Below are 54,180 nucleotides of genomic sequence, written 5' to 3' on the forward strand. Positions count from 1 at the left end.
GAAGATCCGATCATCGCCAAAGCTCGACTTCGCCTCGTTCTTGGAGGACTGGAAGCCGTCGCGTGCCTCCTCGTCGTTCCAGGCGATGCGCATGCCCTTGCCGCCGCCGCCCGCGCTCGCCTTGATCATCACCGGATAGCCGATCTCGTTCGAGATCTTGACCGCCTCCTCGGCATCCTCGATGAGGCCCATGTAGCCGGGCACGGTGCTCACCCCCGCCTCCTGCGCGAGCTTCTTGGAGGTGATCTTGTCACCCATTGCCTCGATCGCGCCCTTGGGCGGACCGATGAAGGCGACGCCCGCCGCCTCGAGGGCCTCGGCGAACTTGGCGTTCTCGCTGAGGAAGCCATAGCCGGGATGCACCGCTTCGGCGCCCGTATCCTTGATCGCCTTCATGACCTTGTCGATGACGATGTAGCTTTCGCTCGCCGGGGCCGGGCCGATATGCACCGCCTCATCGGCCATGCGCACATGCAGGGCGTTGCGGTCCGCGTCCGAATAGATGGCAACGGTCTGGATGCCCATGGCGCGCGCCGTCTTGATGACGCGGCAGGCGATCTCGCCCCGGTTTGCGATCAGGATCTTCTTGAACATGGCCGTGTCCCTTGTGATTTGGTCTTGAAACGGAAAAGACCACCCGCACCCCGTGGCACGGATGGTCTTGGACAGAATGAAATCAGATGACCGCGCGCAGCGCGCGTGTCAGTTGCAGCGATCCGGGAAGGTCTGGCAGAAGGCGACATTGCCGGCCGCGCCGACGACGGCGCCGGCCGCGAGATTGCCATCGAGGATCGCCGAGGCGCCGAGCCCGCCGACACCGCCGATCGCCGCCTGTTCGACGACGGTATCGCCGCAGGCCACCAGCGCGCTGAGCGCGATGATGACGAATACAGCCTTGGGTTGTTTCCTGATTGCTCCGAGCATGGGTCTCCGCCTCTTGTTATATGTGCGTCACGCGCACCATATCCTGAGGCCAAAAAAGCCCGCCCGTCAAAGTCATGCAGCCCAACGAAGCGCATTTGCGCGAGATACCGCCGACCAATGCAAGCTCCTGATTCACCGAAAAAAAAGAGCGACGCTCGCGTTGCCGCGCAGCGTCGCCCATCAGGGGAAGGGTAACGGTGTGGACAGGGTGCCCCGGACCCTTGGGGGAGGTCCGCCACTACTTCATCATTGGTGCCATCGCTGCGCGCTTCGGCCAAGTTATTTTGAGCGGCGACACAATTATCGGCTGTATTCCGCGCAGATCGCGAAATCGTAAGCAAATTCATGCCGCCCGCCGAAATGGATGCCGCTGCCGCCATCATGCCTCCCACTCATCCTCGTCGAAAGCCGCCGGGAAGGCGCGGCGCGCCGCCGCGACATCGAGCACGAGCACCGCCTCGTAATCGGTCGGATCGAACGGATCGGAGACCGGCAGCACCTCGCGCCCGAAGAGCCACGAGAGCCGCCCCGCATCGAGATTGCCGCGCTCGAAGGGCTCGTCGCCGAAACACATCCAGAGCGCCCGCACAAAGGCCGTATCCGCGCGCCGGTCGGGCGCGCGCCGGTCGGCATAGCGCTCGCGCCGGATGATGGGCGTGGCGCCCTTGGGATTGGCGCGGCGAATGGTGAATTGGTAATCGGAAGACGGCAATCTGCCGGGAAACCCGCGATGCTTGATCATGCCAGGCCCTCCGATGACGGGGCGAGGCGCGATGCGGGCGTCAGGATCGAGGCAGGCCCGTGGGCCTGCCTCGTTGGCGTAATCCGGGTGTCCGGATTACATCTTGCCGTATTTGCCGGTCGGTGCGGGCTCCATGGTGATGGGCTCGGGCTCGACAACGACAAAGTCATCTTCGGGGGCCTGCTGGCAGGCCGAAACTGCGACGACCAGGCCGAGGGCCATAAGGCTCTTGAGTGCATTCGACATTGAAATCTCCTGTAGTTAGTGGATGGCGAAACCGGGCATGCGCACGCGCCCCGCCGTATCTTCGAGGTGAGGACTGCTTGGGTGCAATCCCGTGTGAGGATAGTGCAATTTCGGCAAAAGCGATACAAGGCCGAGCGAATGCGGCGATCCTGTGTCTTCAAAGCCTCACAAGGCTGTGAAGGTGAAATGTACCGCGCAAGATATTGTGTACGCATCAAAAAGCCTCCCAGATGCAGCTATCGCCGTCGAGGGTGAAGGCTTCGAAGCTTTGCCTGACACTGGTGTCGAGCACGCCGAAATCCGCCGGACGGTCGGCGATCGACACGATCACGCGCTTGGAGCCGGCCTCGCCCTCACCCGGGCTGACCGCGCCGCTTTCGCACAGAAACGTCATGTCATCCAGAAGCGTTTCGGGCTCGACGCTCAGCGGATCGAACCCGTCCGAGACATAGCGAAGCCGCATCTCCGCCGTGCCGGCGCCGATCGTCTCGTAAAGCGTGACCTCTGCGCCCGAAGGCAACACGACCTCGTCGGCCATTGCCGGAGCGGAAACGAGCGCGGCCAGCGCCGCGAAAGCCGCCGTCAGTGGGCGCGCAGCGCTTCGATCAGCTCGTCCTTGTCCATGTCCGAGCGGCCATCGATGCCGATCTCCTGCGCCCGCTCGTAGAGCGCATCCTTGCTCCACTCCTCGTAGGGCGGCGCCTTGCCACCTTTCCTGGAGGGACTCATGTCGTCGTTCGCCTTGGCATTGGCGATGCGCGCCGCCTTCTCCTTCGAGGCACCCTGATCGCGCAGCGCTTCGTAGGTATCGGCATCCTTGATGCTGTTTCCATTGTTCGACTTGGCCATGACATGCCTCCTTTGCGCCGAAAAACGCGCGCGGCATCCGCGCGGTTCCCGGCCCCGGCCGTTCGGCCCGATATGTGATGTCTGCCTTCACAAGCGCCCTGCCCTGCGGCCCTACAGCGGAATGTTATCGTGCTTCTTCCACGGCATCGGTGCCTTCTTGCCCCGCAGCGAGGCGAAGGCGCGCGCGACGCGCTTGCGCGTGGAATGGGGCATGATGACCTCATCGACGAAACCGCGCTCGGCGGCGACGAAGGGACTGGCGAAGCGGTCCTCGTAATCCTTGGCATGGGCCGCCAGCTTCTCGGGGTTGTCACGGTCGGCGCGGTGGATGATCTCCGTCGCGCCCTTGGCTCCCATCACCGCGATCTCGGAGGTAGGCCAGGCATAGTTGAAATCGCCGCGCAGATGCTTTGACGACATCACCACGTAAGCGCCGCCATAGGCCTTGCGCGTGATGACCGTGACCTTCGGAACCGTCGCCTCGCCATAGGCGAAGAGCAGCTTGGCCCCGTGCTTGATGACGCCGTTATACTCCTGCGTCACGCCCGGCAGGAAGCCGGGCACGTCCACGAGCGTCAGAAGCGGGATCTCGAAGCAGTCGCAGAAGCGCACGAACCGCGCGGCCTTGCGGCTGCTGTCGATATCGAGGCATCCGGCCAGCACCATCGGCTGGTTCGCCACGACGCCCACCGTCTGCCCTTCGATCCGGATGAAGCCGGTGATCATGTTCTTGGCGAATTCTTCCTGAATCTCGTAGAAATCGCCTTCATCGGCGATTTTCAGAATCAACTCCTTCATGTCGTAGGGCATGTTGGGATTGTCGGGGATCAGCGTGTCGAGACTGTCCTCGATCCGGCCCGGATCGTCGAAGAAGGGCCGCACCGGGGGCTTCTCGCGGTTGGACGAGGGCAAGAAGTCGATCAGGCGGCGCACCTCGGCGAGTGCCTCCACATCGTTCTCGAAGGCCGCGTCGGCGACCGAGGACTTGCGCGTATGCGTGGTGGCGCCGCCGAGTTCCTCGGCCGTTACCTGCTCGTTCGTGACGGTCTTGACCACATCGGGGCCGGTCACGAACATGTAGCTCGAATCCTTCACCATGAAGATGAAATCCGTCATCGCGGGGCTGTAGACCGCGCCGCCCGCGCAGGGGCCCATGATCACGCTGATCTGCGGGACGACCCCCGAAGCGGTGATGTTGCGCTGGAAGACCTCGCCATAGCCCGCGAGGCTGTCCACGCCCTCCTGGATGCGCGCGCCGCCCGAGTCGTTGATCCCGATCACCGGGGCGCCGTTCTGCACCGCCATGTCCATGATCTTGCAGATCTTCTTGGCGTGCGTCTCAGACACCGAGCCGCCCAGCACCGTGAAATCCTGACTGAAGAGATAGACCAGACGGCCATTGATCGTGCCCCAGCCCGTCACGACGCCGTCGCTATAGGGCCGCTCTTTCTCCATGCCGAATTCGGTGCAGCGATGGGCGACGAACATGTCGAATTCCTCGAAGCTGCCCTCGTCGAGCAGCAGTTCGACCCGCTCGCGTGCCGTCAGCTTGCCCTTGGCGTGCTGCGCGTCGACACGCGCCTGCCCGCCCCCCATGCGCGCCACGGCGCGGCGATCCTCGAGTTCCTGCAAGATGTCCTTCATGGCGCCCTCCCCGGAGATATCAGGCCCGTCGGGCCGTTTGGCCGCAGGCTATACCGGATGAAGGCCGCCGCGACAGAAAAATTCGGCAAATTTGCAAATCAAGCCAATGGTCCGCGATGCAATTTGCAAAGCTGCATATCCTGCCGGGCGCAGATGGACTCTCCCCTCCGGCGCACCTAGCCATATCGCATGGCCACACTTCCCCGCTCTGAATTTCTGAACCGCAAGACGCCGCCGCATATCTCGACGCTGATCCTGATGACCGGCCTTTCGGCGCTGGCGATGAACATCTTTCTGCCCTCACTGCCCAACATGGCCACCTATTTCGATGCGCCATACCGGCTGATGCAGCTTTCGGTGGCGCTCTACCTCGCCGTCAACGCGGTCCTTCAAATCCTGATCGGCCCCATCTCGGACAAGCTGGGCCGCCGTCCCGTGATCCTCGGCGGCATGGCGGTCTTCATCCTCGCCAGCATCGGCTGCGCACTGTCGCAAAGCGCGCTGGTGTTTCTCACCTTCCGCATGATCCAGGCGGGCATCGTGGTGGCCATGGTCCTCAGCCGGGCGGTGGTGCGCGACATGGTCCCGCAGGCCCGCGCAGCGAGCATGATCGGCTATGTGACGATGGGCATGGCCATCGTGCCGATGGTCGGCCCCGTCTTCGGCGGCATGCTCGAGGAAGCCTTCGGCTGGCAGGCGAATTTCTGGGTTCTGACCATCGCGGGGCTGCTGATCTTCGCGCTGACATGGGCGGATCTGGGCGAGACGGCAGGACGCAGTGGCCTCACCTTCCGCCAGCAGTTCAGCGAATATCCCATCCTTTTCCGCTCCTTGCGCTTCTGGGGCTATGCAGGCGCGGCGGCTCTGTCGTCGGGCGCGTTCTTCGCCTATCTGGGCGGCGCGCCTTATGTGGGCGATCATGTCTTCGGCCTCGCGCCGCAGGAACTCGGCCTCTATTTCGGCGCGCCAGCAGTGGGGTATTTCGCGGGCAATTTCCTCTCGGGGCGCTATTCGGTCGAGATCGGGGTCAACCGCATGGTCTATTGGGGCACCTTGGCCAACATGGCGGGCATCGCTCTCAACCTCGCGCTTTTCTATCTGGGCCTCGGATCGGCGCTCAGCTTCTTCGGGCTGATGGTTCTCATGGGTCTCGGCAACGGCATGACCATCCCGAACGCGACGGCGGGCGCGCTTTCGGTCCGTCCCGACCTCGCGGGCACGGCGAGCGGACTTGCGGGCGCGATGATGATCGGCGGCGGCGCGGCGCTCTCGGCGCTGGCGGGCGCCTGGCTCACACCGCAATCGGGGGCCTTCCCGCTCCTCTGGATCATGCTGGCGACGGCGATCGGCGCCGTCGCGACGATCCTTCTGGTCATGCGCCGCGAGGCGAGGCTTGCGCGCGCGGGTTTGCAAACATAATCTGCGCGCATAGCTAAGCTGCAAACGAGGCGCGCATGGCCACTCGCAAACTCTATGCCGGCGCCAAGCTGCGCGAGACGCGCCAGCGCATCGACCTGACGCAGAAGGACTTCGCCGCGCGGCTCGGCGTGTCGCTGCCCTATCTGAATCAGATGGAAAACAACAACCGCCCGGTCAGCACGACCGTGGTGCTCGCGCTCGCGCAGGAATTCGGCTTCGATGTGACCGAGCTCGGCTCGGGCGAGGCCGAGCGCATGACCGGCGATATCCGCGAGGCGCTGGCCGATCCGATCTTTTCCGAACCACCCGGGCTTGCGGATTTGCGACTTGTGGCCTCGAACGCGCCCGGCTTCGCCCGCGCCTTCCTCGATCTGCACGCGGCCTATCGCCAGACGCATGAGCGCCTTGCATCATTGGACGAGGCCTTGGGTGCGGAAGGCGCCCACACGCAGCAAAGCCCGTGGACCGAGGTGCGCGACTTCTTTCACTATTGCGACAATTATCTCGATGCGGTCGACCGCGCCGCCGAACGGGCCGCCGCCGCCATGAGCGGCCCCGAAGGCGCCGCCGAGGCGCTCGCCCGCGCGGGGATCGAGCTGCGCGACAGCGACGAAGGCCCGCTCCGGCGGCTCGACCGGGCCAGTGGGACGCTCCATCTCAGCGCGCGCGCCGCGCCCGAGACGCGGCGCTTCCAGATGTTGCTGCAACTCGCGCTTCTGACGCAGGACAAGCTGCTCGAGGCGACGCTCGATCTTGCGCGGTTCCAGTCGGGCGAGGCGCGCGCCATCGCCAAGATCGGCCTCGCCAATTATTTCGCCGGCGCCGCGATGATGCCCTACACCGCGTTTCTCGCCGCCGCGCGCGACTGCCGGCACGATCTGGAAATCCTCGCGCATCGCTTCGGCGCCTCGATCGAGCAGGTCTGCCACCGGCTCAGCACGCTCCAGCGCCCCGGCGCGAAGGGCATCCCCTTTTTCTTCGTGCGTGTCGATCAGGCCGGCACGATCACCAAGCGGCATTCGGCCACGCGCATGCAATTCGCGCGCTACGGCGGCGCCTGCCCGCTCTGGAACGTGCACCGGGCGTTCGAGACGCCCGGCCGCTTCCTGCGCCAACTCGCCGAGACGCCGGACGGCGTGCGCTATATCAACCTCGCGCGGGACGTCTCGAAACCGGGCGGGCATTTCGGCGCGCCGGTGCGGCGCTTCGCAATCGCATTGGGCTGCGAGGTGAAGCATGCGGCATCGCTCGTCTATGCCGACGGGCTCGACCTCGAGAGTCCTGCGGCCTTCGAGCCCATCGGCATCTCCTGCCGCATCTGCGAGCGCACGAATTGCCATCAGCGCTCAATCCCGCCGCTCGAGCGGCGCCTGACCATCCGGCCAGACGCGCGCGGCATTCTTCCCTACGAGGTAGGCTGAGCGTCCTTCACCAGGATCGCGTAGATCTCGTCCTTGAGGGCGGCGCGCTTGCGACGCTCGGCGCTCTCGGCAAGCTCGTCCATCGGAGCGATATTCGTCTCGGCCTTGTGGATCAGGCGATTGACGGCGTCGTACTCCGCCGTGAGCCGCGCGAAATGCGCGTCCTGCTGCTCGAGACGGGCGATCGCCTCGGCCTTGTCGGGGAATTCCGCGGCAAGCTGGTGGGGGACATGGGTCATCTGCTGTGCTCCTTTATTGCAGGCTCGCATGCAGTCTGCGCGGGCGTGACAGCCCGCGCCTTGACCCGGATCAAACGCCCTCACTCGCCGCGTGGATAGCGGGCGTTTTCCTCGACGACATTCAGGTCCATATGATTGCGCATGTAGCGCTCGGAGGCCTTTTTGAGCGGCTGGTAATCCCAAGGGTAATAGCCCCCCTCGCGCAGCGCCTCATAGACGACCCAGCGCCGCGCCTGGCTTTCGCGCACCTGCGCGTCGAACGCCTTCAGATCCCAGCGCGCATCGGCCATGTCGCTGAAATGCTTGACCGTTTCGGCATGCGCCGGATCGGCCGCAAGGTTGGTCCGCTCATGCGGGTCGGCCTCCAGATCGAACAGCTGATCCGGATCGAGGCTGCACCGGTTGAACTTCCACTTGCCCTGCCGAAGCGAGACCAGCGGCGCATAGGAGGCCTCGGCGGCGTATTCCATCGCCACCGGCGCCTCGCGCTGCGCGCCCTGCCCCAGCGGCACGAGGCTCTGGCCCGCGACCCAGGGCGCGACCTCTTCCATCGACACGCCCGCGAGATCGCAAAGCGTCGGACAGATGTCGATATTGCTTACCGGCGTGTCGATGCGCCCCGGCGCCATGCCCGGCGCGGCGATCATCACCGGCACGCGGCTCGAGCCCTCGAAGAAGCTCATCTTGAACCACAGCCCGCGCTCGCCCAGCATGTCACCGTGATCCGACACGAAGAGAATGATCGTGTCCTTGTCCTGCCGCGTGCCCTCGAGCGCCTCCATCACCTCGCCGATCTTGTCGTCGAGATAGGAGATGTTTGCGAAATAGGCGCGGCGCGCACGGCGGATGTGATCCTCGGTGATGTCGTAGCTGCGCCAGTCATTGGCGTCGAAGATGCGTTTGGAATGCGGGTCATGCTCGGCATAGTCCATCGCCGGGACCTCAGGCAGCAGATGCGCGCAATCCTCGTAGAGATCCCAGTATTTGCGGCGCGCCACATAGGGGTCATGCGGGTGGGTGAAGCTGACGGTGAGGCACCAGGGGCGCGTGTCCTTGCCGCGCGCGTAGTCATAGACCTTGCGCGTCGCCTCGTAGGCGACCTCGTCGTCGTATTCCATCTGGTTGGAAATCTCGGCGACGCCCGCGCCGGTGACGCTGCCCATGTTGTGATACCACCATTCGATCCGCTCGCCCGGCTTGCGGTAATCCGGCGTCCAGCCGAAATCGGCGGGATAGATGTCGGTCGTCAGACGCTCCTCGAAGCCGTGCATCTGGTCGGGGCCGACGAAATGCATCTTGCCCGAAAGGCAGGTCTGATAGCCCGCGCGGCGCAGGTGATGCGCATAGGTCGGGATATCGGCGGCGAATTCGGCGGCATTGTCATAGACCTGACTGCGCGACGGCAGCAGACCGGACATGAAGCTGGCGCGCCCCGGCGCGCAGAGGGGGCTGGCGGTGTAGGCGTTGGCGAACCGGGTGGAGCGGGCGGCGAGGCGCTTGAGATTGGGCGCGTGCAACCACTCGGCCGGCCCGTCCGGAAAGAACGTGCCGTTCAGCTGGTCGACCATGAAAATCAGGATGTTGGGGCGGCTCATGCGCTGGCTCCTTGGGGTTGATGGTTCGGGCCCTGGTCCAGCGCCAGGGCCACATAATGCAGCAAGGTTTCGACGGACCGCTGCGAAATATGGGCGTTCGCGCCGATCGCATGGCGGCAGTAGAGACCGTCGATCATCGCCGCGACGCCGCGCGCCAGAATGGCCGCTCGGGCGGGATTGATCTGCCGGAAGGCGTGCAGAAGGTTCGACTCGAGCCGCTTGTGATAAATCGCCAGCAGCCGCGCCGTTTCGGGCGATTTGCGCGCCTGAACATAGAAATTCAGCCATGCGGCGATATGCTCGGGGCGCGTGCTCATTCCGGTGAAGCTGGCGCGGATGATCGCCTCGATCCGCATGCGCGGATCGTGCGCCATCAGCAGCGCGCCGCGCACCTGCGCACCGTATAGGCTGAGAATATGGCGCATCGCGGCGGCGAAGATCTGCTCTTTCGAGCCGAAATAATGATGCGCCAGCCCCGCCGACATGCCCGCGCGGCGTGCGATCTGCGCGACGGTCACGTCGAGCGAGCCCTGCGCGCCGATCTCGTGGATCGTGGCGCTGACCAGGGCGGCGCGGCGGATTGGCTCCATCCCGAGCTTGGGCATCGCATGGCCTCGCGTGTCACTGAATGTTCATCACGGCGCTATTGGTTTTTTATTGACTCGTCAATCAACCACATCAATGCTCTCGCATCATGGCCCGGCGTGCGACCCCATTAGCGGTTGCAAGCTGGGTCCGCTGCGGACTACCTTTCGAAGGCACGCTTCAATCCTGCACCGGCCGCCTTCGCGGCCATGTGCAGGACGCGAGCCTCGCGAGGCCGGGCCCGGTGGGCCAAGGCCGCGCGAACCGACAAGGCACCCCCGCCACCATTGGCGGGACGAGACAACAAGACCTTGGAAAGAAACGACAAAAGGGAAGTTATACATGACGCTCATCACCAATGGCCGCCTCGATCGGCGCGGATTTCTGAAAACCACCGCCGCCGGTGCGATCGCGGCGTCGCTGCCGCTCGGCGGTGCCTACGCCTCGACCCCCAAGAAAGGCGGCCATTTCCGCGTCGGCAAGGGCCATGGCCAGACGACGGACACGCTGAACCCAGGCACGTGGGATAACGGCTACATGCTGGCCATCACCTTCGCCAAGGACGGCCACATCACCGAAGTGCTAGCCGACGGCTCGGTCGGCCCCGAGATCGCCGAAAGCTGGGAAGCCTCAGACGATGCGACCGTGTGGCGCTTCAAGATCCGCAAGGGCGTGACCTATCATTCGGGCAAGGAAGTGACCCCCGAGGACGTCGTCGCCTCGATCAACTTCCACCGCGGCGAGGATGCGGCCTCGGCGGCGACGCCCATCGTCGCGCCGATCCAGGACATCGCCATCGAAGGCGATACCGTGATCTTCACGCTCGACGGCGGCAATGCCGACTTCCCCTTCATTCTCAGCGATTATCACCTACCGGTTCTGCCGGCCAATGGCGAGACCGGCATCGACTGGAAGTCGGGCGATGGCTGCGGCAGCTACAAGCTGACCAACTTCAATCCCGGTGTGTCCTCGACCCTCGAGCGCAACGAGAACCATTGGCGCGACGATGTCGCATGGTTCGACAGCATCGAACTTCTGTCGCTGACCGACCAGAACGCGCGCACCACCGCAATGGTCTCGGGCGATGTGGACAGCATCGACAAGCTCGACCTCAAGACCATCGGCCTTCTGGCGCGCAACCCCGACCTGGACATCTCGTCCATCGCCGGCACCCAGCATTTCACCTTCGCCATGTCCGCCAACCAGGCGCCTTATGACGACAACAACGTGCGCCTCGCGATGAAATACGCGATCAACCGCGAGGAGCTGGTCGAGAAGATCCTCTTCGGCTACGGCTCGGTCGGCAACGACATCCCGATCGGACAGGGCCAGCAATTCTACAACACCGAGCTCGAGCAGAAGACCTACGATCCCGACAAGGCCAAGTTCTACCTCAAGGAAGCGGGCCTCGACTCGCTCGATGTGAGCCTTTCGGCATCCGACGCGGCCTTCGCGGGCGCGGTCGATGCGGCGACGCTCTATCAGAACTCGGCCAAGGACGCGGGCATCAACCTCAAGGTCGTGCGCGAGCCGAATGACGGCTACTGGTCGGACGTGTGGATGAAGAAGCCCTTCACCGCCGTCTACTGGGGCGGTCGCCCGGTGCAGGACCAGATGTTCTCGACCGCCTACACCTGCGGTGCGGACTGGAACGACGGGTTCTGGTGCAACGAGAAATTCGACGCGCTGCTGAAAGAGGCCCGTGCCGAACTCGATCAGGACAAGCGCCGCCAGCAGTATTGGGAGCTTCAGGAGATCGTGAGCACGCAGGGCGCGATCGTCATCCCGATGTTCGCCAACTACGTCTTTGCCTCGTCCAAGAAGATCGGCAAGCCCGAGAATATCGCCTCCAACTGGGATATGGACGGCGAGCGTTGGGCCGAGCGTTGGTGGTTCGCCTGATCCATCGCGCGGGGGCGCTCCGGCGCCCCTGCCCTCACAGCATTTACAAAGGCCGCCGGGTATTTCCGGCGGCCTTTTTCGTGCGACATTCGCGCCCAACGCGCAGGCCGGGCTTGCGTGGGAGCCGATCCTGAGGAAACTGGCGGGCGACACCCTGGAGCAAGGATTGCGCCGCATGACATTTCCCGACACGACCGCCCCCGACGCGCCGACCACGCCTCGCCTCGCCGACAGCCCCGACTGGCTCTATCTGCTGCGCGAGTTCGATTCGCTCTATCGCTTCGGCTCGGATGGCGGCAGCAGCGTGATCCGCAGCCACCGCAAACGCGTGCGCGACGGCCTTTCGGCCACCATCGCCGCCAATCCACCGATCACTCCGCGCGAGGCGACGACCCTGCCGGTGACGGCGCATTTCGCGCGCGCGCTCGATCTGGGCGAGCGCGCGGCGATGCAAGGCATGGCCCGCGCGCTGCGCGAGGTGCGCAGCTGGCTCACGTGGGAATACGGCTACGAGCAGATGCCGAAGCCCCTGATGCGCAAATACGCGTTTTGCGAGATCCTCGGCCAGAAAGGGCCGATCCTGTCGGATCGGCTCAATCTCGGCTTCGTTCTTTTCGCCCCCAACACGACCTATCCGCAGCACAGCCATCACGAGATCGAGGAAAGCTATATTTCGGTGGCGGGCGCGTGGTCGGAAAACAACGGCGCGGTCTATGCACCCGGCTCGCTCATTTACAACGGATCGGGCGTCGAGCACCGCATCACCACGGGCGACCGCGATCCCTGCCTTCTGGCCTATGCCTGGGTCGGGCCGGCCCAGCGCCTCGCCGCGCCGGACATGAAGCTGACGCCGCCGCGCAGGTCCAAATCAGGCTGAGACGCTCAGAATTTGGTGGCGTTGGCCGGGGGCGTGATCGCGCGGCGCTTGAGCACCGCCTCGCGCCAGGTGATGAAGCTGACCGAGCCCACGATGACCATCCCGCCCAGCACGACGAACGGGTCCACCGCCTCACCGAAGACGAGCGCACCCAGCATCACGGCCCAGACGAGTTGCAGGAAGGTCATCGGCTGCGTCACCGCCAGAGGCGCCGCGCGGAAGGCGAGCATCATGGTGTAATGCCCGGCCGTGGCCAGCACCGCGACCCCGAAAAGCGTGACGAGCTCGAAAAGCGTGGGCGTCACCCAATGGAGCGCGGCAAGGGGTGCAAGGCCGATTGTGACGGTGACGGACAGCATCGTCACCACCACGGCGGGCGACGTCTCGTCCGTGGCCAGCTTGGCCAGAAGGTAGGAGCCGCCGAAGCTGATCGCGGTGACGAGCATCGCCATATGGCCGGGGCCGACCTCGCGCAGACCGGGCCGCAGAATGATGACCGCCCCCAGAAGCGCGACCAGAACCGCGATGAGCCGCCGCATCGCCAGCCGCTCGCCCAGAAAGAGCGCCGCTCCGATGGTGACGTAGATCGGCGCGAGATAGTTCATCGCCGTCACGTCCGCGATCGGGATCGTCGCCATCGCGAAGAACCAGAGCGCGACGCCCACCGTATGCACCGCACCGCGCGCGCCGAAGATGAGCCAGAGCCGCGGCGTCAGCCGCGCGCGCCGCAGCGCGGGTATGGCCGGCACAAGCAGAACGAGGCCGAGCGCGTATCGCAGAAAGGCGCTCTCGGCGGCGGGGATACGCGAGCCGATCGTCTTGACCAGCGCGGTCACGCCCACGAAGAGCAGGCCGGTGACGATCATCCAGAAGATGCCCCAGCCGGGCCGTGAATTGATTTCGCTATCCATTTCCGCATTCAGAGATCAAAGCGCGGGGAATGTCGAGAGAGCACGCGCGACCTTTTTCAAAGCCATAGACGCGCGTTATAACGCGCCGCTCAAGCCATCTGGACAAGGCCGGGGCGCTTGCGCCAAATGCGCGCCATGAGCCATGACACGAGATACCCCGCGATCAGCGATCTCAAGGCGCGCGCCCGCGCCCGCCTGCCCCGTTTCGTGTGGGAATATCTCGACAGCGGCACCGGCACCGAGCGCGCGCGCCATGCCGGCCCCGCTGCGCTCCAGAGCATCGAGATGATGCCCTCGATCCTGCATGGCGAGTTCGAGCCGGACCTCTCGACCACCCTGTTCGGCCGCGCCCATCCACTGCCCTTCGGGATCGGCCCCGTGGGCATGTCGGGCCTCATCTGGCCCGACGCCGAGCGGCACCTCGCCCGCGCGGCGACGGCGGCCGGGCTGCCCTACACGCTCTCGACCGTCGCGGCCCAGACGCCCGAGCAGGTCGGCCCGCATGTCGGCGGCGAGGGTTGGTTCCAGCTCTATCCGCCGCGCGATGAGGAGATCCGCCGCGACATGCTGGCCCGCGCGCGCGATGCGGGCTTCAAGGTGCTGGTGCTGACGGTGGACGTGCCCGTGGCCTCTCGGCGCGAGCGGCAGACGCGCTCGGGGCTCACGCAGCCGCCGCGCCTCGGCCCGCGCCTGATGGCGCAGGTGGCGCTGCGGCCCGCCTGGGCGATGGGCATGGCGCGGATGGGCATGCCGCGCATGCGCATGATCGACAAATATGCGGGCACGACGTCGGGCCTGCCGTCGACCGCGCATGCGGGCTACATGCTGCGCACCTCGCCCGACATGTCCTATCTCGACTGGCTGCGCGCCAATTGGGACGGCCCGCTCGTGGTCAAGGGCGTCCTTGATCCCGCGGATCTGCCCCGGCTCGAGGCGGCGGGCGTCGATGCGGTCTGGATCTCGAATCATGGCGGGCGGCAATTCGACGGGGCGCCCGCCAGCGTGCGGCAACTGCCGCTCCTGCGCGCCGCGACGGACCTGCCGCTCATCTTCGACGGCGGGATCACCGGCGGGCTCGACATCCTGCGCGCTCTGGCCCTCGGCGCGGATTTCGTCATGATGGCGCGCCCGTGGCACTACGCGCTGGCCGCGCTCGGCCCCGAAGGTCTGCCGCATCTCGTGCGCATTCTCAGCGCGGACATGAGCGCCAATATGGGCCAGCTCGGCGCGCGGTGCCTGCCCGATCTGCCGGCCCGCCTCATGCCCGCGTCATAGACCGCGCTCTCTGCGGCGATGAATGTCGCAAAGCAGGGGGCTCTACGCCGCATATGTCGCGCGCCGGAGCCGCGATTTCTAGAATGTCAGAAAAAAGTTGCGCTGCACTGCGGCGATTTGCACTCTGCGCGCAATCGCACCGGCTGCCGGCGCCAAGGAAGATGAACGGGGACGCGACATGACAGACTTCAAGAAGATTCTCATCGCCAATCGCGGCGAGATCGCCATCCGCATCATGCGCGCCGCGAACGAGATGGGCAAACGCACCGTCGCCGTCTTCGCCGAAGAGGACAAGCTGGGCCTGCACCGCTTCAAGGCCGACGAGGCCTACCGCATCGGCGCGGGAATGGGTCCCGTGGCCGCCTATCTCAGCATTCCCGAGATCATCCGCGTCGCGAAGGAATGCGGTGCCGATGCGATCCATCCAGGCTATGGCCTGCTGTCCGAGAACCCCGATTTCGTCGATGCCTGCACAGAGGCCGGGATCACCTTCATCGGCCCCAAGGCCGAAACGATGCGCCAGCTGGGCGACAAGGCGAGCGCGCGGCGCGTCGCCATCGAAGCGGGCGTTCCGGTCATCCCCGCGACCGAGGTTCTGGGCGAGGACATGGACGCCATCCGCGCCGAGGCCGCGGCGGTGGGCTATCCGCTGATGCTCAAGGCATCCTGGGGTGGCGGCGGGCGCGGCATGCGGCCCATCCACGGCCCGGACGAGCTCAAGGAAAAGGTGCTGGAAGGCCGCCGCGAGGCCGAAGCGGCCTTCGGCAACGGCGAGGGGTATCTCGAAAAGATGATCCTGCGCGCGCGCCATGTCGAGGTGCAGATCCTCGGCGACAAGCACGGCAACATGTATCACCTTTTCGAGCGCGACTGCTCGGTCCAGCGCCGTAACCAGAAAGTCGTCGAGCGCGCGCCCGCCCCCTATCTCACCGACGCCCAGCGCGCCGAGATCTGCGAGCTCGGCTACAAGATCTGCAAGCACGTGAATTACGAATGCGCGGGCACGGTCGAGTTCCTCATGGATATGGATACCGAGCAATTCTACTTCATCGAGGTGAACCCCCGCGTTCAGGTCGAGCATACCGTGACCGAGGAGGTCACCGGCATCGACATCGTGCAGGCCCAGATCAAGATCGCCGAAGGCAAGACGCTGGCCGAAGCGACCCGCAAGGCGAGCCAGGACGAGATCCGCCTGCATGGCCACGCGCTCCAGACGCGCATCACCACCGAGGACCCGCAGAACAGCTTCATCCCCGATTACGGCCGCATCACCGCCTATCGCTCGGCCACGGGCATGGGCATTCGCCTCGACGGTGGCACGGCCTATGCGGGGGGCGTCATCACGCGGTTCTACGACAGCCTGCTGGTCAAGGTGACGGCCCATGCGCAGACGCCCGAGGCGGCGATCGCGCGGATGGACCGCGCGCTGCGCGAATTCCGCATCCGGGGCGTGAGCACGAACATCGCCTTCGTCGAGAACCTGCTCAAACACCCGACCTTCCTCGACAATACCTACACGACCAAGTTCATCGACGACACGCCCGAGCTCTTCAACTTCCGCTCGCGCCGGGACCGCGGCACGAAGGTGCTGACCTATATCGCGGATATCACCGTGAACGGGCATCCAGAGACCAAGGACCGTCCGCGCCCGCGCGCCGACCTGAAAGACCCGGTGCCGCCGAGGCTGCGCGGCACGCCTCAGCCCGGCACGCGCAATCTGCTGGAGGAGAAGGGCCCGCAGGCCGTGGCCGACTGGATGAAGGCGCAAAAGCGGCTCCTTATCACCGATACCGCGATGCGCGACGGGCATCAGTCGCTTCTCGCCACGCGCATGCGCAGCCGCGACATGATCCGCATCGCGCCCGCCTATGCCGCGCATCTGCCGCAACTTTTCTCGGTAGAATGCTGGGGCGGCGCGACCTTCGACGTGGCCTACCGCTTCTTGCAGGAATGCCCGTGGCAGCGTCTGCGCGATCTGCGCGCCAAGATGCCGAACCTCATGACGCAGATGCTTTTGCGCGCGTCGAACGGCGTGGGCTACACCAACTATCCCGACAACGTGGTGCGCGAGTTCGTCCGGCAGGCCGCCGTCACCGGCGTCGACGTCTTCCGCGTCTTCGATTCGCTCAACTGGGTGGAAAACATGCGCGTCGCGATGGATGCCGTGATCGAGGCGAACAAGATCTGCGAGGGCACGGTCTGCTACACCGGGGACATCCTCAATCCCGACCGGGCCAAGTACGACCTGAAGTACTATGTCGGCATGGCACGCGAGATGGAGAAGGCCGGCGCGCATGTGCTCGGCCTCAAGGACATGGCGGGCCTTCTGAAGCCCGCCGCCGCGCGCAAGCTGATCGCGGCCCTCAAGGAGGAGGTGGGCCTTCCGATCCATTTCCACACGCATGACACCGCCGGCATCGCCAGCGCCACGATCCTCGCCGCCGCAGATGCAGGGGTCGATGCCGTCGACTGCGCGATGGACGCGCTCAGCGGCAACACCAGCCAGGCCACGCTCGGCTCGGTCGTCGAGGCGCTTGCGCATACCGAGCGTGACACCGGCATCGACATCAGCGCCGTGCGCGAGATCTCGGATTACTGGGACAATGTGCGTGGGCATTATGCCGCGTTCGAATCGTCGATGCAGGCGCCCTCCTCCGAGGTGTACCTTCACGAGATGCCGGGCGGGCAGTTCACCAACCTGCGCGAGCAGGCGCGCTCGATGGGTCTCGAGGATCGCTGGCCCGAGGTCGCGCAGACCTATGCGGACGTGAACCGGATGTTCGGCGATATCGTGAAGGTCACGCCCTCGTCCAAGGTGGTGGGCGACATGGCGCTGATGATGGTGAGCCAGGGCCTCACCCGCGCCGAGGTCGAGGACCCGGCCAAGGACGTCTCCTTTCCCGATTCCGTCATCGACATGCTGCGCGGCAATCTGGGCCAGCCTCCGGGCGGCTTCCCCCCTGCGCTGACGGCCAAGGCGCTCAAGGGCGAGGCGCCCAGCACCGAGCGGCCCGGCGCGCACCTGCCGCCCGTCGATCTCGAGGCGACGCGCGCCGAGCTGAGCCAGCTTCTCGAAGGGCGCAAGGTGGATGACGAGGATCTGAACGGATATCTCATGTATCCCAGGGTCTTCCTCGATTACATGGGCCGCCACCGTGTCTATGGCCCCGTGCGCACCCTGCCAACGAAGACCTTCTTCTATGGCATGGAGCCGGGCGAGGAGATCACCGCCGAGATCGATCCGGGCAAGATCCTCGAGATCCGCCTGCAAGCCGTGGGCGAGACCGGCGAGGATGGCGAGGTCAAGGTCTTCTTCGAGCTGAACGGCCAGCCGCGCGTGATCCGCGTGCCGAACCGCCTCGTGAAAAGCAGCGCCGCCGCCCGCCCCAAGGCCGAGCCGGGCAACCCGAACCATATCGGCGCGCCCATGCCGGGCGTCGTGGCCAGCATCTCCGCCGTCGCGGGCAAGCCGGTGAAGGCCGGCGATCTGCTGTTGACCATCGAGGCGATGAAGATGGAAACGGGCCTTCATGCCGAGCGCGACGCGGTCATCAAGGCTGTCCATGCCGTGCCCGGCGGACAGATCGACGCCAAGGATCTCTTGATCGAATTGGAAGCATGATGGACGCCGCGACATATCTCGGATTTCTGGCGCTGGTGCTGGCCGTCCTGTTGACGCCCGGGCCCTCGGTGACGCTCGGGATCGTTCACGGAATGGCTGACGGCGCGCGGCGCGCGGCCTTCACCGTGCTCGGCGATATCAGCGCGAACATGCTGCAGATGATCGCGGCGGTCGCCGGGTTGGGGCTGATCCTCGCCCAGTCGGCCACGCTCTTTCTCGCGATCAAGATCGCGGGCGTCGCCTATCTTGCATGGCTCGGCTTTCGGATGATCCGACGCTCCTTCCGGGTGCGTCCGCCGGTCGAGGTCGCGGCGCAAGGCGCGCCGCGCTCGCGCTGGTGGCACTTTCGCCAAGGCTTCATCGTGGCGGGCACGAGTCCCAAGGCGATCCTCTTCTACGGCGCGCTCTTTCCGCAATTCATCGACCCCGCCGCCCCGCTCTGGTCGCAATTCGCGATCCTCGCCATCACCTGCGCAATCCTCGATTTCTGGATCGTCTGGGGATACGCGGCGCTCGCCGCGCTCGGTGCGCGCCGCTTTGCCGGGGCGGGCGGCGCGTGGATCGACCGGATCGGCGGCATCATGATGCTCGGTGCCGCCGCGTGGCTGGCCCGCGCGCAGCGCTAGAGCCGCCCCGGGCGGCAGGAACGAAGGTAGGCCATGCGCAAGATACTCGTCTTCACCGATCTGCATTATACCGCGCAGGGCGCGCTGATCGGGCATCTCGACCCGGATGCGCGGTTCCGCGCGGGGCTGGCCCATGCGCTCGCGCAGTTTCCCGAGGCGGAGAGGATCGTGATCACCGGCGATCTGACCCATCACGGCCGGCCCGAGGAATACGCGCGCCTCGCCGCCGCGCTGAAGGACTGCCCGCTGCCGGTGCATCTCACCATCGGCAACCATGACCGACGCGCGGCCTTCGCAGAGGCGTTTCCCAAAGCGCCCCGCACGGCCGAGGGGCATGTGCAGGAGGTGATCGATTGCGGCGACGTTCGGCTCATCCTGCTCGACACGGTGGATGAGGGGCAGGACGGCGGTACCCTCTGCGACGCGCGCCTCGCCTGGCTCGACGCGGCGCTCGCGGGGGCCGAGGGACGCTCTGCCGTCGTGATGCTGCATCACCCGCCGATGGAGGTGGGCTTCGCCGCTATGGACGCGATCGCACTGGCGAATCGCGCCGAGTTCCTCGCGGTGCTCAAACGGCGCGCCAATACCTGCCAGATCGTCGCCGGGCATCTGCATCGCACCGTCTCGGGCGCGGCCGGCGGGATCGCCTGCACAATCCTCAAAAGCCCCTGCCACCAGTCGCCCATCATGCAGCCCGGCATGGACAGCGACGCCTCGGTGGACGAGCCGGGCGCCTACGGCATCCTCTATCTCGGCGCCGAGGGCGTCGTCGTGCATTCCGAGGATTACGGCATCCCCGGCCGCCGCGTGCTCAGCTACAAGTGAGCGCAGGAAGACCGCGCGAGGGGGGGGCCCTGCCCCCGCACCCCCGGAGTATTTGGCCAAGATGAAGCAGGGCGCGGGGCTTCCCCAAAGGAAAGCATTGGCGGCGCAAATTTTTTCGCCGGGGCGCGAAATTTGGCCTTGCGGCCCCCGCCGGCAATTTGTAGATACCCCCTCAATCGGTGCGGGCGTAGCTCAGGGGTAGAGCATAACCTTGCCAAGGTTAGGGTCGGGCGTTCGAATCGCCTCGCCCGCTCCAATTAGACCGCTACCCACGGTCACGGAACGAAGGCCGCCCTCGGGCGGCCTTTTCTGTTTTCGGATCATTTGTGACGCGGCGCGGCGCGCGGCCCTTGGCGGGGCGGGCGCATCTGCCTATAAGCGCGGCAAAGCCAGTCGGAGAAGATCATGCGCAGCGCGACCGTCACCCGAAAGACCGCCGAGACCGATATCAGCGCGCGCGTCGCGCTCGACGGCTCTGGCAGCTACGACAACAAGACCGGCGTGGGGTTCTTCGACCACATGCTGGACCAGTTGGCGCGGCACTCGCTGATCGACATCGAGGTGGCCTGCACGGGCGATCTGCATATCGACGATCACCACACGGTCGAGGATGTTGGGATCGCGCTCGGCCAGGCGCTGTCGGAGGCGCTCGGCGACAAGCGCGGCATCCGGCGCTATGGCGCCTGCCTTCTGCCGATGGACGACGCGCTGGTGCGCGCGGCGCTGGACCTCTCGGGCCGGCCCTATCTCGTGTGGAACATGGACCTGCCGACCGCCAAGATCGGCAGTTTCGACACCGAGCTGGTGCGCGAATTCTTCCAGGCCTTCTCGACGCATTCGGGCATGACGCTGCATGTCGACGCGCTCCACGGCATCAACAGCCACCACATGGCCGAGGCCGCGTTCAAGGCCGTCGCGCGCGCGCTGCGCGAGGCGGTCGAGACCGATCCGCGCAAGGCCGATGCGATCCCCTCGACCAAGGGCATGCTCTAGGCCCATGCGCACCGTCATCGTCGATTACGAAAGCGGCAACCTGCACTCGGCCGAGAAGGCGTTCCAGCGCATGGCGCGCGAGACCGGCGCGGGCGAGGTGATGGTCACGTCCGACCCCGACACGGTGCGCCGCGCCGACCGCATCGTGCTGCCGGGCGACGGCGCCTTCGCCGCGTGCCGGGCCGAGCTCTACGATCATCGCGGCCTCTTCGAGGCCGTGCGCGAGGCCGTCATCGACGGCGCGCGCCCTTTCATGGGGATCTGCATCGGCATGCAGATGCTGGCGAGCCGCGGGCTCGAGCATGGCGAGACGGAAGGCTTCGACTGGATCGGCGGCACGGTCGAGCCGATCACGCCCGCCGATCCGGCGCTGAAAGTGCCGCATATGGGCTGGAACGATCTGGTGCTGGACGCGCCCCACCCCCTCTTCGACGGGATCGAGACCGGCCAGCACGCCTATTTCGTCCATTCCTACCAGTTCCGCGTGGCTGACAAGGCGCATCTGCTGGCGCATGTGGACTATGGCGGCGCCGTCACGGCCGTGGTCGGCCACGACAATCTCGTCGGCACGCAGTTCCACCCCGAGAAAAGCCAGGGCACGGGCCTGCGCATGATCGCCAATTTCCTCAGGTGGCGCCCCTGAGCCGCGCGCCTATTGCACCCGCCGCCAGGTGCCGCCGTCGCGGCAGATGCCGAAGACGCAGCCCTTGACCGCCAAGGTTCCGTTCGAGAGGCTGAGCTTCGACGCGTAGGTCTTGCCGCGGTCGGGAGAGTAGATCTTGCCCTCGTAGGCGCCCCCGCCCGTCGGCACCGTCTCGGAGACGATGGCGCGCCCGATATTGTCGCTCGCGATTTCCTCGCCGCCCGGGCCATAGGCCTTGATCAGCGTGCCGCAAAGCTGCGCGCCGCAGGGCGCGATGCGCACGAGGCCCGAATTGCCGTTATCGTCCTTCGGCGTCTGCCAGATCCCCTCGAGCGGGTCGGCCATCGCCATCCCCGCGCTGATCGCAAGCGCCAGAGCGCCCCATGCGATTGCCTTCATTCCTTCCTCCCTCAAGGACAGTTTTCCCGCCGCCCAGTGTGACAGGCGCGATGCGCCGATCAACCGGCAATCCGCGGCGCATTGTAAATTTTCGCGCGCCGTGGTCTGAGGGCGGGGTTCGAAATTTACTGCCTGCGAAGGGGCGCGCCATGATTCTCTACCCCGCCATCGATCTCAAGGACGGCCAGGCCGTGCGCCTTCTGCGCGGCGAAATGGAGGCCGCCACGGTCTTCAACGACGATCCGGCCGCGCAGGCCGAGGCCTTCGTCGCGGCGGGGTGCGAATGGCTTCATCTGGTGGACCTCAACGGCGCCTTCGCGGGCGCGCCCGTCAATGCCGCGCCGGTCGAAGAAATCCTGAAGCGCTGCCGCGTGCCGGCGCAGCTCGGCGGCGGCATCCGCGACATGGCGACGATCGAGATGTGGCTTTCGAAGGGCCTCGCGCGGGTGATCCTCGGCACCGTGGCGGTGGAGGACCCGGATCTCGTGCGCGAAGCGGCCAAGGCGTTTCCGGGCCAGGTGGCCGTGGGCATCGACGCCCGCGCGGGGCGCGTGGCGACCAAGGGCTGGGCCGAGGAGACCGACGTGAACGCCACCGATCTGGCGCGCAGTTTCGAGGACGCCGGCGTCGCCGCGATCATCTATACCGATATCGAGCGCGACGGCGCGATGCAGGGCCCGAATATCGAGGCGACGGCGGCGCTGGCACGCGCCGTGAGCATCCCTGTGATCGCCTCGGGCGGTGTCAGCTCGCTCGCCGATCTGATGGCGCTTCGTGATTGCGGCGCGCCGCTCGATGGCGCGATTTCGGGCCGGGCGCTCTATGACGGCGCGCTCGATCTGCGCGAGGCGCTGGCCGCGCTGCGCTGAGGGCGCCGGGCCGCGCGGCCCGGCGCATCCATGGCGTCACTCCACTACGTCGGAAGCCTTGTTCGTCAGCTTGCTGAGCGCGGCGCGCATCTCGGCGATGTAGGTCGCGCCCGCATCGACGCCGTCGAGATCGCCGAGCGTGATCGCGGGATCCTCGTAGGCGAGGAAAGTCTGCCCGTTGCCGTCTTCATAGATCAGAACGCGCAGCGGCAGATGCAGACCGGCCAGGATGTCGTCCTGCATGGCCTGCGAGCCCAGCTTGGGGTTGCCGAAGACCAGAAGCTGCGCGGGGGCGAGCTCGACGCCCGCGCGCTCGGCCCCTTCGCCGTGATCGACACGGGCGAAGATTGTCGCGCCGGCCTCGATCACGGCGCGCTCGAGATGGTCCATCGTCTCGGCGACGCCGAGTTTCGATTCGACATGCGTGACGCTCTGCTCGTTCGCGGCGGCATGGCTGCCCCAGATCGCGATGAGGGCGGCGGCGATCAATCTTTTCATGGATCTCTCTCCTTTTGTCGTTTTCAACGTCCCACTCTGGCATGTAGCCCGATTTGCACATAGACAATCGCACGACACTCAAAGGCCGGACACGCGCATGCTCAAGACCCGCATCATCCCCTGCCTCGACGTGGCCGACGGGCGCGTGGTGAAAGGCGTGAACTTCGTCGATCTGCGGGACGCAGGCGATCCGGTGGACGCCGCGCGCGCCTATGATGCCGCCGGCGCGGACGAGCTGTGCTTTCTCGACATCCACGCGACCCACGAGAATCGCGGCACCATGTTCGACGTGGTGCGCCGCACGGCCGAGCAATGCTACATCCCGCTGACCGTGGGCGGCGGCGTGCGCACGCCCGCGGATGTGCGCGCGCTCCTGCTGGCCGGGGCCGACAAGGTCAGCTTCAACTCCGCCGCCGTCGCCCGTCCCGAGGTGGTGCGCGAGGCGGCGGCGCAATTCGGCAGCCAGTGCATCGTCGTGGCCATCGACGCCAAGACGGTCGCGCCTGGAAAGTGGGAAATCTTTACCCATGGCGGCCGCCGCGAGACCGGCATCGACGCGGTCGCCTTCGCGCGGCGTGTCGCGGAGTACGGCGCGGGCGAGATCCTGCTGACCTCGATGGACCGCGACGGCACGCGCGCGGGCTTCAACCTGCCGCTCACCCGCGCCATTTCGGACGCGGTCGATGTGCCGGTCATCGCTTCGGGCGGGGTCGGCACGCTTGATCACCTCGTCGATGGCGTCAGGGAAGGCGGCGCGAGCGCGGTGCTCGCGGCATCGATCTTCCATTTCGGCGAATTCACCATCGGCCAGGCCAAGGCGCATATGGCAGCCGCCGGAATACCGATGAGGACGGGGCTATGACACTGGACGATCTCGAGGCGATCATCGCCGCGCGGGCCGATGCCGATCCCGAGACGAGCTGGACCGCGAAGCTCCTTGGAAAAGGCCCCGAAAAATGCGCCGAGAAGTTCGGCGAGGAAGCCGTGGAGGCGATCATCGAGGCGGTGCGCGGCGACGCCGAGGCGCTGACCGGCGAGGCGGCGGATGTGCTGTTTCATTTCATGGTGATGCTGCGCGCGCGCGGCGTGGCGCTGGCCGATGTCATGGCCGAGCTCGAGCGGCGTCAGGCGCGATCGGGGCTCGCGGAAAAGGCCACGCGCCCCCAAGGCTGAGCGCTACATCAGGCGCGGATACTCGATCGCCGGGCAGCGATCCATCACCACATCGACGCCGCGCGCGCGGGCGGTCTCGGCCGCTCCCTCATGCACCACGCCAAGCTGCATCCAGATCGCGCCCGGGTTTTCGAAATGCGCCAGCGCCTCGTCCACCACGGCGGGCACATGCTCGGACGCGCGGAAGACGTCGATCATGTCGACCTCCCCCTCGATGTCCGAAAGCCTCGCCACGACCTTCTGGCCCAGAAGCGTCTGTCCCGCGAGGCCGGGGTTGACCGGCACGACCTCGTAGCCCTTGGAGAGCAGAAAGCGCATCACGCCATGGCTCGGCCGCGCCGGATTGGCCGACGCCCCGACGAGCGCGATGCGCCGGGTACGTTTCAGAATGTCGCGGATCAGATCGTCGCTCATGGCCCTGCCCTTTCAAGTCCCGCGCAACCTGCACAAAAAAGCGCCCGAAGCAAAGACTTCGGGCGCAGTCACGGAACGAGGGACAGTGATAGAAGGCACCGAAGTTCCGGTCCGGCGCCTGTGCAATTGATTTAGGATGGAAACTTGCCTGCAAAAGGGGCGATCAGCGACCTGTGATCGGCCTGTGACCTTTTGTAACAGACGCAAGGTCGGGGCCGGGTCAGTCGATGATGTCCTCGACGATGTCCCAGATTTCCTCGAACGCCTTGCGCAGGAACGGCTTGCGGCGCTTGCGGCGCGGCTTGGGCTGCCGGTAGCGCTCGGCCTCGGCGCGGCGGCGCTCCTCCTCGTCCTCCCGGCGCAGATCATAGGGGTGCGGGGCGGGACGGCGGCGCGGGGCCGAGGCGCGATGCGCGCGCCCGCGCTCCTGCTGGTCGCAGGGCATTGCCTTCATTTCATGAAGCGGCGCACCGCAGGCCGCGCAGGACAGCTCGTGACGGCTCTCGCCGCGCAGCACGAGCGCCGCGCGGGTGCCGCAATAACAACAGGTCGCGATCTTGCGCATGCGCCCTCCCGGCTACGGCGTGCCGATGGTGCGCGCCTGACTGGCATATAGGGCCACCGCGGCCGCATTTGAGACGTTGAGCGATCCGAAGCCGCCGAAATAGGGAATTTTCACCAAAATGTCGCAGGTTTCGCGCGTCTTCTGCCGCAGGCCCGGCCCCTCGGCCCCGAGGACCAGCGCCACCGGGCGGTCGCGCTTGCCCTCGAGCGCCTCCTCGATCGTCTCACTGGCCTCGCCGTCGAGACCCAGCACGAGATAACCCATCTTCTGAAGCTGCCGCATCGCGTCCGAGAGGTTGCGCACCTGAAGGTAGGGCTGCCGCTCGAGCGCGCCGCTCGCCGTCTTGGCCAGCGCGCCGGTCTCGGGCGCGGAGTGATGGCGCGGGGCGATGACGGCGGAGGCACCGAACACCTCGGCAGAGCGCAGGATGGCGCCCACGTTATGCGGATCGGTCACGCGGTCCAGAAGGATGAGGCGCGGCGGGCGGACGCCATCGCCCATCGCCAGCGTCTCGAGATCGCCCCAGTTAAGCGGCTTGACCTCGAGCGCCGCACCCTGATGCACCGAGCCGGGATCGAGCGGCGCGGAGAACTTGCGCGGATCGGCTTCCTCGGGGGTCATGCCGGAGGCGGCGATGGCCTCGGCCAGCTTGTTCTGTGCGTTCAGCGTCACGACGAGGCGCAGCTTGCGGCGGGCCGGGTTCATCAGCGCGTCGCGCACCGCATGCAGCCCGAAAAGCCAGACCGTCTCGGCCTCGGCCGCCTTCTTGGCCTGCTCCTTTTCGACCACCCATTTCGGTTTTTTCATCACGCGCCGCCTTTCCCGCCAGAAGGGCGCATAATCATGCCCGCGCGCGCCGCGTGCAAGGCGATTTCCGCGCCTCGCCACGGGCGATGCAGGGCCAAGTCGAGAGCGTCGTTTTTACGGTTGACGCCTCTCGGGCGCGCTTGTAATCAGCCCCCCACGTCAGGGCGCTACGGCCTCTGGCCAAGTGGGCGACAGGCCGCAAGGTGTGGCAGGGGACTGTAACTCCCTCGCGGAGACGCACGCCAGGTTCGATTCCTGGGTCGCCCACCACTTCCCTCCCTCAGATTGTCCGAGACTAGGAAACGATCGCGCGATTTTTGCGCAATCTTCCCTCGTGCATCGACAACCCTGCGCCTATACTGGCGCCAAAGACGACCGGGCAGGACAAACATGGCAGTGCAGGCGGACCGCACGCAAACATTCAACGTGGTGATCGTGGCGCAGAACGGGCGCCTGCAATACGAGGCGCTGCTTTTCGCGCTGTCGCTGCGCAGCTATTGCCCTGATTTTCCGGGCCGCCTCTTGATCGCCGAGCCGCAGCGCGGCCCGCTCTGGCCCAACGATCCGCGCATCGGCAACGACGATATCCGCGCCATGCTGGCCGAACTCGGCGCCGAGATCATCCCCTTCGAGAGCCGCCATTTCGGCCATGCCTACCCCTATGGCAACAAGATCGAGATGCTGTCGGCCCTCCCCGAGGGCGAGCCCTTCGTGTTCTTCGACACCGACACGCTCATCACCGGCGATCTGGCCGCGGTTCCCTTCGATTTCTCGCGCCCCGGCGCGTCGCTGCGCCGCGAGGGCACCTGGCCCACGCCCGAGCTCTACGGCCCCGGCTACGGCGCGATCTGGAAATCGCTCTACGACAAGTTCGGGCTCGATTACGCCAGCTCGCTCGATCTGTCGCAGCCGGACGAATACTGGAAGCGCTATCTCTATTTCAACGCGGGCTTCTTCTATCACGAGTGCCCACGCGTCTTCGGGCAAAGGTTTCTCGACTATGCGCTCGCCATCCGGGATGACCCACCCGCCGAGCTGATCTGCCAGGAGCTCGACCCGTGGCTAGATCAGGTGGCTCTACCGCTGGTGATCCACTCCCTCGGCGGCGGGCGCGATGCGCTGCCCGAGGGTTATCTCGACGGGTCGGTGAGCTGCCACTATCGCCTTCTGCCGCTTCTCTACGCGCGCGAGGGCGATCACGTCATCGCGGCCTTGCATCACATCACAAACCACAATCGCGTCAAGAAGGTGCTCAAGGAATACGAGCCGATCAAACGCATGGTCTATCAGGGGCGCGGCCTCAAGGTGCGCGCGCTCTTCGATCAGGACGATCTGCCCCGGCGCGAGCAGATGATCCGCAACACGATCAAGCGCAACGGCTTCTGGATGCGCTGAGCGGAGCGCAATGGCTTCTGGATGCGCTGAGCGGGCGGCTGCCCGACGCGTGCGCCCCGCGCAGCATCCCCGTTGCCCGATCCCGCGCCATCGCCTACAAACCCTGCAAGGGAATGTATCGGAGGGGATCCCATGACACTCGGTTTCGACACGTTGCAGGTTCATGCGGGCAATCGCCCTGATCCGGCCACCGGCGCACGTCAGGTGCCGATCTACCAGACCACGGCTTATGCGTTCCGCGATGCCGATCACGCGGCCAAGCTCTTCAACCTTCAGGAAGTGGGCTATATCTACTCGCGCCTAACGAACCCCACGGTCGCCTCGCTTCAGGAGCGTGTCGCAACGCTCGAAGGCGGCGCGGGCGCGGTCTGCTGCTCCTCGGGGCATGCGGCGCAGATCATGGCGCTCTTCCCGCTGATGGCGCCGGGGCGCAATGTCGTCGTCTCGACCCGCCTCTACGGCGGCTCGGTCACGCAGTTCAGCCAGACGATCAAGCGCTTCGGCTGGTCCGCGAAATTCGTCGATATCGACGATATGGACGCCATCGCCGCGGCCATCGACGACGACACGCGCGCCGTCTTCTGCGAATCCATCGCCAATCCCGGCGGCCATGTCGCCGATCTGCGCAGCGTCGCGGATGTGGCGGAAAAGCATGGCCTGCCGCTCATCGTCGACAACACCACCGCCACGCCCTACCTCTGCCGCCCGATCGAGCATGGGGCGACGCTGGTCGTGCATTCGCTGACGAAATACCTCACCGGCAACGGCACCGTCACCGGGGGCTGCGTCGTGGATTCGGGCAAGTTCGACTGGTCGGCCTCGGACAAGTTCCCATCGCTCTCGGCGCCCGAGCCGGCCTATCACGGCCTCAAGTTCCACGAGACCTTCGGCGCGCTCGCCTTCACCTTCCACGGCATCGCGGTCGGTCTGCGCGATCTAGGCATGACGCTCAACCCGCAAGCGGCGCATTACACGCTCATGGGGATCGAGACGCTCAGCCTGCGCATGGAGCGCCATTGCGCCAACGCGCTCGAGATCGCCACATGGCTCGAAGGCCATGACGCCGTCGCGGCCGTGACCTATGCGGGCCTCGCCTCATCGCCCTACAACAAGCGCGCGGCGCAGGTCTGCCCCAAGGGCGCAAGCGGGCTTTTCACCATCTCGCTCAAGGGCGGCTATGACGCCTGCGTCAAATTCGTCGATGCGCTCGAGCTCTTCAGCCATGTCGCGAATCTGGGCGACACGCGCAGCCTCGTGATCCATCCCGCGTCGACCACGCACCGCCAGCTCAGCGAGGAGCAGCAGCGCGCCTCGGGTGCGGGGCCCGATGTCGTGCGCATCTCGATCGGGATCGAGACGGCGGCCGATCTCATCGCCGATCTCGATCAGGCGCTGGCCAAGGCGGGCTGATCCCCGCCGGGCCGATCCGCCGGGCGGGGGCACTCTCTTTCGCTCGGCGGGAACCTGCTGTAGAATTAGGCGTCGCGCCGAAAACTTCCGCCGCGTGCGCATGGATGCTAGAGACGAGCGATGAAACCGAATTTCTCCCTGATCCTGTCCAGCGAGGGGCTGCAACTCCTGCATCGCGCCCGTGACGGATGGGCGCGCGTCGGAGACGTCGGCTTCGCCTCGTCCGATCTCGCCGCAGACCTTGCTGCGCTGCAAGAGCGTGCCGCGCGCCTGCCTGGCGATGCCACCTGCAAGCTGATCCTGCCCGAGGATCAGATCAAATACATGACCATCGAGGCGAGCGGCGATCCCGATGCCGCCGTGCGCGCTGCGCTCGAGGGCGCGACGCCTTATGCGGTGGACGAGCTTGAATACGACTGGACCGCCGAGGACGGCGTGATCCATGTCGCCGCCGTCGCCCTGGAGACGCTGGGCGAGGCCGAGAGCTTCGCGGTCGAGCATGGGTTCGAGCCGGTCAGCTTCGCCGCGATCCCCGAAGGCCCGGTTTTCCGGGGCGAGCCTTTCTTCGGCGTGACCGCCTGGGCCGGCACCGCCCTGCCCGAGGGCACCCAGGTGGAGCGCGACGCCGCGCCCATCCGCATCACCGGCGAGGCCGAGATCCCGGCAGAGAACGCGCCCGACGAAGATATCGCCGAAGACGAGGACGCGCCCGTCGCGGCGGCGGCCACGCAGGCCGTGGCCGAGGCCGGACCCGCGCCCAAGCCCAAGGCGCCGGAAGTGCAGCCTGAGGCGCCGCCTGCGGCTTCGGACGCCAAGAAGGACACCGCGCCCGCGTCCGGCGCGCCCGAGCCGTCCGTCGCCGCCTTCAGCTCGATCCGGGCCAGCCGCGGCCTCGACGGCGCACCGCGCCCGCCCCTCGCGGCGGACGGCCCGCGCCTGTCGCGTCTCGGCGGCGCGGATGCCGGAGCCAAGGAGGGCATGGCCCCGTCCCTGCCCAGCCCCGCCGATGACGGCCCGAGCGATCCCGCAATGATGGCCGAGCTTGCGGCGAGCCTGCGCCCCGATCCCGAAGCGCGGCTCGACCGCGATGCGGCGGAGGAGGCGGCCCCGGCGCGGAACGGGTCCGACCCCGACCGAGGCGCAGGCCTCTTCGCGATGCGCGGCGCCAAGCCCGCCAAGGAAAAACCGCGCGCGTCCAAGGCGATACGCCGCGATCACGATGAAAAGCAGCGCATGACCGTCTTCGGCGCGCGCCAGAGCGAAGTGCGCGGCAAGCCGCGCTTTCTCGGCCTCATCCTGACGGCGATCCTGCTTTTGTTCCTCGTCGGCGTCGCGGCCTGGGCGTCGGTCTTTCTCGATGACGGCCTCGCGCGGCTCTTCCGGGGCGGCGACATCAAGCTGGCCGACGTGCCCGCCGTGAGCGAGGCCGAAGTCGATCCAGTGGTGCAGGAGGACGATGCCCCCGCTCCCGCGCTGATCGCGCCCCTGCCCGCGGGCGACGCCAAGGATGAGGAAGAGCGCACGGCGGCGCTGACCGATGCGGGCACCGAGCGCCCCGAAGTGGCCACGCTCCCGAGCCGCCCCACAGTCCTGTCGCCCAGCGAGGCGCTTGCCAGCTATGCCGCGACCGGCATCTGGCAAATGGCGCCCACCGCGCCCGAGACGCCCGGCGCGGGCGCACCGCTCAGCGATCTCTATGAGGTCTCGCTCGATCCGGGCCTCGCGCTCGAGCTGCCGGGCACTTTGCCGCGCCGCCAGCCCGATGCGCGCGACACCGCGCTCGAGACGCCCGCCGATCCGCCCCCCGCCGGCACGCGCTTCGATTTCGACGCACGCGGCCTCGTGCGCGCGACCCCCGAAGGGGCCCTGACGCCCGAGGGCGTTCGCGTCATTGCAGGGCGCCCGCCACTGATGCCCCCCGCCGAAATGGAGCAGACCGTGACCGTCACGGCCGCCGTGCCGGTGGAGGAGACGGGCGAGGCGGAAATCACGCAGATCCAGATCGATCCGGCGCTCGCGAATGTGCGCCCCCGTGCGCGCCCCGAGACGCCGCTGACCGACGCGGCCGAGCCCGAGGAAGAAACGGATGCCGAGCAGGCGGACGGCGCCCCCGATACCAGCATCGCCGGCACGCGCGACGGGGCGATCGGTACTGCCGCATCGCTCGCCGCGCTGCGCCCTCAGCCCCGCCCCGCCGAGATGTCAGCCGCCGCCGCCACGCTCCAGACGGCCTCCGCCGGATCGACCGTGCCGCTCGTGGATGGCGCGGCGCTCACCCGCGCGCTGACCGAAGCGACCGCCCAGCCCCAAAGCGCCGCCGCCGCCACGAGCGCCGCCGATCCCGAGGAGCTGGACGACGCGTCCTTCGAGAACGCGACGCCCCAGGCGGTCACCGCCTCGCTGACACCGCTCAAGCGGCCCGGCGATTTCGACACCACCGTCAAGCGCACGCAAGAGGCGGTCGCGGCGCAGCCGGTGCCGCAATCGCAGCAGATGCAGGTCTCGCTGCCCTCGAGCGCATCGGTCGCCAGTCAGGCGACCGAAAAGAACGTGCTCAACATGCGCGAAGTGAACCTCATAGGCGTCTATGGCTCACCCGCCAGCCGCCGGGCGCTCGTGCGGCTCGGCAACGGGCGCTATCAGAAAGTACGCGTCGGCGACACGCTCGACGGCGGTCAGGTCGCCGCGATCGGCGAGGGCGAGCTGCGCTATATCAAGCGCGGGCGCAATGTCGTGCTGCGCATGCCGCAAGGCTAATACCGACCGGTCTTTGCAAAAAATTCACGCAAGCCGGGTGTAAAACCCGCAAAGGATGCGCCATGAGCGCCGCTAGGGCGTTGCGACATCCGCCTGCGTCTTTATGCTCGGCGCGTTCCGCAAGGATGCAGAACCGATACCGCCGGGCCTCGAGCGCCCCCCAAGGAGACCGCGATGGAAGCCTTTCTCTACCAGGCATCGATCTACCTCGCCGCCGCCGTGATCGCCGTGCCGATCGCAGCGCGTCTCGGCCTGGGCTCGGTGCTGGGCTACCTCGCGGCGGGCATCCTGATCGGGCCGCTCCTCGGCTTCGTCGGGCAGGAGACGGCCGAGCTTCAGCATTTCGCCGAGTTCGGCGTCGTGATGATGCTCTTTCTCATCGGCCTCGAGCTCGAGCCGCGCGCGCTTTGGGACATGCGGCATCGTCTTCTGGGTCTTGGCGGCATGCAGGTGGTGCTGACGACGCTCGTCATCATGCTGGGGGCCATGGCGCTCGGGCATGAGTGGAGCATCAGCCTCGCCATCGGCCTCATCTTCGCGCTGTCGTCCACCGCAATCGTGCTGCAGACGCTCTCGGAAAAGGGGCTGATGCAGACCAAGGGCGGGCGCTCGGCCTTCTCGGTGCTGCTGACGCAGGACATCGCGGTCATCCCGATGCTTGCCCTTCTGCCGCTGCTCGCGATGCGCAAGACGCCCGAGACGGTGCTGGACGAGGCGTTGCATCGCCCGATGGGAGACACCGGGGACGCCGCCCATGCCGCAGCCGCCCATGGCGGCGGTCATCACGGCTCGGGCCTTTCGCTGGTCGAAGGGCTGCCCGGCTGGGGCGTGACGCTTGTCACGCTCGGCGTCGTGGCCGCGATCATCATCGCGGGCGTCTATCTCACGCGGCCCGTCTTTCGCTTCATTCACCTCGCGCGGCTGCGCGAGATGTATACCGCCCTCGCCCTTCTGATCGTCTGCGGCATCAGCTTCGTTATGTATCTCATCGGCCTCTCGCCCGCGCTCGGCGCGTTCCTCGCGGGCGTGGTTCTGGCCAACAGCGAATTCCGGCACGAGCTAGAGTCGGATATCGAGCCGTTCAAGGGCCTCCTGCTGGGGCTCTTCTTCATCACCGTCGGCGCGGGCATCAATTTCGTGCTGCTCTTCGCCGAACCCTTCCTGATCCTCGGCCTCGCGCTGATGATCATCGTCATCAAGGGCGCGATCCTCTACATCCTCGGGCGCATCTTCGAGCTGCGCGGGCGCGATCTGTGGCTCTTCACCCTCTCGCTGGCGCAGGCGGGCGAATTCGGCTTCGTGCTCATCTCCTTCTCGGGCCAGCAGAACGTCGTGCCCGCCGAAATGACCGAGATGCTGCTGCTGGTCGTGGCGATGTCGATGCTCATCACGCCGCTTCTCTTCATCCTCTACGACTGGCTGTCGAGCCGGATGGAGGAGGCGAGCGAGGATTTCGAGCATGACGATGTAGACGAGCAGGCGCGCATCATCATCGTCGGCATCGGGCGTTTCGGGCAGATCGTGAACCGGCTCGTGCGCTCTTCGGGCTACGAGACGGTGGTGCTCGATCATGACCTGACAGCGATCCAGCGCATGCGCCGTTTCGGGGTCAAGGGGTTCTTCGGCGATCCGACGCGCCCCGAGATGCTGATGGCGGCGGGACTGCGCGATGCCAAGGTGCTCGTCGCCGCGCTCGACGATCCCGATGCCGCCGTGCGGCTCGTCACCTTCGCGCGGCGCGAGCGGCCCGATCTGCACATCATCGCGCGGGCGCGCGACCGCAACCATGTCTTCCGCCTTTATCAGGCTGGCGCCAACGACATCGTGCGCGAGATGTTCGACGCCTCTCTGAGGGCCGGGCGTTATGTTCTTGAAAACATGGGTCTCTCCGAGTTCGAGGCCGCCGAGCTCGAAGACATGTTCTATCACCATGATCGCCTCTCGGTGCGAGAGCTCGCGGCGCTCTGGGATCCGAACGTGCCGACCGTCGAAAACGAGAAATACATCGCCCGCGCCCGCGAGCTCGAGGAGCAATTGCAGACGATGCTCCTGTCGCAGCTCGAGGAATCGGGCGACGACACGCCCAAGAAACGCGCCTGACCCGGCGGGCGCTCAGCCGCCCGAAACGCCCGCCTCGGCGAAGCTCGCCATGCCCGAATGGCAGGCCAGCGCGCCCTGCACGATCCCGATGGCGAGCGCGGCGCCCGACCCCTCGCCGAGCCGCATGCCCAGCGACAGAAGCGGCGCCTTGCCCAGATGGTGCAGAAGACGCGGATGCGCGGCCTCGGCGCTGGAATGGCCCGCGATGCAGTGATCGAGCGCGCCGGGCGCCTCGGCCTCGAGGCAGGCCGCCGCCGCGCAGCAGATGAACCCGTCGAGAATGACCGGAATACGCAGATGCCGCGCGCGCAGGATCGCGCCCGCCATCGCCGCCAGCTCGCGCCCCCCGAGCGCGGCCAGAAGGCTCAGCGGCGCGCGGCGCAGCGCGCCATGGCGGCGCACCGCCGCATCGACGGCGCGCGTCTTGATCGTCATCGCCTCGGGATCGACGCCCGTGCCGCGCCCGGTCCAGTCCACCGCCTGCCCACCATAAAGCGCATGACATATCGCCGAGGCCGAGGTCGTGTTGCCGATCCCCATCTCGCCGGTCACCAAGAGATCCGCCTCGGGATCGACCGCGTTCCAGCCGACGCGCACCGCATCCATGAACTCGGCCTCGTCCATCGCAGGCGCGCGGGTGAAATCTGTCGTGGGCCGATCGAGCGCGATCGCATGTACGTCCATCCGCGCGCCGACCTGCCGCGCGATCTGATTGATCGCGGCGCCGCCCGCCTTGAAATTCGCCACCATCTGCGCCGTGACCTCGGCCGGGAAGGCCGAGACGCCCTGCGCCGTCACCCCGTGATTGCCCGCGAATATGACGATCTGCGGTGCCCGGATGCGCGCGCGCGCATCGCCTTGCCAGCCGCAGACCCAGGCCGCCACCTCCTCGAGCCGACCGAGCGCGCCGGGCGGTTTCGTGAGGCTCGCATCGCGGGCGCGCGCGACCTCCATCGCCTCGGCATCGGGACCGGGAAGATCGCGCAAGAGCGCCGCCAGATCCGTGATCGTCCGCAAATCGGTCCCCGTCATGCGCATCCCCGTTGCACAGCCTTTCCTGCGCGGTGTATCGCAAGGACGCCGCGAATGGCAGGTGAAAAGGGCGAAATTCATGCAGAAATCCGACATGCTGCGCCGCTCGGGGGGCGATATCGCGGCCGCGCTCGCCCTTCTGAGCCGCATCTCCCTGCCGAACGCGCCCATGCGCGGCGCGGGCGCGGCCTGGGCCTATCCGGTGGCCGGTGCCGTCATCGGGCTGATCGGCGGTCTGGCAGGGATGGCGGCGCTCTGGGGCGGGCTACCCTCGGCGCTGGCGGCGCTGAGCGCGCTCGCCGCGCAGGTGATCGTGACCGGCGCCATGCATGAGGACGGGCTCGCGGACACGGCGGACGGGCTCTGGGGCGGCTGGACGCGGGCGCAGCGGCTCGAGATCATGAAGGACAGCCATATCGGCGCTTACGGCGTGGTCGCGCTGATCCTATCGCTTTCGGCGCGGTGGAGCGCGCTCTGGCTGATGTTCCAGATCGATGCAAGCTGGGCCATGGCGGCGATCGTGACGGCGGGCGCCGTCTCTCGCGCGGCGATCCCGGCGCTGATGTGGGCGCTGCCGCACGCGCGGGGCGCGGGCCTCTCGCACGGGACGGGCCGCCCGAATGCCCGCATCGTGGGCACGGGCGCCGCGCTCGCCCTCGCCCTTGCGCTTCTGCTCGTCGGCTGGTCCGCTATTCCCGCCGCGCTTTGGGCCGCCGCGCTCGTCTTCGGCGCGAGCCTCCTGCTTCGGTCAAAGATCGGCGGCCAGACGGGCGACACGCTCGGCGCGGTGCAGCAGGTGACCGAGATTGCGGTGCTCCTGTCGATAATCGCCTGAACGCACGAAAAAGGCCGCATCCGAAAGGGATGCGGCCCGATCTTCACGTCGTGAAGGCGCCTTCAGGCAGCGCGCGAGACCAGCACATCGCCGACCTGGCGGGCGGCCTCGACCTCGTCATCACCGCTCACGGCAGCCACTTCGCGCGTCAGACGCTCGAGCGCGGCCTCGTAAAGCTGACGCTCGGAATAGCTCTGCTCGCGCTGGTCGTCGGTGCGGTGCAGATCGCGCACGACCTCCGCGATGGCGATCAGATCGCCGGAATTGATCTTCTGCTCGTATTCCTGCGCGCGGCGCGACCACATGGCCTTCTTGGCCTTGGCCTTGCCCTTGAGCGTGCTCATCGCCTTCGAGACGATGTCGGGGCTCGAGAGCGAGCGCATGCCGATCTCGGTGGCCTTGTGCGTGGGCACGCGCAGCGTCATCTTGTCCTTCTCGAAGGAAATGACGAAAAGCTCCAGCTCGATCCCGGCGATTTCCTGACTTTCGATCGACACGATCCGGCCAACGCCATGGGCCGGATAGACGACGAAATCATTGGGGCTGAACTCGGATTTCTTGGACTTGCTCATTCAGAACTTCCTTTCCAGGCTGGCCCGAATGTCATCGACAAATCACCAGTCTCCCGGCGAATGGCCGGTTGGGGCATGGCGTCATGTCTTGGCACAGAAAAATCCATACCCGAGCGGCAGCAGGGGAAAATGGATATCGGGCATGGCGTTACATTAATGACATCATAGCACGAATCAGCGCCCTGCGGAAGGGTGCGAATCGTGGACCGTCGAAAGAGCGGGCTCGAACCTCAGCCGCCCTCGCCCGGCGCTTCGGAGAAATACTTCTCGAGCTTGCCGGTCTCGCCGTCGCGTTCCTTGGCGTCTGGAAGCTCGTCCTTCTTGGTGACGATCACCGGCCAAAGTTCGGCATATTTGCGGTTGAACTCGACCCATTTCTCCATGTCCGGCTCCGTGTCCGGCCGGATCGCGTCGGCGGGGCATTCCGGCTCGCAGACACCGCAATCGATGCATTCGTCAGGATGGATGACCAGCATGTTCTCGCCCTCGTAGAAGCAGTCCACCGGACAGACTTCGACGCAGTCGGTGTATTTGCAGGCGATGCAGGCATCGTTGACGATATAGGTCATGTCGGCCCCTGATTGGTCGGTCGGGCGAGACTTAGTCCAGCGCCGCGCGTCAATCAAGCGCCCCGGGCGCATTGAGGTCGAGTTTGCGCCGCTCTTTCTTGGTGGGCCGCCCTTTTCCCTCGTAACGGGGGTTGGGCGAAACGGGTGTTTCGTCCGCCCGCTCCGGCAGCGGCGACAAATCGTCATAGAGGGCCTGCGCCTCGGGCGCGGGGCCGCGCCGGGTGCCGGGCGCGAGGATGCGCGCCACACGCACGCGGCTTGCTTGGGTGAAGGTCAGCACATCGCCGGGACCGACCATCTGCGCAGGCTTGCCGGCCCTGTTGCCGTTGACCCGCACATGGCCCGACCTGACCACCGACGCAGCCAAGCCGCGCGTTTTGAAAAACCGCGCCTGCCACAGCCATTTGTCGAGGCGGATCTTCTCCGCGAGCGGTGCATCACTCTGCCCGCTCTCGCCCATCACTTGCCCTTGTTGAAGCCCATGAGGGCGGCGGCGAAGGGATTGTCGGGGTCGATCTTGTCTTTCTTGGGCTGCGGCTTGGCCTCGAAGCTCTTGGTGCCGGCGGGCTTGGCCCCGCGTTCGCCGCCCTTGGGCTTGCCCTTGCCGCGCGGCTTGCCACGGCCCTCGCCCGGCTTGCCACGGGCCGCGCCGCCGCCTTCGCGTGCGCCGTTCGGCGGCCCGCTGCGGCGGGCGCGTCCGGCCCAGGTGAATACGTAATAGACTTCGGGCTCGGCCGAGGGCGCGACGGGATCGGCGGGCGTGCCCGGCTCGACCTCGGTCTCGCTCATCGCAGGAATATCCGCAGGCACCTCCGCCTCGGCATCGGGCGTCTCGGCCACGGGCGCGACGCCCTCGGCCTCGATCCCCTCGACGACGTCCTGAGCGGTCTGCGCTTCCGGCTCGACGCCCGGCGCCTCTTCCATCACCTGGTCCACGGGCTTGACCTTGGCACGCTCGCCGCGTTCGGCCTTGTAGCCAAGGCCCTCCATCAGGTCCGCGAACTGCTCGAGCGTCATGCCGGTGATCGAGAGCATGTCGGCCTTCGCTTCGAAACCGCCCCGGCTGTCCTCGGCGCGCAGCATGTCGGCGAGCCGCTCGAGCATGTCGATGCGGATCGCGCGTGCGCCTGCGGCACGGTAGCCGGCCATCGTGTAATACCCCTGAGGCATCTTGGCGGCGGGCACGGTCACGAGACCCGGCGGCGGCGCCTCGGGAAACTCGTCCATGCCATTGGCGAGGCCCCAGAGAACAAGGCGCAGCCGCGTCGGCGCGGGCTTGAGCAGGAGGGGCATGAAAATGGTGAACTGGCCGAACCGCACGCCATGCTTGCGCAGCGCGCCGCGCGCCTCCTGCTCGAGCGACTTGACCTCGTCGGCCACGTCGCCGCGCGGGATGACGCCCATCGCCTCGACCATGCGGAAGCCGAATCCGCGCGCGAGGCCGGTCAGCGTCTCGTCCCGGCTGATGTTGAGAAGCGGCTCGAAGAGCGTTGCGATCTTGCGGTCGATGAAATGCTGAAGGCGGCGCTCGACCTTTTGGACAACGTCGGGACCCGCTTCCTCGTCCACGAAGGCCTTCACGTTCGGCTTCATCGGGTCCGAGCCGGCCACGAGCTTGCCCACGGCATCCTTGCCCCACATGAGACCGCCCTGCTCGGTGAAGTCGATCTCGGTATCGGGAGCGTTATAGAAGCGATCTGCGCGCAGGTTGAAATGGGGTGCGAGCGCCTGAAGGCTGGCCTGGCCCAGCGTCTTGGCCTCCTGCCCCGACGCGGTCTTGTCCTGCACGAAGCGGAACCCGTCCAGACGGCCGACGAATTCGCCCTCGACCGTCACTTCACCGTTGTCATTCACCTCTGCCACGATGGCTTCCTTCTGCTTGAGCCGGCGCAGAAGCACGGATGTGCGCCGATCCACAAATCTTTGCGTCAGCGCCCCATGCAGCGCGTCCGACAGTCGGTCTTCTACAGCGCGCGTCGCCTCGCGCCAATGCGTTTCGTCATCGACCCATCCTTTTCGCTGGGCCACATAGGTCCAGGTGCGGATATACGCCAGACGCTTCGACAACGTGTCGATATCGCCATCGGTTCGATCGATCCGCTTGATTTGTCGCGCGAGCCAGTCGTCCGGGATCCGCCCCCACTCGTGCAGATCGCAGAAGATGGTTTCCAGAAGGCTCGCATGCTCGGCCTGGCTGATGCCGCGAAAATCGGGGATGCGGCAGACGTCCCAAAGAAGCTTGACCGCGGCGCCGCCCATCGCGCGGGCGCGCACGTCCGGGATTGCTGAGAGCGTGCGCAGCGCGGTCAGATCGTCGGCCTCGCGGGCACGAACCAGCGCCTCGTGCGCGGGTTTTTCCTCGAGCGATGCGATGAGCGCCTCGGTCGATCCCATCCGAAGCGCGGCGTTGCGCCATTCGAGCTTCCGGATCGGGGTGAAGCGATGCTCCATGATCGCCTCGGCCACCTCAGGGAGCAATTCGGGCGCCTCGCCGGTCACGCCGAACGTGCCGTTGCTAATCCCCCGTCCCGCGCGGCCCGCGATCTGCGCCAGCTCGTTGGGCATGAGTTGGCGCATGCGCCGCCCGTCGAACTTGGTAAGCGAGGAGAAGGCGACATGGTCGATGTCGAGATTGAGGCCCATCCCGATCGCGTCGGTGGCCACCAGATAATCGACATCGCCGTTTTGATACATCTCCACTTGCGCGTTGCGCGTGCGCGGGCTGAGCGCGCCCATGACAACCGCCGCACCGCCCTTCTGACGGCGTAGAACCTCGGCTATGGCATAGACATTATCAACAGAAAATCCGACGATTGCGCTGCGCGCAGGCATCTTGCTTATCTTTTTCGAACCTGAATACATCAGTTCGGACATTCGGCTGCGCGGCACGAATTCCGCCTCGGGGATAAGCTGCGCGATCATGCTGCGCATCGTGCCGGCGCCCAGAAACTGCGTCTCGCGCAGGCCCCGCATCCGCAGAAGGCGGTCGGTGAAGACATGGCCCCGCTCGGGATCGGCGCAAAGCTGGATCTCGTCCACCGCCACGAAATCGGCTCCGATGCCTTCGGGCATCGCCTCGACCGTGCAGACCCAGTATTTGACGCGCGGCGGCACGATCCGCTCTTCGCCGGTGACGAGTGCCACCACGGACGGCCCGCGCGCCCGCACGATCTTGTCATAGACCTCGCGCGCCAGAAGGCGCAGCGGCAGGCCGATCACGCCCGTCGGATAGCCCAGCATCCGCTCGATGGCGAAATGCGTCTTGCCGGTATTGGTGGGGCCCAAGACCGCGAGGATCCGTGCATTGTCGGCCATGGGCCTCGTCTCCGGTCGTTCAGGATTGCGTCAGAGGTCGGCGCCCCGGGTGTCGGCGCTGATCCGGGCGATATTGGCCTCGGTATCGTCGAAATGGGGGTGGATCTCGGCCACGCGGCCATAGGCTTCGAGAGCGAGAACCGGCTGTCCGATCTGCTCGAGCAGCGCGCCGAGACTGTAGATCGCCGCGAAATTGCGCGGATCGAGCGCAAGCGCGCGCTCCAGATCGCCGATGGCCGCGCCGGGCATGCCCGCCCGCGCGAAGGCGACGGACCGCGCATGCCAGCCTTCGGCGAATTCCGGGGCATGATCGGTGAGCGCGCTGAGGATCTCGATGGCGAGGCCCATGTCATTCGCAGACATCGCGTCGCGTCCGCGCTTCAGCAGCAGGTTCATCGCGGGCGAGCCCGATTTCGAAAGCTCGAGCCGGATCTCGCGCCCGATGCGGCGGGCCTCCTCGGGTTCCGCGGTCTGGAGCGCCTCATACATGCTGTCCAGACGCTCCGCGCCGTTCTCCTGCGCACTCGCCGGCAGGGCCAGCGCGAGGCAGAGCAGGATGGCGGGATTGAGATTGATGCGAATAGCGCCCATAACACCTCCGAGTTTAGCGCCGCGCGCGGGAAAGCAAACCCCGAACGCGCGGCGGCCGGTCAAAATCACGGGAGCGGGCCGATGAATGGCAAGATCGACGAGGCGGTGGCGGCTCTGAATGCGCGGATGACGGGCGCGCCGATGGAAGGCTCGGCCAAGTTCGTCGTGCCCGGCGAGGGCGCGATCATCGTGGACGGCAGCGGCGCGCGGGCCTCGGACGAGGCAGCGGACGTGACGCTGACCGCCGATGCGGAGGTCTTTCGCGCCATCATTCAGGGAGACGTGGACCCCGCCGGCGCCTATCTGCGCGGCAAGCTGTCGGTCGAGGGAGACGTGAGCGTGGCGATGCGGCTGGGCCGGGTTCTCGGCTGATGCAGGCGGCGCCGCTCCTCGAGGAGATCGCGGACGGCCCGCCCGGAGGGCGCGCCGCGTGGATGCGCGCCGCCGACGGCACCCGTCTGCGCGTGGCGCATTGGCCCTGCGACAGCGCGCGCGGGACCGTCCTCCTCCTGCCGGGGCGCACCGAATTCATCGAGAAATACGGCCGCGCGGCGCGCGATCTGGGTGCGCGGGGCTATGGCACCGCCGTGATCGACTGGCGCGGCCAGGGCCTCTCGGACCGGCTCACGGGCGACACGCTCACCGGCCATGTGGGCGATTTCGACGACTACCAGCAGGATGTGGCGGCATTGCTCGCAGCTTGCGCCGCGTGGGATCTGCCGCGCCCGTGGCATCTTCTGGCGCATTCGATGGGCGGCGCCATCGGCCTGCGCGCCGCGCTGGGCGATCTGCCCGTCGCCACCTGCGCCTTCACCGCGCCGATGTGGGGCATCAAGATGCGCGCGGTGCTGCGCCCGCTCGCCTGGTCACTCGGCTGGGCAGCGGGGCGCGCCGGGCTGGGCCACCGCTATGCGCCGAGCACCGGGCCGCAAAGCTATGTCCTCAGCGCGCCCTTCGAGACGAACGATCTGACACGCGATGCTGGGATGCATGCCCATATGCGTGCGCAGCTCACCGCGCATCCGGAGCTGAGCCTCGGCGGGCCGAGCCTCACCTGGCTCTTCGGGGCACTGCGCGAATGCAGGCGGCTTCACGCCCTGCCCTCGCCCGCGCAGCCGGGCCTCGCCATTCTGGGCACGGACGAGCGCATCGTGGACCCGGCGCGCATCGAGGCGCGCATGGCGCGCTGGCCCGGCGCGCGGCTCGAGCGGCTGGACGGGGCGCTTCACGAGCCGATGATGGACACGCCCGAGACGCGCGCGGCGGTCTGGGAGATGCTGGACAGATTTTGGCGCGAAAACGCCTAGCGGTCCTGCCGCACGTCCTGGCGCTGCGTTCCGAGGCCCGCGATCGAGAGCGTCATCACATCGCCCTCGCGCAAAAACCGCGGCGGCTTCATTCCCATGCCGACACCCGGCGGCGTCCCGGTCGCGATGATGTCGCCCGGATGCAGCGTCATCATCTGGCTGAGATAGGACACGATCTCGGCCACGCCGAAGACCATCGAGGATGTGGTCCCCCTCTGCGCCGGTTTTCCGTTCAGATCCAGCACCATGTCGAGCGACTGGACGTCGCCCACCTCGTCCGGCGTTACGAGCCATGGCCCGATGGGGCCGAAACTGTCGCAGCTCTTGCCCTTGGTCCATTGACCGCCCCGCTCGGTCTGGAAGGCGCGCTCCGAGACATCGTTGACGATGGTGTAGCCGGCGACATGGCCAAGTGCATCCGCCTCGCTCACGTATTTCGCGCGGCGCCCGATCACGATGCCCAGCTCGACCTCCCAATCCGATTTCTCGGACCCGCGCGGAAGGTAAACCGGATCGTTCGGTCCGGTGATGGACGAGGTCGCCTTCATGAAGACGATGGGCTCCTTCGGCGGCTCCAGCCCCACCTCGGCGGCGTGGTCGTAGTAGTTGAGGCCGATCCCGATCAGCTTGCCCACGCGGCCCACGGGCGGGCCGAGACGCGGCGCGCCCGGCACTTCGGGCAGACCCGCGGCGTCGAGATGCGGCAGCGCCGAGAGAACATCGCCCGCGATATCGTCCACCACGCCCGACAGATCGCGCAGTGTGCCGCCTGCATCGATCACGCCGGGTTTTTCGGCCCCGGCCTCGCCGTATCTTGCGAATTTCATGCGCTATTCCCCTCGGCTGTCCCGGCGCAGACTATCCGCCCCGCCCCGATGCGCAAGAGGCTGGCAATGGCGCGGGCGCAGCCTATCCTTTCCAACATGGTCCTGACGTTCAGACCCGAAGGCATCTATTGCCCGGCGGGAGATTTCTACATCGACCCGTGGCGCCCGGTGGACCGCGCGCTCATCACGCATGGCCATGCCGATCATGCGCGCCCGGGCCATCGGCGCTATCTTGCGACCGATATCGCGGGGCCTGTCATGCGCCACCGCCTGGGCGAGATCGAGCTCGAGAGCATCCGATACGGCGAGACGCGAAGCATCGGGGGCGCGCGCGTCTCCTTTCACCCTGCCGGTCACATTCCCGGCTCGGCCCAGATCCGCGTCGAGCTGGGCGGGGAGGTCTGGGTCGTCTCGGGCGATTACAAGACGACGCCCGACGCGCTCTCGACCCCGTTCGAGAGCGTCAGATGTCACAGCTTCATCACCGAATGCACCTTCGGCCTGCCGGTCTTCGAGTGGCCGACCGAGGCCAAGGCGGCCCGTCAGGTCAACGCGTGGTGGGCCGCCAATGCGGCGGAGGGCATTTTCAGCCTCCTCGGCGCCTATTCGCTCGGCAAGGCGCAACGGGTCATGAGCCTGCTCGATCCCGAGATCGCGCCCATCCTGACGCATGGCGCGGTCGAGAACACGAACGCGATCCTGCGCGCGCAGGGGTTCGATCTGCCCGCCACCACTCATGCCACGCAGGGCCTCAAACCCAAGGATTACCCCGGCGCGATGGTCATCGCGCCGCCCGGCGCGCTCGGCAGCGACTGGGCGCGCCGTTTCCGGCCGGGCGCGACAGGTTTCGCCAGCGGCTGGATGCGGATGCGCGGCGTGCGGCGGCGGCGCAGCGTGGATCGCGGCTTTGTCGTGTCGGACCACGCCGACTGGAAGGGCCTCAACGAGGCGATCAAGGCGACGGGTGCGGAAAACATATACGCAACGCACGGTTACACCGAGATCTTCGCGCGATGGTTGACCTCCGAAGGCTATAACGCCGAGGCGCTCAAGACCGAGTTCACCGGCGAAGGCGTCGGCGCGGAGGACAGCGAATGAAACGCTTCACCGCCCTCTACGCCACCATCGACCAGACGACCAAGACCAATACCAAGGTCGCCGCCCTCGCCGCCTATTTCAGGGAGGCCCCGGAGGAGGACCGGCTCTGGACCATCGCGCTCTTCTCGGGTCGGCGCCCCCGCCGCGCGATCACCACGACCAAGCTGCGCGCCTGGGCCGCCGAGCGCGCGGGCATCCCTCTTTGGCTCTTCGAGGAGGCCTATCCCATCGTCGGCGATCTGGCCGAGACGATCGCCCTCGTCCTGCCCCCGCCCAGCCGCCGGCAGGACCGCAGCCTGACGGACTGGATCGCCTATCTGCGCGGTCTCGATGGCGCCGAGGAGGAGGCGCGCAAGGCCGCCGTTCTGGACGCCTGGGAGCAGATGGACGCCGCCGAGAGGCTCGTCTTCAACAAGCTGCTGACGGGCGGCTTTCGCGTCGGCATCAGCCGCAAGCTGATGACCCGCGCCCTCAGCGCCGCGACGGGCCATGACGAGGCCGAGCTCGCGCATCGCCTCATGGGCGACTGGACGCCCGACAGCACCGATTACCGCACCCTGATCGAGGCGCCCGATCCCGAGGCGGCGCAGTCGCGCCCCTATCCCTTCTGCCTTGCCTACGGGCTCGAGGAGGCGCCCGAGACGCTGGGCGATCCGAAGGACTGGCTGGCCGAATGGAAATGGGACGGCATCCGCGGCCAGCTTATCGCGCGGAAGGGCGCGCATTTCGTCTGGTCGCGCGGCGAGGAATTGATGACCGACCGCTTTCCCGAATTCGCCCGCGCCGCCGATTTCCTGCCGGACGGCACCGTCCTCGACGGCGAGATCGTGGCCTGGGACGGGGCGGCGCCCCTGCCCTTCAACGATTTGCAAAAGCGGATCGGGCGCAAGACGGTGCCGAAATCGCTTTTGAAAAGCGCGCCGGTGATCCTTCTGGCCTACGATCTGCTGGAGGAGAATGGCGAGGACCTGCGCGCCCTGCCCTTCGCCGAGCGGCGCGCGCGGATGGACAGGCTGGTCGGCGCCCTGCCCGATGAGGCGCCCGTGCGCCCGTCGCCCTTGATCGCGCATGAAAGCTGGGACGCGCTGTCGGGCATCCGCGGCACCGCACGCGAGAACCGCGCCGAGGGCCTCATGCTCAAATCCGCTTCCAGCCCCTATCATGCCGGGCGCAAGCGCGGGGATTGGTGGAAATGGAAGCTCGATCCACTGACGATCGACGCGGTGATGATCTACGCGCAGCAAGGCTCGGGGCGGCGCGCGAACCTCTTCACCGATTTCACCTTCGCGGTCTGGAGCGGCAATGACCTCGTGCCCTTCACCAAGGCCTATTCCGGCCTCACCGATACCGAATTCCGCAAGATCACCGCATGGGTGCGCAAGAACACGCGCGAGCGTTTCGGACCCGTGCGGAGCGTCACGCCCGAGCATGTGTTCGAGATCGCCTTCGAGGGCATCGCCCCCTCGCCCCGCCACAAGTCGGGCGTGGCGTTGCGCTTTCCGCGGATGAAGCGCTGGCGCCATGACAAACCGCTTCAGGAGGCCAACACGCTCGACGATCTGCACGAGATGCTGCGGCAATACGGCTGAATTTTGCGCTGCACTTGAGGCCGGCGCGCGCCCCGCCTATGTCTGAGGATAAGCATAAAGGAGCCGCTTCGATGATCCATCTTCCCCGCCCCGTCCGTGATGCCGATGCCAGCGCGAAGGGGAGGGATCTGGGCAATCTGCCCGAGTGGGACCTGAGCGATCTCTACACCGCCCCCGATGCGCCCGAACTCAAGCGCGACATGGACTGGCTCGAGGCCGAATGCGCCGCCTTCGCCGCCGATTACGAGGGCAAGCTGGAGGGTCTCGATGCGGCCGGTCTGCTGAAATGCATCGAGCGCAACGAGGCGATCAGCAATATCGCCGGACGCATCATGTCCTATGCGGGCCTGCGCTATTACCAGCTCACCACCGACGCCGCGCGCACAAAATTCCTGTCGGACGCGCAGGAAAAGATCACGACTTTCACCACGCCCCTGGTCTTCTTCACGCTCGAGCTGAACAAGCTCGATGAGGATCATCTCGCGCAGCTTCTGGCGCAGGACGCGGCGCTCGCACGCTACAAGCCCGTGCTCGACCGTATCCGCGCCATGAAACCCTACCAGCTCAGCGACGAGATGGAGAAATTCCTGCATGATCTGAGCGTCGTGGGCGATGCGTGGGAGCGCCTCTTCGACGAGACGATCGCGGGCCTCACCTTCACGGTGAACGGCGAGGAGCGCGGGATCGAGGCGACGCTCACCCTTCTGACCGAGCAGGACCGCGCCACCCGCGAGGCCGCCGCGCGCGAGCTGGCGCGCGTCTTCGGCGCCAATATCCGCACCTTCAGCCGCGTGCACAACACCGCCGCGAAGGAAAAGGAAGTGATGGACCGCTGGCGCGGCATGCCCACCGCGCAGACCGGGCGGCACCTGTCGAACCATGTCGAGCCGGAGGTGGTCGAGGCGCTGCGCGACGCGGTCGTGGCGGCCTACCCAAAGCTCAGCCACCGCTATTACGAACTCAAGCGCAAATGGCTGGGGCTGGACCGGATGCAGGTCTGGGACCGCAACGCGCCCCTGCCGATGGAAGAGACGAAGGTGGTCGGCTGGGACGATGCGCGCGAGACGGTGATGAACGCCTATACCGCCTTCGATCCCCGCATGGGCGATCTGGCGCAGCCCTTCTTCGACAAGGGCTGGATCGACGCGGGCGTGAAGCCCGGCAAGGCGCCGGGCGCCTTCGCGCATCCGACGGTCACGAACGTGCACCCCTATGTGATGCTGAACTATCTCGGCAAGCCGCGCGACGTCATGACCCTCGCGCATGAGCTCGGCCACGGCGTGCATCAGGTCCTCGCCGCCGAGCAGGGCGAACTTCTGTCCTCAACACCGCTCACGCTGGCCGAGACGGCGAGCGTCTTCGGCGAGATGCTGACCTTCCGGCGCATACTCGACGGGGCCAAGGACAAGGCCGAGCGCAAGGTGATGCTGGCCGGCAAGGTCGAGGACATGATCAACACGGTCGTGCGGCAGATCGCCTTCTACGATTTCGAGTGCAAGCTGCACGCCGCCCGCCGCGAGGGCGAGCTGACGCCGGACGACATCAACGCGCTCTGGATGTCGGTTCAGGCCGAGAGCCTTGGGCCGGCCTTCGATTTCATGGAGGGCTACGAGACCTTCTGGAGCTATGTGCCCCATTTCGTCCATTCGCCCTTCTACGTCTATGCCTATGCATTCGGCGACGGCCTCGTGAACGCGCTCTATGCCGTCTACGAGGAGAACCCCGAGGGCTTTCAGGACAAGTATTTCGAGATGCTCAAGGCGGGCGGCTCCAAGCACCACTCCGAATTGCTCGCTCCGTTCGGTCTCGATGCCAGCGATCCAAAATTCTGGGACAAGGGCCTCGACATGATCTCGGGCCTCATCGACGAGCTGGAAGCGATGGAGGAATGAGGCGCCCCGTCGGAAGCGGTGAAAACCGCAAACGGACAAACTCTTTCGGCCAAATCCCGCCGGTCATCTTGTGCTTCGCAACATCGCGCCTATTCTCATCTGAACACATCACTTGGGGGTGAGACATGTCTGATTTCCGCCATACCGCGACCGTCCGATCCTATGCGCGCCACGCTGCCGCCGGGTTCGCCATCGCGGCGGCGCTCGTCGCGGCGCTTTTCTGGCTCGACAGCGGACAGCTTGCGCATATCGTCTCCGCGGCGGGCGGCGCCTGGGCGGCGGCTGCGGTGATGTGGCTGGGCCTCGGCGTGCTGTTCGCGCTCGTGCAATGCATGATGGCGCGGCACGGCGGTGACGATGACGACGACAGCGGCCCGCGCGGCGGCGGCGGCCCCCGCGAGCCGCATGACGGCCGCATGATCCCCATCCGCGCCGAAGCGCGCAGCCGCGACACGCACCGCTGAGCGATCAACTGATCCGAGAAAATCCGAAGTGGCGGGCCCGCACGCAGCCGTTTGGTTCCTCATTCCCGAGAGCCTGCATATACAGGTGGGCGCCGGGTAACCTGACCAGGGCCAGGACAGAGCCAGCTCCCTCGGAAGTGATTAAGGCCACTGGAATGAAACCGATCACGAGAAGGGCAGAACCCGCCACCGCCTGAGATAAGACGGCGCGGGGCTTTCGACAAGGGGTTGCGCGTGTTCGTCCTTTGTTCATAATTGCGGACATGCAGGACGGCCTTTTTCCATCTCCTCTCATCCACCGCGCGCCCGGCCAGATCCTCGCGCGCGGGGTATGCCGGCACCTCTCGGAGATGAACTTCGCGGCGCTCGAGGAATACGTCCCCGAGCGGGGCCGCCGCGTCGATGTCATGGCGCTGGGGCCGAAGGGCGAGCTTTGGGTGATCGAATGCAAATCGAGCCGCGCCGACTTTATGGCCGATGCCAAGTGGCAAGGATATCTCGACTGGGCGGACAGGTTCTTTTGGGCCGTGGATGCCGATTTTCCGATCGACATCCTGCCGGAAGAGACCGGGCTCATCATCGCCGACGGCTATGGCGCCGAGATCATCCGCATGGCGCCCGAAACGCGCCTGCCGGGAGCGCGGCGCAGCGCGGTGACACGCAAATTCGCGCGCGATGCGGCGCGCCGCCTGCAAGGCTGGCGCGATCCGCAGGTCTGAAAAACGTCAGGCCGACGCGGCGCTCTTGGCGGCCGCGATGATCTCGGCCGCGATTTCCTCGGCCTCTTCGGGGGTGAAATCCATCGGGATCTCGACGCCCTGCGATTCGACGTAGATCCGCACCATGCCCTGGTCGGTCGGCCCGATCTGAAGATTTGCCTCGACGTCGCGTTCGCTGTTGATGCCCATGATCCGGCTCCCTGTCATTCGGCGCGGGAATAGCCCGCCGCGCCCTGCTTGGCAAGGCGCAAGGCCCGGCCGCGATCGCGCGAAAGCCCGCGCGCATTCGCGAGGTTTTGGGTTGCAATCGCCCAGCGTGGCCGCTAAATCGCGTCCTGTGCCGCCTTAGCTCAGTTGGTTAGAGCGCTTGATTGTGGATCAAGAGGTCCCCCGTTCGAGCCGGGGAGGTGGTACCACCCTCACCTTACCGCGAAATGTCGATCCGTAGGGTCTGGCGCAACTGGCCCGTGTCGCGGTCGTAGATCAGGATTTCGTCGGCCTCGGTGACGACGGCGAACCAGCGCGGGCCTTGGGTGAAGGCCATCGGCGACGCGCCCTCGGGCAAGGTGATCGCCTCGGGCAGATCGGGCGCGCCCTGCCCCGCGAAACGGGTGACAAAGAGCCCGACGATCACTATGAACCCGACGATCATCGTCGCGGTCAGAACCGTGACCAGCACGCGCAGGTAGCGCACCATCGCCGGATCTATCGGCTGCATCTGGGGATCATCTTCCATGGGCTCGACCTTCCTGACAATGCGGATCGGTATGGACCCGCCGCCGCGCCTTGACAAGGCACTGGCCCGCGATGTGCCCGAGGAGGCCGCGCTCTCGCGCACCCGCCTCGCGCGATTGATCGAGGAGGGCGCGATCCGCGTCAACGGCGCCACCGTCACCGATGCCAAGGCCCGGGTCGAGGAGGGCGACGAGATCGCCATCACCGTGCCCGTGGCCGAGGACACGCATATCCTGCCCGAGAGGATCGCGCTCGAGATCCTTTACGAGGACGCGGATCTTCTGGTGGTGAACAAGCCCGCGGGCATGGTCGTGCATCCCGCGCCCGGCACGCCGGGCGGCACGCTGGTCAACGCGCTTTTGCATCATTTCGGCGGGGATCTGTCGGGCGTGGGCGGCACGAAACGCCCCGGCATCGTGCACCGGATCGATAAGGACACGAGCGGTCTGCTGGTCGTCGCCAAGTCCGATGCCGCGCATCACGGCCTTGCCGCGCAATTCGCCAAACACACGGCACAGCGGCGCTATATCGCGCTCTGCCACGGCGTGCCTGAAGCATCAGATCCGCGTCTGCGCGGTCTGCGCGGCGTCGATTTCGAGCCGGGCAACATCCTGCGCATCGTCTCGCATCTGGCCCGCCACCGTACCGACAGGCAGCGCCAGGCGGTCTGCTGGTCGGGCGGGCGGCACGCGGTCACGCGCGCCCGCGCGCTCGAGCGTTTCGGCACCCCCGCCGCCTGCGCGCTGATGGAATGCTGGCTCGAGACTGGGCGCACCCACCAGATCCGCGTGCACATGTCCTATGCGGGCCATGCGCTGATCGGCGATCCGGTTTACGGCGCGGGCCGCAAGCTTGCCCAGAAGGCGCTACCCCAGGCGGGCGCCGAGATGGCGCGCGGTTTCGGCCGGCAGGCGCTTCATGCGGCCAGCCTCGGCTTCACCCACCCGATCAGCGGCGAGGAGATGCTCTTTGAGACGCCTCTGCCGGACGACATGACCGCGCTCATCGCCGCGCTCACGGCCGATCCCGCGCCCAGCACGGTTGCGTGAGGCGGCCGACACAGGGCTGGCGCGCGGAACGGCGCGGCTTCATCATTCGTTAACGATTGAATGCGACACGCATTGAATATGCCGGGCGCCGCGCCCAGATAGATGTTAAAGCCGTAAACATCACGGCATGCGAGGGGGCACGATAATGTCGAATTACGCAAATCTGCCGGCACCGACGCCGGAAGGCGGGCTGAACCGCTACATGCAGGAAATCCGCAAGTTTCCTTTGCTGGAGCCCGAAGAGGAATACATGCTGGCCAAGCGCTGGGTCGAGGAACAGGACACCGAGGCCGCGCACCGCATGGTCACGTCACACCTGCGCCTCGCGGCCAAGATCGCGATGGGCTATCGTGGCTATGGTCTGCCGCAGGCCGAGGTGATCTCGGAGGCCAATGTGGGCCTCATGCAGGCCGTCAAACGCTTCGATCCCGAGAAGGGATTCCGCCTCGCGACCTATGCGATGTGGTGGATCCGCGCGAGCATTCAGGAATACATCCTGCGCTCGTGGAGCCTCGTGAAGCTCGGGACGACCTCGGCACAAAAGAAGCTCTTCTTCAACCTGCGCAAGGCCAAGAACAAGATCGGCGCGCTCGAGGAAGGCGATCTGCATCCCGACAACGTCAAGAAGATCGCCGTGCAACTCGGCGTGACCGAGGACGAGGTGATCTCGATGAACCGGCGCATGTCGGGCGGGGACGCGTCGCTCAACGCCACAGTCGGCTCCGAGGGCGAGGGCACGATGCAATGGCAGGACTGGCTCGAGGATGAGGAAGCAGATCAGGCCACCGATTACGAGGAGCGCGACGAGTTGACCGCGCGCCGCGAGATGCTGGCCGAGGCGATGGACGTCCTCAACGAACGCGAAAAGGACGTGCTGACCCAGCGCCGCCTCAGCGATCAGACCGTGACGCTCGAGGAGCTCAGCACGCAATACGATGTCAGCCGCGAGCGCATCCGCCAGATCGAGGTCCGCGCCTTCGAGAAGCTGCAGGAGCGCATGCGCAAGCTGGCTCTGGAGAAGGGCATGCTGCCGAGCGCTTGAGTCCTTCCGCCCACAGAAACGAAAAGCCCCGCGCCGATCCGGCCGCGGGGTTTTTTCGTCTCGAAGCGAGGTGCTTCAGAAGGCTTCGGGCCGCGCCTCGCGCGCCATGTGGTCGAGAACCGCATTCACGAAACTCGCCTCCTTGCCCTCGGGAAAGAAGCTGCCGGCAAGCTCGACATATTCGGTGATGACGACGCGGGGCGGTGTTTCCTCGCCCATGAGCTCCGCGCCCGCCGCGCGGAAGAGCGCGCGCAACGTCGGATCGATCCGTGCGATCGGCCATTTGGCGACCAGCGCGCGATCGGTCATCTGGTCGATGGGCCGCTGCCGGTCCACGGCGCGATCGAGCACGAGGCGGAAAAGATCGACATCGCCGTCGATCATCTCGAGCTCATCGTCCACCTCGGCGCCGAAGCGATGATCGAGGAACTCGCGATAGACCGAATCCACGTCCTGATCGGAATGCTCCATCTGGAAAAGCGCCTGAACGGCATAAAGCCGCGAGGCTGCGCGCATCTTGCGCTTCTGGTTGCCGGAGAGCGAGGGGGCGTCGGTGGTCATGCGGTCGGGGTGTCCTTGGATTTGCCCGCGATCTGCATCTCGTCCGCGCCGGGGATGAAGCCGACGCCTTTTCGCGGAGCGCCCCATTTACGGGTGAGCGCGATCAGATGCAAGGCGGCAGCGGCGGCTCCTGCCCCCTTGTTCATGCGCGCGGGATCGGCCCGCACCTCGGCCTGATCTCGGTTCTCGACCGTCAGGATGCCGTTGCCGATGCAAAAGCCCTGAAGGCCAAGAAGGGTGATCCCCCGGCTCGCATCGTTGCAGACGGTCTCGTAATGCGTGGTCTCGCCCCGAATGACGCAGCCGAGCGCGACATAGCCGTCGAAATTGCTGAGGCGCCCGGCGATGCCGATGGCCGTGGGCAACTCGAGCGCGCCGGGCACTTCGATCAGATCAAAGGTGGCGCCCGTCGCCTCGATCTCGGCCACGGCACCCTTGATGAGATTGTCCGCGATGTCGCGATAGAAGGGCGCGACCGCGATCAGCAGCTTCGCGGGCTTGTCCAGCTCCGCGCGGGGCATGGTGTATTCGGTGCCGGCCATCGGTCTATCCTTTGCTGAGCGGGCGCGTGCCCGTGATCGAGATGCCGTAGGCGTCGAGGCCGAGATAGCGCGTCTCGGGGTTGTCGGTCACGAGGATCAGCTCGTGTATGCCCATGGTCGACATGATCTGCGCACCGAGGCCGGTATGCTTGATCGTGCGCGGGCCGTCCTCGTCCAGCTCCTCGGCCAGTTCGGGGCGCGGCTGGCGGAAAAGGAAGATCGCGCCGCGCCCTTCGTCGGCGATGATCTGCATCGCGCTGCGCAGCTTGCCGGCCGGCGCGCCGCCGATGCCGAGCACATCTTCGAGCGCGTTGAGCGCATGCGTGCGCGCCAGCACAGGCTTGCCATCGTTCAGGTCGCCCTTGACCAGCACGACATGCTCGGTCCCGGTGATCTGGTCGGCGAAGATGCGCATCTCCCAGTCGCCGCCGATATGGGCAGTCACCTTTTCGCGGCGCAGCTCGCGCACGAGATTGTCGTGCTTGTGCCGATAGGCGATGAGATCGCTGATCGTCCCGATCTTGAGACCATGCTCCTTGGCGAATTCGATGAGATCGGGCAGGCGCGCCATCGTGCCGTCGGGCTTGAGGATCTCGCAGATGACGCCCGAAGGGTTGAGCCCTGCGAGCCGCGCGATATCGACCGCCGCCTCCGTATGGCCCGCCCGCACCAGGACGCCGCCCTGCCGCGCGCGCAGCGGAAAGATATGCCCCGGCGTCGCCAGCGCGGCCATCGTGTTCTGTTCGTTGATCGCGGTCGCCACGGTATGCGCGCGGTCAGGCGCGGAAATGCCCGTGCTGACGCCTTCGCGCGCCTCGATCGAGACGGTGAAGGGCGTCTCGTGGCGCGAGGAATTGTTGACCGCCATCATGGGCAGGCCGAGGCGGTCCACCCGCTCGGCGGTCATGGGCAGGCAGATGAGGCCGCGCCCATGCGTGGCCATGAAATTGATGACTTCGGGCGTCGCGAATTCGGCAGCGACCACCAGATCGCCCTCGTTCTCCCGGTCCTCGTGATCGACGAGAATGAAGACCCGGCCCGCGCGGGCCTCGGCGATGATCTCTTCGGTGCTCGAAATGGCCGAGGAGAGTTCGGCCTCGACCGGGCCGGGCTTTCTGTAGGCTGTTTCGGGCATGGGCGCCTCCCGCATCGATGTCAGCGTGATCTTCGGGCCCGAATACCGCGCGGCGGCGCTATTGACCAGAGCCGAGTGGCGCCCCGAGACAGGCGGCCACGCAGGCGGCGAAATCCTCGCCCCGCTTCTCGAAGCTGTCATATTGATCGAAGCTGGCGGCGGCGGGCGCAAGAAGCACCGTGTCGCCCGGCTGGGCCTCGGCATGGGCGCGGCGCACGGCCTCGGCCATCGTCGTGCAAATCTCGGTGCGCGTGCCCTCGAGCTGCATCGCGAAATGCGCGGCCTCGCGCCCGATCACATAGGCACAGGCGACGTTCTCGAGCGCGGGGGCCAGCGCCGAGAGGCCGCCCTCCTTTTCCAGCCCGCCACAGATCCAGCGGATGTTCCTGAACGCCAGCAAGGCCTTGAGGGCGCTGTCGACATTGGTGGCCTTGCTATCGTTGACGTAGGTCACGCCATCCGCCTCGGCGATCACCTGGCTGCGATGCGGCAGGCCCGGATAGGAGCGCATCCCCTCCTCGATCACGCGCGGGGCGAGGCCCATCGCGCGGCAGGCGGCATAGGCGGCGCAGGCGTTCTGA

At 66.6% G+C, this 54,180-nt stretch carries 56 protein-coding genes, 3 tRNA genes and 1 other RNA gene (2 of these 60 running past the window's edge); 30 read left to right on the forward strand and 30 right to left on the reverse strand.

All coding sequences use genetic code 11. From position 1 onward, the window contains the following. From ACGRVM_RS04745 to ACGRVM_RS04775, 7 genes are all read right to left on the reverse strand, one after another. On the reverse strand, nt 1-594 hold the 5' end (the start) of the coding sequence (locus ACGRVM_RS04745) for an acetyl-CoA carboxylase biotin carboxylase subunit (RefSeq protein ID WP_377168172.1). 1,407 nt of this gene lie to the left of the window's left edge; 594 of the gene's 2,001 nt are visible here — the first part of the coding sequence; its start codon is at nt 592-594; its stop codon lies off the left edge, out of view. Between the two features lie 108 nt (nt 595-702). Next, the gene (locus ACGRVM_RS04750) at nt 703-924 is read right to left on the reverse strand and encodes a hypothetical protein (RefSeq protein WP_377168170.1); all 222 of its coding nucleotides are present in this window, start codon (nt 922-924) and stop codon (nt 703-705) included. A gap of 379 nt (nt 925-1,303) precedes the next feature. Continuing rightward, on the reverse strand, nt 1,304-1,666 hold the full coding sequence (locus tag ACGRVM_RS04755) for a hypothetical protein (protein WP_377168168.1): 363 nt from the start codon (nt 1,664-1,666) through the stop codon (nt 1,304-1,306). A gap of 96 nt (nt 1,667-1,762) precedes the next feature. Continuing rightward, nucleotides 1,763-1,912 carry a hypothetical protein gene (locus ACGRVM_RS04760; protein WP_377168166.1) on the reverse strand — a complete coding sequence of 50 codons (150 nt, stop codon included), beginning with the start codon at nt 1,910-1,912 and terminating at the stop codon, nt 1,763-1,765. 214 nt (nt 1,913-2,126) lie between these two features. Then, nucleotides 2,127-2,450: a DUF6497 family protein gene (locus ACGRVM_RS04765; protein ID WP_377168164.1), complete on the reverse strand. Its 324-nt coding sequence runs from the start codon at nt 2,448-2,450 to the stop codon at nt 2,127-2,129. Between the two features lie 44 nt (nt 2,451-2,494). After that, nucleotides 2,495-2,761: a DUF7218 family protein gene (locus ACGRVM_RS04770; RefSeq protein ID WP_377168162.1), complete on the reverse strand. Its 267-nt coding sequence runs from the start codon at nt 2,759-2,761 to the stop codon at nt 2,495-2,497. 111 nt (nt 2,762-2,872) lie between these two features. Beyond that, the gene (locus ACGRVM_RS04775; protein ID WP_377168160.1) at nt 2,873-4,405 is read right to left on the reverse strand and encodes an acyl-CoA carboxylase subunit beta; all 1,533 of its coding nucleotides are present in this window, start codon (nt 4,403-4,405) and stop codon (nt 2,873-2,875) included. A gap of 189 nt (nt 4,406-4,594) precedes the next feature. On the opposite strand from ACGRVM_RS04775, the gene ACGRVM_RS04780 reads away from it, so the two are divergent. Together ACGRVM_RS04780 and ACGRVM_RS04785 are read left to right on the forward strand one after the other, a co-directional pair. Next, complete coding sequence (locus ACGRVM_RS04780) at nt 4,595-5,824, forward strand: multidrug effflux MFS transporter (protein ID WP_377168158.1); 1,230 nt, start codon at nt 4,595-4,597, stop codon at nt 5,822-5,824. 35 nt (nt 5,825-5,859) lie between these two features. Beyond that, nucleotides 5,860-7,245 (forward strand): helix-turn-helix domain-containing protein, encoded by a 1,386-nt coding sequence (locus ACGRVM_RS04785; protein WP_377168156.1) that lies wholly within the window; start codon nt 5,860-5,862, stop codon nt 7,243-7,245. Here ACGRVM_RS04785 and ACGRVM_RS04790 read toward each other — a convergent pair. The 3 genes from ACGRVM_RS04790 to betI form a co-directional block, all read right to left on the reverse strand. After that, on the reverse strand, nt 7,230-7,484 hold the full coding sequence (locus ACGRVM_RS04790; RefSeq protein WP_377168154.1) for a YdcH family protein: 255 nt from the start codon (nt 7,482-7,484) through the stop codon (nt 7,230-7,232). The two genes, ACGRVM_RS04785 and ACGRVM_RS04790, sit on opposite strands and share 16 nt — an antisense overlap. Nucleotides 7,485-7,564: 80 nt before the next feature. Further along, nucleotides 7,565-9,079, reverse strand: a complete 1,515-nt coding sequence (gene betC, locus ACGRVM_RS04795; RefSeq protein ID WP_377168152.1) for a choline-sulfatase — start codon at nt 9,077-9,079, stop codon at nt 7,565-7,567. After that, on the reverse strand, nt 9,076-9,684 hold the full coding sequence (betI, locus tag ACGRVM_RS04800; protein ID WP_377168150.1) for a transcriptional regulator BetI: 609 nt from the start codon (nt 9,682-9,684) through the stop codon (nt 9,076-9,078). The genes betC and betI overlap by 4 nt, the downstream gene beginning before the upstream one ends. Before the next feature lie 322 nt (nt 9,685-10,006). On the opposite strand from betI, the gene ACGRVM_RS04805 reads away from it, so the two are divergent. Both ACGRVM_RS04805 and ACGRVM_RS04810 read left to right on the forward strand, forming a co-directional pair. Continuing rightward, a complete protein-coding gene (locus ACGRVM_RS04805) occupies nt 10,007-11,566 on the forward strand; it encodes an ABC transporter substrate-binding protein (RefSeq protein ID WP_377168148.1) in 1,560 nt (519 codons plus the stop codon). Between the two features lie 175 nt (nt 11,567-11,741). Further along, nucleotides 11,742-12,443 carry a dimethylsulfonioproprionate lyase family protein gene (locus ACGRVM_RS04810; RefSeq protein ID WP_377168146.1) on the forward strand — a complete coding sequence of 234 codons (702 nt, stop codon included), beginning with the start codon at nt 11,742-11,744 and terminating at the stop codon, nt 12,441-12,443. 5 nt (nt 12,444-12,448) lie between these two features. Here ACGRVM_RS04810 and ACGRVM_RS04815 read toward each other — a convergent pair whose 3' ends face one another. Then, complete coding sequence (locus ACGRVM_RS04815) at nt 12,449-13,354, reverse strand: DMT family transporter (protein ID WP_377168144.1); 906 nt, start codon at nt 13,352-13,354, stop codon at nt 12,449-12,451. Between the two features lie 135 nt (nt 13,355-13,489). On the opposite strand from ACGRVM_RS04815, the gene ACGRVM_RS04820 reads away from it, so the two are divergent. From ACGRVM_RS04820 to hisH, 7 genes are all read left to right on the forward strand, one after another. Next, on the forward strand, nt 13,490-14,629 hold the full coding sequence (locus ACGRVM_RS04820; protein WP_377168142.1) for an alpha-hydroxy acid oxidase: 1,140 nt from the start codon (nt 13,490-13,492) through the stop codon (nt 14,627-14,629). A gap of 178 nt (nt 14,630-14,807) precedes the next feature. Beyond that, nucleotides 14,808-18,251, forward strand: coding sequence for a pyruvate carboxylase (locus tag ACGRVM_RS04825; protein ID WP_377168140.1), 3,444 nt, complete (start codon nt 14,808-14,810; stop codon nt 18,249-18,251). After that, nucleotides 18,248-18,877: a LysE family translocator gene (locus ACGRVM_RS04830; protein WP_377168138.1), complete on the forward strand. Its 630-nt coding sequence runs from the start codon at nt 18,248-18,250 to the stop codon at nt 18,875-18,877. The genes ACGRVM_RS04825 and ACGRVM_RS04830 overlap by 4 nt, the downstream gene beginning before the upstream one ends. 33 nt (nt 18,878-18,910) lie before the next feature. Beyond that, nucleotides 18,911-19,702: a phosphodiesterase gene (locus ACGRVM_RS04835; RefSeq protein ID WP_377168136.1), complete on the forward strand. Its 792-nt coding sequence runs from the start codon at nt 18,911-18,913 to the stop codon at nt 19,700-19,702. A gap of 181 nt (nt 19,703-19,883) precedes the next feature. After that, a tRNA-Gly gene (locus ACGRVM_RS04840) sits at nt 19,884-19,958 on the forward strand. A gap of 149 nt (nt 19,959-20,107) precedes the next feature. Further along, a complete protein-coding gene (hisB, locus tag ACGRVM_RS04845) occupies nt 20,108-20,695 on the forward strand; it encodes an imidazoleglycerol-phosphate dehydratase HisB (protein ID WP_377168134.1) in 588 nt (195 codons plus the stop codon). Between the two features lie 4 nt (nt 20,696-20,699). Beyond that, on the forward strand, nt 20,700-21,338 hold the full coding sequence (gene hisH / locus ACGRVM_RS04850) for an imidazole glycerol phosphate synthase subunit HisH (protein ID WP_377168132.1): 639 nt from the start codon (nt 20,700-20,702) through the stop codon (nt 21,336-21,338). Nucleotides 21,339-21,347: 9 nt separating this feature from the next. On the opposite strand, the gene ACGRVM_RS04855 is transcribed toward hisH, so the two are convergent. Continuing rightward, on the reverse strand, nt 21,348-21,737 hold the full coding sequence (locus tag ACGRVM_RS04855; RefSeq protein WP_377168130.1) for a DUF2147 domain-containing protein: 390 nt from the start codon (nt 21,735-21,737) through the stop codon (nt 21,348-21,350). Nucleotides 21,738-21,886: 149 nt separating this feature from the next. On the opposite strand from ACGRVM_RS04855, the gene hisA reads away from it, so the two are divergent. Beyond that, nucleotides 21,887-22,606, forward strand: coding sequence for a 1-(5-phosphoribosyl)-5-[(5-phosphoribosylamino)methylideneamino]imidazole-4-carboxamide isomerase (gene hisA, locus ACGRVM_RS04860; RefSeq protein WP_377168128.1), 720 nt, complete (start codon nt 21,887-21,889; stop codon nt 22,604-22,606). A gap of 36 nt (nt 22,607-22,642) precedes the next feature. Here the strand turns inward: hisA and ACGRVM_RS04865 are convergent, their stop codons facing one another. Next, the gene (locus ACGRVM_RS04865) at nt 22,643-23,104 is read right to left on the reverse strand and encodes a DUF302 domain-containing protein (RefSeq protein WP_377168126.1); all 462 of its coding nucleotides are present in this window, start codon (nt 23,102-23,104) and stop codon (nt 22,643-22,645) included. A gap of 97 nt (nt 23,105-23,201) precedes the next feature. Here ACGRVM_RS04865 and hisF point away from each other — a divergent pair, with 97 nt between their 5' ends. Further along, nucleotides 23,202-23,966: an imidazole glycerol phosphate synthase subunit HisF gene (gene hisF, locus ACGRVM_RS04870; protein ID WP_377168124.1), complete on the forward strand. Its 765-nt coding sequence runs from the start codon at nt 23,202-23,204 to the stop codon at nt 23,964-23,966. After that, nucleotides 23,963-24,277 carry a phosphoribosyl-ATP diphosphatase gene (locus tag ACGRVM_RS04875; RefSeq protein WP_377168122.1) on the forward strand — a complete coding sequence of 105 codons (315 nt, stop codon included), beginning with the start codon at nt 23,963-23,965 and terminating at the stop codon, nt 24,275-24,277. Before hisF ends, ACGRVM_RS04875 begins: the two co-directional genes overlap by 4 nt. 3 nt (nt 24,278-24,280) lie before the next feature. Here ACGRVM_RS04875 and ACGRVM_RS04880 read toward each other — a convergent pair whose 3' ends face one another. The 3 genes from ACGRVM_RS04880 to rlmB all read right to left on the reverse strand — a co-directional run bounded on the left by ACGRVM_RS04880 (nt 24,281) and on the right by rlmB (nt 26,063). Beyond that, nucleotides 24,281-24,691 carry a CoA-binding protein gene (locus ACGRVM_RS04880; protein WP_377168120.1) on the reverse strand — a complete coding sequence of 137 codons (411 nt, stop codon included), beginning with the start codon at nt 24,689-24,691 and terminating at the stop codon, nt 24,281-24,283. Between the two features lie 220 nt (nt 24,692-24,911). After that, nucleotides 24,912-25,256 (reverse strand): hypothetical protein, encoded by a 345-nt coding sequence (locus ACGRVM_RS04885; protein ID WP_377168118.1) that lies wholly within the window; start codon nt 25,254-25,256, stop codon nt 24,912-24,914. Nucleotides 25,257-25,268: 12 nt separating this feature from the next. Next, complete coding sequence (gene rlmB / locus ACGRVM_RS04890; protein WP_377168116.1) at nt 25,269-26,063, reverse strand: 23S rRNA (guanosine(2251)-2'-O)-methyltransferase RlmB; 795 nt, start codon at nt 26,061-26,063, stop codon at nt 25,269-25,271. A gap of 186 nt (nt 26,064-26,249) precedes the next feature. On the opposite strand from rlmB, the gene ACGRVM_RS04895 reads away from it, so the two are divergent. The 5 genes from ACGRVM_RS04895 (at nt 26,250) to ACGRVM_RS04915 (ending at nt 33,725) form a co-directional block, all read left to right on the forward strand. Continuing rightward, a tRNA-Tyr gene (locus tag ACGRVM_RS04895) sits at nt 26,250-26,333 on the forward strand. Nucleotides 26,334-26,453: 120 nt separating this feature from the next. Continuing rightward, complete coding sequence (locus tag ACGRVM_RS04900; RefSeq protein WP_377168114.1) at nt 26,454-27,458, forward strand: hypothetical protein; 1,005 nt, start codon at nt 26,454-26,456, stop codon at nt 27,456-27,458. 132 nt (nt 27,459-27,590) lie between these two features. Next, the gene (locus ACGRVM_RS04905; RefSeq protein ID WP_377168112.1) at nt 27,591-28,868 is read left to right on the forward strand and encodes an O-acetylhomoserine aminocarboxypropyltransferase/cysteine synthase family protein; all 1,278 of its coding nucleotides are present in this window, start codon (nt 27,591-27,593) and stop codon (nt 28,866-28,868) included. A 120-nt stretch (nt 28,869-28,988) separates the two neighbouring features. Further along, nucleotides 28,989-31,625 (forward strand): hypothetical protein, encoded by a 2,637-nt coding sequence (locus tag ACGRVM_RS04910; RefSeq protein ID WP_377168110.1) that lies wholly within the window; start codon nt 28,989-28,991, stop codon nt 31,623-31,625. 174 nt (nt 31,626-31,799) lie between these two features. Beyond that, entirely contained in the window at nt 31,800-33,725 is a 1,926-nt protein-coding gene (locus ACGRVM_RS04915) for a cation:proton antiporter domain-containing protein (RefSeq protein WP_377168108.1), read from the forward strand. Between the two features lie 12 nt (nt 33,726-33,737). Here ACGRVM_RS04915 and cobT read toward each other — a convergent pair whose 3' ends face one another. Further along, nucleotides 33,738-34,757: a nicotinate-nucleotide--dimethylbenzimidazole phosphoribosyltransferase gene (gene cobT / locus ACGRVM_RS04920; RefSeq protein WP_377168106.1), complete on the reverse strand. Its 1,020-nt coding sequence runs from the start codon at nt 34,755-34,757 to the stop codon at nt 33,738-33,740. A gap of 79 nt (nt 34,758-34,836) precedes the next feature. Here cobT and ACGRVM_RS04925 point away from each other — a divergent pair, with 79 nt between their 5' ends. After that, nucleotides 34,837-35,592, forward strand: a complete 756-nt coding sequence (locus ACGRVM_RS04925; protein WP_377168104.1) for an adenosylcobinamide-GDP ribazoletransferase — start codon at nt 34,837-34,839, stop codon at nt 35,590-35,592. A 62-nt stretch (nt 35,593-35,654) separates the two neighbouring features. Here ACGRVM_RS04925 and ACGRVM_RS04930 read toward each other — a convergent pair whose 3' ends face one another. From ACGRVM_RS04930 to ACGRVM_RS04950, 5 genes are all read right to left on the reverse strand, one after another. Continuing rightward, the gene (locus tag ACGRVM_RS04930; RefSeq protein WP_377168102.1) at nt 35,655-36,164 is read right to left on the reverse strand and encodes a CarD family transcriptional regulator; all 510 of its coding nucleotides are present in this window, start codon (nt 36,162-36,164) and stop codon (nt 35,655-35,657) included. 230 nt (nt 36,165-36,394) lie between these two features. Further along, a complete protein-coding gene (gene fdxA, locus ACGRVM_RS04935; RefSeq protein ID WP_377168100.1) occupies nt 36,395-36,733 on the reverse strand; it encodes a ferredoxin FdxA in 339 nt (112 codons plus the stop codon). A gap of 49 nt (nt 36,734-36,782) precedes the next feature. Then, entirely contained in the window at nt 36,783-37,193 is a 411-nt protein-coding gene (locus ACGRVM_RS04940) for an RNA-binding S4 domain-containing protein (protein WP_377168098.1), read from the reverse strand. Next, nucleotides 37,193-40,048 (reverse strand): helicase-related protein, encoded by a 2,856-nt coding sequence (locus ACGRVM_RS04945; protein ID WP_377168096.1) that lies wholly within the window; start codon nt 40,046-40,048, stop codon nt 37,193-37,195. The genes ACGRVM_RS04940 and ACGRVM_RS04945 overlap by 1 nt, the downstream gene beginning before the upstream one ends. A 30-nt stretch (nt 40,049-40,078) precedes the next feature. Continuing rightward, nucleotides 40,079-40,639: a tetratricopeptide repeat protein gene (locus tag ACGRVM_RS04950; protein WP_377168094.1), complete on the reverse strand. Its 561-nt coding sequence runs from the start codon at nt 40,637-40,639 to the stop codon at nt 40,079-40,081. Nucleotides 40,640-40,720: 81 nt separating this feature from the next. On the opposite strand from ACGRVM_RS04950, the gene ACGRVM_RS04955 reads away from it, so the two are divergent. Continuing rightward, a complete protein-coding gene (locus ACGRVM_RS04955) occupies nt 40,721-41,011 on the forward strand; it encodes an SCP2 sterol-binding domain-containing protein (RefSeq protein ID WP_377168092.1) in 291 nt (96 codons plus the stop codon). Beyond that, nucleotides 41,011-41,946 (forward strand): alpha/beta fold hydrolase, encoded by a 936-nt coding sequence (locus ACGRVM_RS04960; RefSeq protein WP_377168090.1) that lies wholly within the window; start codon nt 41,011-41,013, stop codon nt 41,944-41,946. Before ACGRVM_RS04955 ends, ACGRVM_RS04960 begins: the two co-directional genes overlap by 1 nt. Here ACGRVM_RS04960 and ACGRVM_RS04965 read toward each other — a convergent pair. Then, a complete protein-coding gene (locus ACGRVM_RS04965; protein WP_377168088.1) occupies nt 41,943-42,773 on the reverse strand; it encodes a fumarylacetoacetate hydrolase family protein in 831 nt (276 codons plus the stop codon). The genes ACGRVM_RS04960 and ACGRVM_RS04965 overlap by 4 nt on opposite strands. 96 nt (nt 42,774-42,869) lie before the next feature. Between ACGRVM_RS04965 and ACGRVM_RS04970 the strand changes: the two genes are divergently transcribed. From ACGRVM_RS04970 to ACGRVM_RS04985, 4 genes are all read left to right on the forward strand, one after another. Then, nucleotides 42,870-43,871 (forward strand): ligase-associated DNA damage response exonuclease, encoded by a 1,002-nt coding sequence (locus ACGRVM_RS04970; RefSeq protein ID WP_377168086.1) that lies wholly within the window; start codon nt 42,870-42,872, stop codon nt 43,869-43,871. Continuing rightward, nucleotides 43,868-45,460, forward strand: a complete 1,593-nt coding sequence (locus ACGRVM_RS04975; protein ID WP_377168084.1) for an ATP-dependent DNA ligase — start codon at nt 43,868-43,870, stop codon at nt 45,458-45,460. Before ACGRVM_RS04970 ends, ACGRVM_RS04975 begins: the two co-directional genes overlap by 4 nt. Nucleotides 45,461-45,531: 71 nt before the next feature. Continuing rightward, nucleotides 45,532-47,352: a M3 family oligoendopeptidase gene (locus tag ACGRVM_RS04980; protein WP_377168082.1), complete on the forward strand. Its 1,821-nt coding sequence runs from the start codon at nt 45,532-45,534 to the stop codon at nt 47,350-47,352. A gap of 125 nt (nt 47,353-47,477) precedes the next feature. Next, nucleotides 47,478-47,816 (forward strand): hypothetical protein, encoded by a 339-nt coding sequence (locus ACGRVM_RS04985; protein ID WP_377168080.1) that lies wholly within the window; start codon nt 47,478-47,480, stop codon nt 47,814-47,816. 30 nt (nt 47,817-47,846) lie between these two features. Here ACGRVM_RS04985 and ssrS read toward each other — a convergent pair. Next, nucleotides 47,847-48,002: non-coding RNA, 6S RNA (gene ssrS, locus ACGRVM_RS16400), on the reverse strand. A gap of 77 nt (nt 48,003-48,079) precedes the next feature. On the opposite strand from ssrS, the gene ACGRVM_RS04990 reads away from it, so the two are divergent. Continuing rightward, nucleotides 48,080-48,535, forward strand: coding sequence for an MmcB family DNA repair protein (locus ACGRVM_RS04990; RefSeq protein ID WP_377168078.1), 456 nt, complete (start codon nt 48,080-48,082; stop codon nt 48,533-48,535). 6 nt (nt 48,536-48,541) lie between these two features. Here ACGRVM_RS04990 and ACGRVM_RS04995 read toward each other — a convergent pair whose 3' ends face one another. Then, the gene (locus ACGRVM_RS04995) at nt 48,542-48,724 is read right to left on the reverse strand and encodes a DUF6324 family protein (protein ID WP_377168076.1); all 183 of its coding nucleotides are present in this window, start codon (nt 48,722-48,724) and stop codon (nt 48,542-48,544) included. 150 nt (nt 48,725-48,874) lie between these two features. On the opposite strand from ACGRVM_RS04995, the gene ACGRVM_RS05000 reads away from it, so the two are divergent. Beyond that, nucleotides 48,875-48,951, forward strand: a tRNA-His gene (locus ACGRVM_RS05000). 8 nt (nt 48,952-48,959) lie between these two features. Here the strand turns inward: ACGRVM_RS05000 and ACGRVM_RS05005 are convergent. Further along, a complete protein-coding gene (locus ACGRVM_RS05005) occupies nt 48,960-49,271 on the reverse strand; it encodes a DUF6476 family protein (RefSeq protein WP_377168074.1) in 312 nt (103 codons plus the stop codon). Here ACGRVM_RS05005 and ACGRVM_RS05010 point away from each other — a divergent pair. Next, the gene (locus ACGRVM_RS05010; RefSeq protein WP_377168072.1) at nt 49,270-50,319 is read left to right on the forward strand and encodes a pseudouridine synthase; all 1,050 of its coding nucleotides are present in this window, start codon (nt 49,270-49,272) and stop codon (nt 50,317-50,319) included. The genes ACGRVM_RS05005 and ACGRVM_RS05010 overlap by 2 nt on opposite strands. A 145-nt stretch (nt 50,320-50,464) precedes the next feature. After that, entirely contained in the window at nt 50,465-51,361 is an 897-nt protein-coding gene (gene rpoH / locus ACGRVM_RS05015) for an RNA polymerase sigma factor RpoH (protein ID WP_377168070.1), read from the forward strand. A gap of 75 nt (nt 51,362-51,436) precedes the next feature. Here rpoH and nusB read toward each other — a convergent pair whose 3' ends face one another. The 4 genes in view from nusB to murD are tightly spaced (at most 58 nt apart) and all read right to left on the reverse strand, a layout consistent with a single transcriptional unit that may run on beyond the window. Beyond that, nucleotides 51,437-51,922, reverse strand: coding sequence for a transcription antitermination factor NusB (gene nusB, locus ACGRVM_RS05020; protein ID WP_377168068.1), 486 nt, complete (start codon nt 51,920-51,922; stop codon nt 51,437-51,439). Beyond that, the gene (locus tag ACGRVM_RS05025) at nt 51,919-52,464 is read right to left on the reverse strand and encodes a 6,7-dimethyl-8-ribityllumazine synthase (protein ID WP_377168066.1); all 546 of its coding nucleotides are present in this window, start codon (nt 52,462-52,464) and stop codon (nt 51,919-51,921) included. Before ACGRVM_RS05025 ends, nusB begins: the two co-directional genes overlap by 4 nt. A gap of 4 nt (nt 52,465-52,468) precedes the next feature. Further along, a complete protein-coding gene (gene ribB / locus ACGRVM_RS05030; RefSeq protein ID WP_377168064.1) occupies nt 52,469-53,599 on the reverse strand; it encodes a 3,4-dihydroxy-2-butanone-4-phosphate synthase in 1,131 nt (376 codons plus the stop codon). Nucleotides 53,600-53,657: 58 nt separating this feature from the next. Beyond that, nucleotides 53,658-54,180 carry the end of a UDP-N-acetylmuramoyl-L-alanine--D-glutamate ligase gene (gene murD, locus ACGRVM_RS05035; protein WP_377168062.1) on the reverse strand. Its footprint extends 899 nt past the window's final position, so only the last 523 of its 1,422 coding nucleotides appear in the window; the start codon falls outside the window, past its right edge; the stop codon is at nt 53,658-53,660.

The sequence above is a fragment of the Roseovarius aquimarinus genome (genome assembly GCF_043661195.1).
Classification (GTDB): domain Bacteria; phylum Pseudomonadota; class Alphaproteobacteria; order Rhodobacterales; family Rhodobacteraceae; genus Roseovarius; species Roseovarius aquimarinus.

Excerpts from the sequence above, each read along its gene's own strand:
- ACGRVM_RS04835 (WP_377168136.1), top strand. The coding sequence starts at position 18,911 with ATGCGCAAGATACTCGTCTTCACCGATCTGCATTATACCGCGCAGGGC.
- ACGRVM_RS04960 (WP_377168090.1), top strand. The coding sequence starts at position 41,011 with ATGCAGGCGGCGCCGCTCCTCGAGGAGATCGCGGACGGCCCGCCCGGA.
- ACGRVM_RS04980 (WP_377168082.1), top strand. The coding sequence starts at position 45,532 with ATGATCCATCTTCCCCGCCCCGTCCGTGATGCCGATGCCAGCGCGAAG.
- ACGRVM_RS04755 (WP_377168168.1), bottom strand. The coding sequence starts at position 1,666 with ATGATCAAGCATCGCGGGTTTCCCGGCAGATTGCCGTCTTCCGATTAC.
- hisB (WP_377168134.1), top strand. The coding sequence starts at position 20,108 with ATGCGCAGCGCGACCGTCACCCGAAAGACCGCCGAGACCGATATCAGC.
- ACGRVM_RS04820 (WP_377168142.1), top strand. The coding sequence starts at position 13,490 with ATGAGCCATGACACGAGATACCCCGCGATCAGCGATCTCAAGGCGCGC.
- ACGRVM_RS04915 (WP_377168108.1), top strand. The coding sequence starts at position 31,800 with ATGGAAGCCTTTCTCTACCAGGCATCGATCTACCTCGCCGCCGCCGTG.
- hisH (WP_377168132.1), top strand. The coding sequence starts at position 20,700 with ATGCGCACCGTCATCGTCGATTACGAAAGCGGCAACCTGCACTCGGCC.
- ACGRVM_RS04985 (WP_377168080.1), top strand. The coding sequence starts at position 47,478 with ATGTCTGATTTCCGCCATACCGCGACCGTCCGATCCTATGCGCGCCAC.
- ACGRVM_RS04875 (WP_377168122.1), top strand. The coding sequence starts at position 23,963 with ATGACACTGGACGATCTCGAGGCGATCATCGCCGCGCGGGCCGATGCC.
- ACGRVM_RS04855 (WP_377168130.1), bottom strand. The coding sequence starts at position 21,737 with ATGAAGGCAATCGCATGGGGCGCTCTGGCGCTTGCGATCAGCGCGGGG.
- ACGRVM_RS04810 (WP_377168146.1), top strand. The coding sequence starts at position 11,742 with ATGACATTTCCCGACACGACCGCCCCCGACGCGCCGACCACGCCTCGC.
- ACGRVM_RS04790 (WP_377168154.1), bottom strand. The coding sequence starts at position 7,484 with ATGACCCATGTCCCCCACCAGCTTGCCGCGGAATTCCCCGACAAGGCC.
- ribB (WP_377168064.1), bottom strand. The coding sequence starts at position 53,599 with ATGCCCGAAACAGCCTACAGAAAGCCCGGCCCGGTCGAGGCCGAACTC.
- hisA (WP_377168128.1), top strand. The coding sequence starts at position 21,887 with ATGATTCTCTACCCCGCCATCGATCTCAAGGACGGCCAGGCCGTGCGC.
- ACGRVM_RS05005 (WP_377168074.1), bottom strand. The coding sequence starts at position 49,271 with ATGGAAGATGATCCCCAGATGCAGCCGATAGATCCGGCGATGGTGCGC.
- ACGRVM_RS04940 (WP_377168098.1), bottom strand. The coding sequence starts at position 37,193 with ATGGGCGAGAGCGGGCAGAGTGATGCACCGCTCGCGGAGAAGATCCGC.
- ACGRVM_RS04925 (WP_377168104.1), top strand. The coding sequence starts at position 34,837 with ATGCAGAAATCCGACATGCTGCGCCGCTCGGGGGGCGATATCGCGGCC.
- ACGRVM_RS04975 (WP_377168084.1), top strand. The coding sequence starts at position 43,868 with ATGAAACGCTTCACCGCCCTCTACGCCACCATCGACCAGACGACCAAG.
- ACGRVM_RS04900 (WP_377168114.1), top strand. The coding sequence starts at position 26,454 with ATGGCAGTGCAGGCGGACCGCACGCAAACATTCAACGTGGTGATCGTG.
- nusB (WP_377168068.1), bottom strand. The coding sequence starts at position 51,922 with ATGACCACCGACGCCCCCTCGCTCTCCGGCAACCAGAAGCGCAAGATG.
- ACGRVM_RS04815 (WP_377168144.1), bottom strand. The coding sequence starts at position 13,354 with ATGGATAGCGAAATCAATTCACGGCCCGGCTGGGGCATCTTCTGGATG.
- ACGRVM_RS04910 (WP_377168110.1), top strand. The coding sequence starts at position 28,989 with ATGAAACCGAATTTCTCCCTGATCCTGTCCAGCGAGGGGCTGCAACTC.
- ACGRVM_RS05010 (WP_377168072.1), top strand. The coding sequence starts at position 49,270 with ATGGGCTCGACCTTCCTGACAATGCGGATCGGTATGGACCCGCCGCCG.
- ACGRVM_RS04880 (WP_377168120.1), bottom strand. The coding sequence starts at position 24,691 with ATGAGCGACGATCTGATCCGCGACATTCTGAAACGTACCCGGCGCATC.
- ACGRVM_RS04750 (WP_377168170.1), bottom strand. The coding sequence starts at position 924 with ATGCTCGGAGCAATCAGGAAACAACCCAAGGCTGTATTCGTCATCATC.
- cobT (WP_377168106.1), bottom strand. The coding sequence starts at position 34,757 with ATGACGGGGACCGATTTGCGGACGATCACGGATCTGGCGGCGCTCTTG.
- ACGRVM_RS04865 (WP_377168126.1), bottom strand. The coding sequence starts at position 23,104 with ATGAAAAGATTGATCGCCGCCGCCCTCATCGCGATCTGGGGCAGCCAT.
- ACGRVM_RS04995 (WP_377168076.1), bottom strand. The coding sequence starts at position 48,724 with ATGGGCATCAACAGCGAACGCGACGTCGAGGCAAATCTTCAGATCGGG.
- ACGRVM_RS04785 (WP_377168156.1), top strand. The coding sequence starts at position 5,860 with ATGGCCACTCGCAAACTCTATGCCGGCGCCAAGCTGCGCGAGACGCGC.
- ACGRVM_RS05025 (WP_377168066.1), bottom strand. The coding sequence starts at position 52,464 with ATGGCCGGCACCGAATACACCATGCCCCGCGCGGAGCTGGACAAGCCC.
- ACGRVM_RS04765 (WP_377168164.1), bottom strand. The coding sequence starts at position 2,450 with ATGGCCGACGAGGTCGTGTTGCCTTCGGGCGCAGAGGTCACGCTTTAC.
- ACGRVM_RS04775 (WP_377168160.1), bottom strand. The coding sequence starts at position 4,405 with ATGAAGGACATCTTGCAGGAACTCGAGGATCGCCGCGCCGTGGCGCGC.
- hisF (WP_377168124.1), top strand. The coding sequence starts at position 23,202 with ATGCTCAAGACCCGCATCATCCCCTGCCTCGACGTGGCCGACGGGCGC.
- ACGRVM_RS04950 (WP_377168094.1), bottom strand. The coding sequence starts at position 40,639 with ATGGGCGCTATTCGCATCAATCTCAATCCCGCCATCCTGCTCTGCCTC.
- ACGRVM_RS04885 (WP_377168118.1), bottom strand. The coding sequence starts at position 25,256 with ATGCGCAAGATCGCGACCTGTTGTTATTGCGGCACCCGCGCGGCGCTC.
- ACGRVM_RS04990 (WP_377168078.1), top strand. The coding sequence starts at position 48,080 with ATGCAGGACGGCCTTTTTCCATCTCCTCTCATCCACCGCGCGCCCGGC.
- rpoH (WP_377168070.1), top strand. The coding sequence starts at position 50,465 with ATGTCGAATTACGCAAATCTGCCGGCACCGACGCCGGAAGGCGGGCTG.
- ACGRVM_RS04780 (WP_377168158.1), top strand. The coding sequence starts at position 4,595 with ATGGCCACACTTCCCCGCTCTGAATTTCTGAACCGCAAGACGCCGCCG.
- betC (WP_377168152.1), bottom strand. The coding sequence starts at position 9,079 with ATGAGCCGCCCCAACATCCTGATTTTCATGGTCGACCAGCTGAACGGC.
- ACGRVM_RS04805 (WP_377168148.1), top strand. The coding sequence starts at position 10,007 with ATGACGCTCATCACCAATGGCCGCCTCGATCGGCGCGGATTTCTGAAA.
- ACGRVM_RS04830 (WP_377168138.1), top strand. The coding sequence starts at position 18,248 with ATGATGGACGCCGCGACATATCTCGGATTTCTGGCGCTGGTGCTGGCC.
- ACGRVM_RS04905 (WP_377168112.1), top strand. The coding sequence starts at position 27,591 with ATGACACTCGGTTTCGACACGTTGCAGGTTCATGCGGGCAATCGCCCT.
- ACGRVM_RS04955 (WP_377168092.1), top strand. The coding sequence starts at position 40,721 with ATGAATGGCAAGATCGACGAGGCGGTGGCGGCTCTGAATGCGCGGATG.
- ACGRVM_RS04760 (WP_377168166.1), bottom strand. The coding sequence starts at position 1,912 with ATGTCGAATGCACTCAAGAGCCTTATGGCCCTCGGCCTGGTCGTCGCA.
- ACGRVM_RS04970 (WP_377168086.1), top strand. The coding sequence starts at position 42,870 with ATGGTCCTGACGTTCAGACCCGAAGGCATCTATTGCCCGGCGGGAGAT.
- ACGRVM_RS04930 (WP_377168102.1), bottom strand. The coding sequence starts at position 36,164 with ATGAGCAAGTCCAAGAAATCCGAGTTCAGCCCCAATGATTTCGTCGTC.
- rlmB (WP_377168116.1), bottom strand. The coding sequence starts at position 26,063 with ATGAAAAAACCGAAATGGGTGGTCGAAAAGGAGCAGGCCAAGAAGGCG.
- ACGRVM_RS04945 (WP_377168096.1), bottom strand. The coding sequence starts at position 40,048 with ATGGCCGACAATGCACGGATCCTCGCGGTCTTGGGCCCCACCAATACC.
- betI (WP_377168150.1), bottom strand. The coding sequence starts at position 9,684 with ATGCCCAAGCTCGGGATGGAGCCAATCCGCCGCGCCGCCCTGGTCAGC.
- ACGRVM_RS04770 (WP_377168162.1), bottom strand. The coding sequence starts at position 2,761 with ATGGCCAAGTCGAACAATGGAAACAGCATCAAGGATGCCGATACCTAC.
- fdxA (WP_377168100.1), bottom strand. The coding sequence starts at position 36,733 with ATGACCTATATCGTCAACGATGCCTGCATCGCCTGCAAATACACCGAC.
- ACGRVM_RS04965 (WP_377168088.1), bottom strand. The coding sequence starts at position 42,773 with ATGAAATTCGCAAGATACGGCGAGGCCGGGGCCGAAAAACCCGGCGTG.
- ACGRVM_RS04825 (WP_377168140.1), top strand. The coding sequence starts at position 14,808 with ATGACAGACTTCAAGAAGATTCTCATCGCCAATCGCGGCGAGATCGCC.